This window comes from Paenibacillus sp. CCS19 (assembly GCF_033239625.1).
GTDB lineage: Bacteria > Bacillota > Bacilli > Paenibacillales > Paenibacillaceae > Paenibacillus_T.
Window position 1 is genome coordinate 1 of sequence record NZ_BTCK01000011.1, and the last position, 57,671, is coordinate 57,671.

A 57,671-nucleotide genomic window follows, 5' to 3' on the forward strand; every position below is an offset into this window, starting at 1 on the left:
CCGAAGGGATGACCCAGCAGGTGCACCAACCGTAGAGCGTGTCCCGCAGGGACGAAAGCGAGCACCAGCACGCACAAACAAGGGAGCGACGAACCGTGTGCTACGTGCGAACGTGTCTAGGAAAGTCCGGCATTCCCAATCCCCTCGTTGTACCTAGATCAGTCCTTCAGGGAGTCCAGAGAGCAAGATGCCCTTTGGGGCCCTCCCCTTGAAGGGGAGGGTTTGGGTGGGGATGTATCCTGAGCGTTTGGTTTCTAACACAAATAGAGGTTTAGAATCCCGAAGGGATGACCTTGCAGGTGCACAGACGTAAAGCGTGTCCCGCAGGGACGAAAGCGAGCACCAGCACTCACAACCAAGTGAGCGCCGAACCGTGTGCATACGTGCGGACGTGTCTAGGAAAGTCCAGCATTCCCAATCCCCTCGTTGTATCTAGACCAGTCCTTCGGGGAGTCCAGAGGGCAAGATGCCCTTTGGGGCCCTCCCCTTTGAAGGGGAGGGTTTGGTTGGGGATGTATCCTGAGAGTTTGGTTGGGGTTGTATCCGTTATCCTGAGAGTTTGATGTTTCTGAATTTGGGGATCGAAAAGGGGTCTCACCCCTTTCTCCGCTGAAAGTCAGCCATAAAGTCCGCAAGCGCCTGGCACGCTGTGCGCGGAACAGCGTTATACGCCGATGCGCGGATGCCGCCAACGCTGCGGTGGCCGGCCAGTCCTTCGAAGCCTTGCTGCTCCGACTCCTGCACGAATAGCTGCTCCAGCTCCTTGCTTGCAAGCCTCCACGTGACGTTCATATCCGAACGGTCGCTCTTCTCGATAATACCTTCGTAGAACCCGCCGCTCCGATCGATTACATCATAGATGAGCGCAGCCTTATCTCGATTGACTGTCTCAAGCTGCGGAACACCGCCCTGTCTTTTGGTCCATTCGAGCACAAGCTTCGTCATATAGAGCGCGTGCACCGGCGGTGTGTTATACAGCGAGTCGTTGCTTGCGTAAGTTGCATATCGCCAAATAAGCGGGATTTGTTTCGAGCAGCGTTCCAGCATATCTCGGCGGATGATGACGGCGGTAATGCCGGCAGGTCCGAGATTTTTCTGCGCTCCGGCGTAGATCATCGAGAACCGGCTGTAATCGAGCTCGCGACTGAGCAGATCGCTCGTCATATCTGCGATAAGCGGAACATTGCCTGTATCGGGGAAGGTGTTGAAACGCGAGCCTTCGATCGTATTGTTCGTCGTCATATGAACGTACGCGGCATCCGCTTGAATGTTCAAACCGCGAACATCCGGCGTGCGATGCCACTGCTCTTCCTTCGAACTTGCTGCAATCCGTGCCTCCCCGATATACTGCGCTTCCTGATGAGCCTTCTCCGAGAAGCTGCCGGACAGAATATAGTCTGCCGCATGACCTTCCGTCAGCAAGTTTAAAGGCAGCATGGCGAACTGCGCGCTTGCTCCACCGCCCATGAACAGCGCACGGTATTCGTTCCGCGGAAGTCCAGCAAGCTCTAGGAGCAGCTGTTCCGATTCCGCCACTAACTGTTCCACGGGTTTGCTCCGATGCGACATTTCCATGATGGAGATGCCTCGCCCGCCGTATTGTACGGTTGTTTGCTTTGCTTCCTCGAGCACCTCTAGCGGCAGCGCCGCTGGCCCGGGATTGAAATTGTACAGTCTTGTCGCCACTTACGCATTCCTCCTTAGTTATCCAACCAATAAAATAAGCGCTCCTTATCCCATGATTGGGACGAGGAGCGCTTGCTCGCGGTGCCACCCAAATTCGGAGAACGGCAATCGTTCTCCATCTTTGATCCGCGGTAACGGGCGGGCCCGGTTAGCTTAGGATAGAATGCGCAGACAGCGCAGCCTTCTTGACGAAAACGCCTCGGAGTTGGATGCTCGTCATCGGCACAATGCGGTAATGAAGTTAGAGATTATTATATTCCTCTAATTGGGAATACGTCAACAACAATATATTAACTCAACCCGGGCAAATACCGCTCCCGAATGATATTGCAATGATGCTTCTCGTGACCGGCGACGACGGCGGCTGCAGCACGCGTAGTGAGCGGTTCGTCATAGAGTGTGCCGGCGCGATCCCATGCTTCCTCAGGCAGACCTTTCAGCAAATAAATGGCCGATTTGCGCAGGGAGACGAACTCGTCCAACAGCTCGCTCAGTGGAATTTCGTCGAAGCGGGAGTTCGCCATGAACTGATTCTCATTGTAGCTCGGGAACGACATTTGATCGCCGCGCGCGATTCGAAGGAGTCGGTACGTCCATACGCGTTCGTTGTCGATCACATGACCAAGGACTTCGCGGATGCTCCATTTGCCCTCGTCATACCGGTAATGGGACTGCTCCTCGCTTACTCCGCTCAACAGCTGTACCAGCTGCTCCGATTGTTCGACTAGAATCGATACGAGATCGCCCTGTGGCACCAGGTCGATATACTTGCCGAAGACGGCCGCGTATTCATTCGTTTGTGGCTTATTGCTCATGCTTGCGCTGCTCCTCTCATCTTTTTGATATTTATCGTCTACGTTACAGAATCGTCAACGAATTTACAAGTGAATATGGGAGTATATGGGGATTGGGATAATGGTAACGCGTACAAAAAGAGGTTCTAGTTTAAAAGTTCCAATATTCTGAAAATTGTGATTATATTCATTCTCAAACGAAAATTTCGGTGATACAATACGGCTTAACTAGATAACCCATTTACATAACAGATAAAAATAAGGCGGCGAGGGAACGTCGTCCAATGAGAGGGAAGGGTGATACGGTGAAAAAGTGGTTCATGGTGTCATTGTCCGTGTTGCTGATAGCAATGGTGGTGGCAGGTTGCAGCGAGTCTAGTTCAACCGATACCGATGTCGAAAAGACAGATACACCGGCACAGACTGAGCCAACAGGCGAAAAGGCTTCTGATCCAGGAACTTCTGTCGCAGAAGGTCCGACCGACGGCGGTACGTTAACGATCAGCTCATTCTCCGACATCGTCTCTGCCAATCCATTATTCATTCAGGATACATCCTCAGGCGATGCTGCTTACTTCATGTTCGCCAATTTGTATGATCTAGATCGGCAGGGCAATGTGACCGCTGAGCCTTGGTCGCTCGCATCCGAGAAGCCCGAAATATCGGCCGACGGCAAAACGTATACGATTAAGCTGAAGACGACAGCGAAGTGGAGCGACGGACAGCCGGTAACAGCTGATGATGTTGTCTTCACGTTCAATGCGATCCGCGATCCGAAGGCAGCCTCTCCAGGCATAAGCCAATTCGATAAAGTGGACACGATTGAGAAGGTTGATGATCACACGGTCCGCATTACGCTTAAGCAAGTGTACGCCCCGTTCCAATATGTCATCGCGAGCGCGATTGTGCCTGCGCATGTCCTGAAGGATGTAAAGCCAGAGGAACTGCTTAAGCACCCTTACGGTACGGATCCGGCGAAGACAGTCACGAACGGCCCGTGGAAGTGGACGGAATGGAAGCAGAAGCAGAATTTGACGTTCGAGGCCGATCCGAATTACTGGGGGCCGAAGCCGCATATTCAGAAGGTGATTTTCAAAATATACGCCGATCAGAATACCGAGGTTCAGGCGCTTATCAAAGGCGACGTCGATCTGACGCAGGCGATTCCGGTGACACAGGTGGAAGCCGTTAAGCAGAAGAGCGACATCAATGTGGTACTGGAGCCAGGACCGTTGTATGAATACGTTGGCTTCAACTTCAATGCGGATAACTTCAAGGATAAGTTCATCCCGTTCGCAACGCCGAAGTCGAGGCAAGCAATTGCCTATGCCCTCAATCGTCAAGGCATGGTCGACAACGTGCTGAAGGGGACCGGCAAGCTGATGAATGCGCCGTTCCTGCCAGGCTCATGGGCTGATCCAGGCGATGCGGTCGTGAACTATGGCTATGATGCGGAACAGGCCAAGAAGCTGCTTGCCGAAGATGGCTGGGTGGCAGGCAAGGATGGCATTCTGGAGAAGGACGGTCACCGATTTGCATTTGAGCTTCAATATAATGCGGGCAACAGCCGACGCGAGCAGGTTGCGGCCGTCATGCAACAGAACTTGAAGGACGTCGGCATTGAAATGACGCCGAAAGCCGTTGATTTCTCCGCGTGGGTGGAGCAGAACTTGACCCCGGGCAAGTACGAAGCCGTGCTGCTGTCATGGTCGCTGAACAATCCGGATCCGGACGGAGAATCGATTTTCTCGTCCAAATATTTTCCGCCGAACGGACAGAACTCGGGCTGGTACAAGAATGAGAAGCTCGATCAGCTGTGGGTGGACGGGTATTCGACGGTTGATCAGAATGCGCGTAAACAAATCTATGCCGAGGTCGGCAAAGAGATTTCGACCGATCTGCCTTACGTATTCATGTACCAATACGGCTTGCCGGAAGGGCTTGGACCGAAGATTAATTACGCGGAGGAGGATGCGCCAGAACCGACGCTTCCGTACGGATACTTCTTCCATATTAACAACTGGTGGGTTGATTCCAAGTAAGGAACCGTGAAGTAACGTACGCATACTGCTGGGAGGCGGCGATATGACCGAGTATTTGGTTAGGCGCTTCATTCAATCCTTAATCGTTATGTTTCTCATCTCGATTGTTACATTTGGACTTATACATGCCGCGCCGGGCGGACCGACTCAAATCTTCCTCTCCCCCGGCCTGTCGCAGGAAGCAGCGAAGGTGCAGGCGCATAATCTCGGCTTGGATCGCCCTCTCCCCTTGCAGTATGTGAAATGGCTGGGCGGCCTTCTGCAAGGCGACCTTGGTTATACGTTCAAGAATCATCTGCCGGTCGGTCAGATACTGTGGCCGACTGTCGGGCATACGATGGTGCTGATGGGTACGTCTTGGCTGTTATCGCTGCTGATCGCGATTCCTTGGGGCATCTACAACAGTACGAAGGCGTACGGCTGGTCCGATCAGACAGCGTCCTTCATCTCCTATGTCGGGTTCGCCATGCCGACATTCTGGTTCGGGATTCTGCTGCAGGAGTTGTTCGCGTTGAAGCTGAACTGGCTGCCGTTGTCCGACATGTGGACGATCGACAAGGAGGGGCAAATAGGCGACCTGCTTCTTCATCTCGTATTGCCGGTTTCGGTGCTGACGCTTGGCTTCTTGGCGGGGTATGTCAAATACGCCCGTACCAGCATGCTGGAGGTGCTCGAGCAGGATTATATTCGAACGGCGCGTGCGAAAGGCGTGAGGGAAAGCAAAGTCATCTACCGTCATGGACTGCGCAATGCGCTTATTCCGATCATTACGATAATCGGGCTTGATCTTCCCATTCTCGTGAGCGGAGCGGCTCTTACGGAAAATGTGTTCAACTGGCCCGGCATGGGCCGGCTGTTCGTGGAGATGGCATTAGCAAGGGAGTATTCGGTGCTGATGGCGATTACGATCGTGACGGCTGTGCTCGTCATTATAGGCAACTTCATCGCCGATCTGCTCTATGCGCTTGTCGATCCTCGCGTCCAGCTTGGACGCAAAGGAGGGACGGCTGCATGAATGATCTGACAACGCAGGAGCGTCAGCATGCCGCCGCAGCAGAGCCAGGCTGGAGCAGTCGAAACGAGGGCGCTACCGTTTCGAAATCACATTCAAATGTGCTTACAACAAGCAAACTGCCGAAGCGGCCCCCTGGATTATGGCGAACGGGGATGAGCAAGTTCAAACGCAATCCATACGCGGTTGCAGGATTGATCGTTCTCATCCTGTTCATTGGACTGGCGGTGTTGGCACGTTATATCGCCCCCTACGACCCGGCGAGAATCGATCTGTTGAATGCAGATGCGCCGCCGGGCACTGGCGATCATCTGCTGGGAACCGATGAGTTGGGACGCGATATTTGGTCGCGGCTGCTCTACAGCGGCCGAGTATCGCTGTCCGTCGGTTTCGCCGTTGCTTTCGTCTCCGTCTTAATCGGCACGCTTGTTGGTGCCGTCTCGGGCTACTTCGGAGGCTGGATCGATGTGATTCTCATGCGTCTCGTCGATGTGATGAACGCGGTGCCGCTGTTGTTTCTTAACATTCTCATCCTTGCGATATTCGGCTCGAAGTTCAGTTACATGATTCTTGTTCTCGCCTTTACGAGCTGGATGGGCGTCGCGCGGCTTGTCCGCGGTACGTTCCTTCAACTGAGAGAGATGCAGTATGTGGAGGCGGCACGGGCGATCGGCGTCTCCAATACGGGCATCATTGTCCGTCATATGCTTCGCAATGCGACGGTGCCGATTATCGTCACGGCAACCTTGATGGTAGGCGGCGCGATTCTAAGCGAGTCCGCGCTATCTTATCTCGGACTAGGCATTCAATCGCCGGATACAAGCTGGGGGCTGATGTTAAGCAATGCGCAGGAGTTCATGCTGCTCGATCCGCTGCAGGCGCTTTATCCAGGCATGTGCATTCTGATCGTTGTGCTTGCCGTCAATTTCGTTGGCGACGGCATTCGCGATGCGCTTGACCCGCGGAAACAGCGAGCGGCTGAACGAAAGGGGTGGAGAGCATGGAGCCGCTTCTCACGATCAAAGACTTAACAGCAGGCTTCGCAACGGATAACGGCGCGGTGAAAGCGATTGACCGCGTATCGTTATCGATCGGCAAGGGACAGACGCTCTGCCTTGTCGGGGAATCGGGCAGCGGCAAGAGCGTCACGTCCCTTGCGATTATGCGGCTGCTGGAATTCGCTGGCGGACGTATTCTCGAAGGGAGCATCCGTCTGGCAGGGAGTGAGCTGACGGACCAGACGCAGCGGCAGATGATTCGGATTCGCGGCAACCGCATGGCGATGATCTTCCAGGAGCCGATGTCAGCGCTCAATCCGGTGTTTACCGTTGGCGATCAGATTGCCGAAAGCATAAGGCTGCATCAGCGGAAGCGCAAGTCTGAAGCGAAGCGGATGGCGGTGGAACTGCTTCGGATGGTAGGCATTCCTGACCCCGAGACGCGCGCAAGGCAGTACCCGCACGAGCTGTCCGGCGGCATGTGTCAGCGTGTCGTCATCGCAATTGCGCTTGCGTGCAAGCCTGAGCTGCTGATCGCGGATGAGCCAACAACTGCGCTGGACGTAACGGTTCAAGCGCAGCTGCTCGATCTTCTGCAGCAGCTGCAGCGAGAGCTTGGCATGTCGATGCTGCTCATTACCCATGACATGGGCGTAGCGGCTCGGATGGCGGATCAGATCGCGGTCATGTATGCCGGTGCAGTTGTTGAAACAGGATCAACAGATGCACTGTTTGATCGGCCTGCACATCCTTATACGGTTGGACTTATGCAGTCGGTACCAAGCATGGAAGGCGAGCGGCTAAGCGAGCTTCGCACCATTCAAGGTCACGTGCCTTCTTTGCACGCGCTTCCTTCGGGCTGTCGGTTTCATCCCCGCTGCCCTCACGCGATGGCGAGATGTTCGATCGAAGCGCCTCCGATGCTGACGGTCGGACCGCAGCAGCAAGCAGCTTGTTGGCTGTACGGAGATGCGGCTGCCGGCTTCGCTGCAGCGCTGGAATCGGACAACGGGGAGGCGAGGAGTTGATGAGTAGCGAATTAGTGTCGGCAAACAAAGCAATATTGACGTCAACATCCAGCCCGATCATTGAAGCAAGAAACGTGTCCAAACATTTTCCGATCAAACACGGGCTGCTCAATCGGACAGTAGGATCGGTTCGAGCGGTTGACCGGGTGTCGCTTGCCATTGCACGCGGCGAAACGTTCGGACTCGTCGGCGAATCCGGCTGCGGCAAGTCGACGCTCGGCCGTGTGATGCTGCAGCTGCAAGCAGCAACAGCAGGCGAGGTATGGTTCGAGGGCAGCAGCCTCGGCGATCGCAGCCAGCGCGAGCTTCGCGAGCTGCGGGGGCGGATGCAGCTTATTTTCCAAGATCCGTTCGGCTCGCTCAATCCGCGGTTCCTCGTCCGGGATATTATCGGCGAACCCTTCCGTGTACACACGAAGCTGTCTTCCCGAGACATCGATGCGCGTGTCGTTGATTTGATGGAGAAGGTAGGGCTTGATCCTTCGTTCAGAGGCCGTTACCCGCATGAATTTTCTGGCGGGCAGCGGCAGCGGATTGGCATTGCGCGGGCGATTGCGCTTCGGCCATCGTTTGTCGTAGCCGACGAGGCTGTATCTGCTCTTGATGTCTCCGTGCAATCGCAAATCGTCAACTTGCTTATGGAGCTTCAGCGGGAGCTTGGGCTGACTTATTTGTTCATCGCCCATGGACTCCATATTGTGCGCCATATTTCGGATCGCGTAGGCGTCATGTACTTGGGCCGGCTGGTGGAGTTATCATCAGCGGATGAGCTGTTCAAGCAGCCGCTGCATCCGTACACGTCGGCGCTGTTATCGGCAGTGCCCAAGCCTGACCCACGGGACCAGCGTGAGCGAATTGTGCTGCAAGGGGACGTTCCCTCGCCGGCAAATCCGCCGCCTGGCTGCCGGTTTCATACTCGCTGCCCCATTGCCCAGACGCGCTGCAGGCAGGAGGAGCCGGAGCTGCGGGCAATGTCGGGCGGAAGGGAAGTAGCCTGCCATTTTCCGCTCATGTAAGAGCCGTTCCATAAGCTCCGATGCACGCCAGATGGCGCTGCACGGGGCTTTTTCCATCCTACTAATCGTAGTATACTGAAACGTAATTGCTGCGAGAGGGATGAAATGGATTGGCTTTTAGTCGCTGGTTTGAGAGATGGATGTTCCTGCTGATTCCCGGATCGCTCATTATCGGGTTTCTATGCTCTTCGGCGCTGCGTCCGATGGTCGACGCGGGTCCTTATTTATTCGCTTATGTCACGCTTACGATGGCGATCGGCTGCGGTTTGGGACAGCTGCGCGAAGTGCTGCGGCGTCCTGTCATTATCGGCTGGACCTTCGTATTGACGCATATCGCCGCGCCATTGATCGCCTATGGGATAGGCGCTGCATTATTTGGTCCTCATTCTCCTTATGTTGTCGGGCTTGTCTTGTTTGCGATTATTCCGCTTGGGGTATCATCTGTGCTATGGGTAGGTATGTCAGGCGGAAGCATCGCGTTAATGCTCGCCTTAGTGGTATTGGATTCAGCTGTAAGTCCAATCGTCGTGCCCTCGGGCATCAAGCTGATGTTCGGCGCGGTGGTCGATATCGATACAGGCGGCATGATTCGCGACCTGGTGCTAATTATTGTAGCTCCAACTATTATTGGCGTTATCTTGTACGAGCTGTCCAAAGGGCGCATCCAGAGCAAAGTGCAGCATATCGCTTCGCCGATCTCGAAGCTGTGCTTCGTCGCTGTGGTGGCGCTTAACGCTGCGGCAATCGAGCCGTATGTAGAGCAGCTTAAAGGGGATATGGTCCGGCTTGTGCCTATCAGTATCCTGCTTGTCGCAATCTGCTACGCGTTGGGCTACTTCGGTTCGCTGCCATTCCGAAACCGCGAGACGCTTGTGACGGTGTCGTATGCGTCCGGCATGCGCAATATTTCGCTCGGCATCGTGCTGGCGATGGGCTACTTCGAACCGTTGTCAGCCGTGCCTGTCGTCCTGTCGATTCTCATTCAGCAGCCGATGGCGACGCTGCATCATTATTTTTTATCGCATAGGAAATTAAGAGCCGCCCAATGAATCGCCGTTTACAAAAACTTAACAAACCTGATGCTGGCGAACCGTCGCCCATCCATGTACGATAGAAATCGTATGCTGCCTTGAGGCGACAGGAGTTGACAATGATGAACAGCTTTCGTTCACGATTAACGCTTATTATGATCGGCATTATTGGTTTATCGGTGCTTGCCTCCGGTCTTCTAATGGCTCAAATGTTCAAACGCAATCATATTCAAGCTTTGGAAGACAGCATGGTGCGGGAAATTCGCATCATTGCGGCAGGGATGGAGTGGGCGCCTAATGACGAGAGCTTGTCGACCCAACTTCAATACTATACGCAGCTTGCGTCGGACATGAAGAAGAATGCGGATTCTCGCGTTACCATTATTCAAATGGACGGCATTGTCGTCGGAGACTCCGACCATGATCCGCATACGATGGACAATCATAAGTCGCGCAAAGAAGTAATAGAAGCGCTGTCGGGTGAAGTCGGCACCAGCATTCGAATGAGCGACACGACGAATCAGAATATGTTATATGTTGCTTTGCAAGTTCAGACCGATGAAGGTCCTCATATTATTCGCCTTGCCATGAGCTTGGCCGATGTCGAGCAGAGCATCCGCAATTTGTGGACGGCACTTATCGTCTGGCTGCTTGTGTTGTTCCTCGTCGCTGCGCTTATCAGCTACCGCGTGGCAAGCGGCATGACTCGTCCGTTGGAGCAGATCACGAAGGTTGCGAAGCGAATTCAACGGCAGGATTACAGAGCCCGCGTAACGGTGAAGAAGCAGGATGAGATCGGCGAATTAGGTTATGCGATCAATGCGATGGCTGACAGCTTGCAAGTGCAAATGGAGCGCATTCGTCAGAACGAAAGCCAGCTGGAGAGCGTGCTCGACAACATGATCAACGGTATCGTGATGATCGATGTGACAGGTAATATCGTCTTGCTGAGCCGTCGTGCAGAGGATATTCTAGGGTTCACTTCGCGCGAGCTGGTCGGCCGCCATTATTCGGATGCTAGACAGCAGCACGAGCTGACCTCGCTTATTCGAGAGGCGTTCGAGAAACAGTCTTATATCCACGAGGAGATGACGTTCTATTATCCAGAAGAGCGGCTGCTCGAGCTCAACCTCGTGCCTGTCATGCAGGATAATGAATTCGTAGGCATTCTGCTGGTGCTGCAGGACGTGTCGGCGATTCGCCGACTTGAACGGATGCGCAGCGAGTTCGTGGCGAACGTGTCGCACGAGCTTAAGACCCCGGTGGCAGCGGTGAAAGGCTTCGCAGAGACATTGCTTGGCGGTGCCGTTAAGGATGAGGAGACGACGCGTTCGTTCCTGCAGATTATTTACGACGAGAGCGAGCGGTTGAATCGACTCATCGGTGATATACTGGAATTGTCCAAAATCGAATCTCGGCGTGTTCCGCTTATGTTCTCGCCAGTGGAGATGCAGTCGTTCGCGGCGAAGACGGTTCAGCTGCTCGAAGCGGAAGCTGCCCGCAAGTCGATTCGACTGGATCTCATCGCCGAGAGCGACATCTATGTGGAGGCAGACGAGGATCGTCTTCGCCAAATCATGATGAACCTATTGTCCAACGGCATTAACTATACGCCGGAGGGCGGCAAAGTAACGGTTATGGTAGAGCCGGTATGGCCTGCATCGGTAAGCCCTTATGCGCTATCGGACGAAACGCGAGATGATTATGATCGTATACGCATTGTTATTAAGGATACAGGCATCGGCATTCCGAAGAAGGATCTGCCGCGCATCTTCGAACGCTTCTACCGCGTGGACAAGGCACGCTCGCGAAGCTCAGGCGGCACTGGACTTGGATTGTCGATCGTCAAGCATCTCGTTGAGCTCCATAACGGTACAATCGCTGTAGAGAGCGAAGTTGGAGTCGGAACGAAGTTTACGATTGAAATTCCTGTTATCCATCCATAAGTATGGCAAGAAAAGTATTGACCATTATTGACGAAACCGTGATAAAATGGTTGTAAAATTGTAACTTTCGCGTAAAGTCATTGTCGATAATGCGCGAGTTGGAGGATTCCATGTCTCATAAGGTGCTGGTCATAGAAGATGAACCGACGTTGGCGCGTTTGTTGTCGTATAACTTGACGCAGGAAGGCTATGAGACGACGGTCATCGATCATGGTGGCGAAGGGCTGCAGGCTGCACTGCAGCGAAGCTTTGATCTCATTATTCTAGATATCATGCTTCCGGGGATGAACGGTTTCGAAATACTGACCCGTCTCCGGCAGCATGGCATTCGGACGCCGATCATTATTCTGACGGCTCGCAACGCAGAGGAAGAAGTCGTCCAAGGATTGAAGCACGGAGCGGACGACTACATTACGAAGCCGTTCGGCGTCGCGGAGCTGCTCGCACGTGTATCGGCTGTTCTGCGTCGGACACAGCAGGACGAAGGCAAAGCGACGGTCGAGTCGAACGAGAAGGTCATTACCGCCGGCGACCTGTCTATCTTCCCGGAGAAGTATGAGGTTGTGCTCAACGGCGAGACCGTGCCGCTGCGTCCGAAGGAGTTCGAGGTGCTGCTCTACCTTGTTCAACGTCCAGGCATGGTCATTACTCGCGATGACCTGATGAATATCGTATGGGGCTTCGATTATATCGGCGGCCAGCGTACGGTCGATGTGCATGTCAGCTCGCTTCGCAAGAAGCTGGAGCTTGGTCAGCAGTCCGTCCAGATCGAATCGATTCGCGGCGTCGGCTATAAGCTGGTGCTACCCAAAAAACTCGGTACCTTCAAGTGAGAAGGGAACCGAGTTTTTGTTTGCTCATTTTTTAATCATTTGTGAGGAAAGCAAATGATTGATTAATACTTTTTGCGATTCGAAATTAATAGTATTGCCTTACATTTAGAACGACAAATTGTGTAAGGGAAGATGAATGGCGATGAATCAACTACAATTCGATGAGCAATGCCAGCTGACGAGCCGCGAATTCGAGGTCGTCTCCTTAATTGTTTTTAACGGCTACACGAACAAGGAGCTGGCTGATTGTTTGTTTATAAGCGAGAAAACGGTGAAAAACCATGTTGCGAACATTTTTAAGAAAATGAATATTACAAGCGTCCGCAAGCTGATGTCGATCTGCATGAGCAGCATGCTGGCGGAGGGTGGTTATAGCAGCGACAGCGCCGAGCTGAGGCGAGCTCGTCTAGCGCTTGCGCTGGGCAGAAGAATGAAGCATATTTCGTAACGGAGTCTATCGAATGGAGGAGCATCTTGTCTGCCAGCGTAGCATGGATTCTCTGATGCTGATGGTGAATGCAAGAAAATAGAGGGGTGCGCGCACCCCTCTATTTTGTGACCGTATAACCCTCTATAGAGGTTTTCGCATAAATTTATAACCGACGCCCCATACGGTCTTAATATATTGAGGCTCTTTGGGATTGCTCTCGATCTTCTTGCGAAGGTTTGTAATATGTACGTCGATCGCCCGCTCGTTGATGTAGGAATCGATGCCGCGAATCGCATTGATAAGTTCCTCACGGCTGAATACTTTGCTTGGATTGTTGTAGAGCAGCTTCATGATCTCGAATTCCGAATAGGTCGTTTCGATCTCCGCGCCGTTGCAAATAAGCAGACGCCGCGCCAAATCGAGCGTCAGCGAACGCTCATCGGCTGATGGAGTGACAGGGGAAGGGGGCGCCATCTGCGTCTGAGTGACAATTGTACGACGAAGAACAGCTTCAATGCGAGCCTTCAGTTCTTGCATGCTGAACGGCTTCACCATGTAATCATCCGCTCCCTCACTCAGGGATTGGATGCGCTCGGACACTTTCGTCTCGGCAGAGATGACGATAATCGGAATGTTCGTAAACTCTCTTAGCAAAGCGCAGGCGTTGATTCCTTCGGTATCCGGCAGCATGAGATCGAGCAGGATGACGTTCGGGGCATAATCCGAGAGCGTCCGCAAGCCTTCTCCGGCGCTTGCTACGCGTACAACCTCATACTGTTCCTCTGTAAGATATAGGCTTAACATGTCACCGAAGATATTATCGTCTTCTATAATTAGTACTTTCGTCATCGTTGTGTTCCCGCCTTAATGAAACGAATGTTAAGAATGCTAATACTTTGCTAATAATTAGGTGCGCTCTTATTATATAATGTCGAAATATGTCCGTCTATCGCCAATTTAGTATAAACTTGATTCATGATTACGTAGGACATGTTGCTAGTCTCCGGAAGGGTGGTCCCCGATGTATGAGCATTTTTTATTGAATCTATCCTTGCTCGCAATCTTTACGTTCGTCGGTATCCAGCTGCTTGTTCATCCCTATGCTAAAAGTATATCGTCAAAAGCGAGCGCGATATTAATTGGTTTGTACATGGGATTATCTGGGGTCGCGCTTTATGAATTCGGCATTACGACCAGCACGGGTTCCGTATTGAGCCTGCGAGCTGTCGCCATCCTTGTTGCGATGCATTTTGGCGGGGGGATAGCCGGGATTATCTCGTTAATGACGATGACCATTCCTAATATGGGGGATCTTAGCGCATGGTTGAGAGCTCTGCTGGTGCTTGGAGCTGTCGCTGTATGTGCGTTCTTCATAATACGAAAGACTGAATCTTACAAGCGTCGTTGGCGGCTTTTATCAATTTCTACCGTGATCGTATTTAGTGTTTCGGGACTTGAACGAACCTATGAATTGTTTCGCATTAGCACGACAATTCCCTATTTAATAACAGCGTGGGTAGGCATCTTGTTCATCGGGTTCCTGATTCGATACTTGCACAAGACGACCGAGGTGCAGGAGCAGCTCAAGGAGACGAAGGACGAGCTTACCAACACGATGCGAATGCATAACGGCATCACCTTCAAGATTATTAAGCAGGACGAGCACTATGTGTACAAAATGATAAGCGGCAAGCTGCTGGCCAGCATTGCGGAGGTGTTGGGCGGAGAGTTGGCTGATTATGATACGGGATTGAAAGTCGCTTCGTTTCTTCCGAAGGCGGAGAGCGCTCATTTTACAGGACAAATTGACTCGGTATGGAAGAGCGGGATCGGTGCTAACTATGAAAGCGATCTTGGTCCTTTCGTTTTATGGGTTACCATGCAGCCGATCATTGAAGATGACGTTGTAACCTCGGTAATCGGGTCGATTGTCGATATCTCCGAGCAGAAGGCGGCGGAAAGGAAATTCCACGAAAGCGAGGAGCGTTATCTTTCGCTCGCGGAGAATCCGCAGGATTTCATTCTGGAGCTCGATCGCGACGGCGCCGTCTTGTTCGCTAATAGTTACTTCTGCAATATGGCCCGCATTGAACAACATGAAGTGATTGGCCGCTCGTTATTCGAGCTGGGCATGAAGATGAACGAGGCGCAATGGCGGAAGCATTGGACGGAAATTGCAGCTACCGGACGTAAAACCGGCTTCGAGACAACGTTAGTGATGGCGGATGGACAAGTCCGTGAATATGATGTCATTCTCTCCGATATTCATGGGACAACCGAAGTTGAAGGGTATATGATTTGCAGCATGCACGAAATTACCGATCTCAAGCAAGCCGATCAGGAAAGTCGGGCGAAGAGCCGGTTCCTGGCAAGGGTCAGCCATGAAATTCGAACGCCTCTCAACGGAATTATCGGCTTGTCCCAGCTGATGAAGCATACGGAGCTGTCGGACACGCAGCAGGATTATTTGCACAAGATCATGTCCTCTTCGCATCTACTGCTCGGTATTATTAATGACATCCTGGATCTGTCCAAGATCGAAGCCGGCAAACTGAAGATGGAGCAGGTCGATTTCGATATGGATGCACTCATCTATGAGCTGACGGACACGCTCACGGTGTTGAAAGGGATCAAGCAGGTAGAGGTCATCGTAGAGACGGATGCATATCTTCCGGCGCAATTGAAAGGCGATCCGCTTCGTCTGAAGCAAATTCTGATGAATCTTTGCAGCAATGCGATTAAGTTCACGGAACATGGACATGTTCACCTCTACATTCAGCAGATGCAGCGAACCGACCTCAAGGCAGTCATCCGATTTACGGTCGAGGATACCGGCATAGGCATGTCCAGAGAGCAGCTTCGAATGCTCTATGAGCCATTCTGGCAAGCCGATTATGACAGCGGCGGCAAGCAGGCCGGCACCGGCTTAGGGCTGCCGATCGTGAAAGAGCTCGTGACACTGCTTGGAGGAGAGCTTCGGGTAAGCAGCGAGATCGGCTTCGGAAGTCGATTCCAGTTCGAATTGGAGATGCCGACCGTTCAGCCGGATGAGCATCGACGAACATGGGCGCTCCAAACGGATAAGAGCCGCATTCGAGTCCACCTTGTCGAGGATGACCGGCTTAGTCGTGACATTATGGCCCGTACGCTGGAATCATTCGGTTGTCAGGTTACGATTTCGCAGACGTGGGATCACTTTCATCAATTTCTAGACCGGACATCGCGAGTGTCCGACCGCATCGACTGCATTGTGGTCGATATGGAGATGGACGACATGTATGGCGAACATACATGGCATCGCATTATGGAGCTGTGCAGCAAGAACAATATTGCGGTAATTGCGCTGACCTCCGCCTATGCGCGGGAAGAAATTGTGCAGATGATGGGCGATCAGCTGCCGGAGGCGATGCTCAGCAAGCCGACTAGCCGTCTGGAGCTCTTCCAAACCTTGCAGCGTATTATTAGCGGAGGCGTGTTCGTTGCAAGTTCCGATGGACAAACAGCTGTCATGGAGTCGATGCAGCACGACGTACAACCAACCATTCTGCTTGTCGAGGATAATGCAATCAATCAGCAGGTGGCAGGGGAGTTGCTGCGTATGCAGGGGTTCGAGGTGACAGTTGCCAATCATGGGCTTGAAGCGCTTGAGCATCTGCAGGAACGAAACTTCGATCTCATTCTGATGGATATGTATATGCCGGTCATGAACGGCTACGAAGCGACCAAGCGAATTCGGGCAAACGCGAACCACTCGCATATTCCGATCATTGCGCTTACTGCGAATGCGATGCAGAGCGATCATCAAGCTTATTATGAGATCGGCATTAACGATATTGTGCTGAAGCCGTTGGATGCGGAATTGTTAAGAAAATGTGTGAGCCAATGGCTTCCTGCTTCACGAGAGAGACATGTGATTCGCCGGCCAGAGGAGCGGCAGCTGTACAATGCGATTCGGCAGTCGATCGTCGGGGTCGATCTCGATCATATGCTGCAGCGGCTTGAAGGCAAAGTGTCGATCGCACTGCACATCTTGCATTTGTTCAAGAAAGAATATAAGGATTTCGCGGATCGGGTCACTCGTCAGCTGGGCGATGGACAATACCGAGATGCGGCAAGGGAAGTGCATACGCTGATTGGCGTTGCGAAGAACATGTCCGCGCATCGTCTAGCCGTTGCCGCCATTCAGCTAGAGGCGGTTATCGTTGATAATCCGATTGCGTACGCAAGCACGTTAGAAGCAACAGCTTCCGAGATCGAATCTATCATCCGTTCATTGCCTGAGCATGAAATGCAGCCAATGAAATCATAAATAGTCGTACTGCTCCCGCATACTTGCGGTGGCAGGCGGCTTTTTTTGTTTAAACATTTGCATGCTTTATGCACTTGAGATTAATAAAGATCAAATAAAGAACAAATACATTCAGAAGAACTTTTCTAACAAATTATTCTTATACTTCGACTTAAGTGTATGGAGGTGAGGGGCGTGCAGTTACTTTCCGATTACAGAAGCGAATTTATCGCTTCGTGTCGAGGCAATGCAACGGGTTGGTCGGAAGTAGTACTAAATAACAACGTTAGTCTTTGGAAGCGGGAGAGGGAGCAGTTTCACGAGTTTTTTCGAATGATGAACGGAGACCGACAGCTAAGTCTCGAATACTCGGTGATGATTCCCCTTGCTTATGTTCGGATGACCCGGGTCGTGGAGCTTGAGACGCCTGGTCAGGGCATGACGGCGAATGGCGTAACCTGCCAATATGATGATCAACAAATGTTGATGACCTATACCCTGACGGAACAGCAGTTGAACGGCTCGGCAGCAAGATTTATTTTCAAGGCAAGAAGCGAGATTGCTCAGTTGATCGATTTCTCTGGAACGGAAGCGAGATGGAAGGAAATTGTCGGTTGAGGTGAACATGCTGCGATGGCATATCGTGTGTTGATTGTGGACGATTCAAGCCTAATGAGACGGCTGATCGTGAAGCTCTTCCAAGACAGCCCGCACTTTGAGGTTGCTGGGACGGCAGGCAATGGACGTGAAGGCGTGGAGCGCGCCTTAGAGCTTCGTCCTGATCTTGTGATCTTGGATGTGGAGATGCCCCATATGGACGGGATTACAGCGCTCCGCCATCTGATGGACTGCTGCCCGGTACCGGTCATGATGCTAAGCAGCTATGCAACGGAAGGCTCGGCATTAACGTTTCAAGCATTAAAGTGGGGAGCGGCGGATTATTTTCATAAAGATCTGTTATTCGCGAATGCAGCGGATACGATGGTCATCAACGATTTTATGCAGCGATGCAGACTCATCGTTATGAATCGTCCGCAGGAACCGTCCATGCGCGTCCTGCTGGAAGCGATGCTGACTTGTATGAAGATGGAGAAGGATCTCAAGGCAGCTCAGCAAACGCTGAAGAAAACGCTCGTTCGTTATAACGGACTTGTGTTGAAGTTCAAGCTGGAGCAAGACCGATTCATCCATACAAGCTGCGTCGGCGAGCTGTTCGGCATTCATGCTGAACAGGCAGTCGGCCGCGAGCTTGTTGATTTCATGCCTGCGCATGTCGCGCGCCGCCAAGAGGAAAGGTACCGCAGGGCATGGGAAGGCGAAGAGATCGATTGGTTCGACACCAGCTGGAATGGCCGCGTCTATCGGACGACGATTCAGCCGTTATGGGAAGACGACGATGTCGTTGAGGCTGTTGCGTTGAGTGTCGATATTACGAACCAACGTCGAACCGAAGAACGGATTAATCGGCTTATTCATTATGATGGACTAACGGGACTTCCGAACCGTGAATATGCACAGGATTATGTGCAGCAAGCACTGGAACTTGCAGGCGGCAATGGACGGACAGCAGCCGTGCTATTCATTGGACTTAATCATTTCAAGCTGGTGAACGAATCGCTTGGAGACGACATTGGCGACCAGCTGCTTATGAGTATTGCACGAAGGCTGCAGAAGCTGGGCGCCGATGACGCGCGTGCGGTTCGAATGGGCGGCGATACCTTCGTCTATCTATTCACTTATCACGAGTCGACCGCAATGATGGACATGATCGATCAGCTGCATGCGCAGCTCCATCGACCATTCCAGTTCGGCGACCAAGATATATACGTCGGCAGCAGCATTGGCGTCAGTCTGTACCCGAACCATTCGGATCGGGCAGAACATCTGCTGCAGGCTTCAGAGATGGCGATGTACGAAGCCAAACATCTGGGCCGTCAGACGCTCATATACAATCCTTCCTTGAACGAGCAGCTTCATCGGCGAATGGAGATCGAGCTGCACTTGCGCAAGGCTGCGGAGCTAGGCCAGCTGAAGCTCTATTATCAGCCGATCGTAGCAACCGCCAATGCGCGTCCGGTAGGGATGGAGAGTCTGATTCGATGGTTTCATCCCGAGCTCGGGGCCGTTTCACCCGGCGAGTTTATACCCGTAGCTGAGGAAACGGGATTGATCGTTCCGATCGGCAGATGGGTACTGGAAGAGGCCTGTCGGCAAAACAAACAGTGGCAGGACAATGGATTCACGCCGATCGTGATCAGCGTGAATATTTCGTCGCGTCAATTTTATGACCCCTTATTCACCGAATCACTCGTCAATTTGCTCCATCGGACAGGCTTGGAATCGCGGTGGCTGGAGCTGGAAATTACCGAAGGCGTCATGATGGATATCCATACTGCACTGCCGATTCTAAGAGAGCTGCAGGCGCTTGGCATTAATCTGTCGATCGATGATTTCGGCACGGGCTATAGCTCGTTGAAGTACTTGAAGGAGCTGCCGGTAGGCAAGCTGAAGATCGATCAATCGTTCATCCGACATATTGATACGAACGCCGTACATACCGCAATCGTTTCGTCCGTGCTGACGATGTCCCATCAATTGGGATTAGAGGTCGTAGCCGAAGGCGTGGAGCGAGTGGAGGAGTTAAGTGCGCTGCGGGATAACGGCTGTACGTTCGCGCAGGGCTATTTGTTCAGCCATCCGGTTTCGGCGGAGGAGGCAGCGCGACTGCTTGGCGAGACGCTCTGTCCATTGGACTGTAGCTGAACGGAAAGTGAAGCGGAGATTACCTCTGTCGAGCCGATAGGCGGACAGAGGTTTTTTATTAGTGGAAGAGGAGGAATCATACGAACATTGTCGAAAACTGGTTGAGAAAATATTAATGCTGCAAAGTAGGGGCGGGTGCACATGAATACGGATCTGCTAGTTTTTTTCGGTCAATACTGTATGCTTCTTATCGTCATGATCGTTGTGACCCGATGGATCTATCCGTATTTATCGAATGCCGTTATCGGCTGGAAGAACATAAGCTTCGGCCTGCTGTTCAGTATCATGGGACTGCTCATCATGCAGATGCCGCTGGAAGATCGGGACGGGCTGCATATGGATGTAAGGTTGATCAGTGTGGTGCTGTCCGGCATATTCGGAGGTCCTTGGTCGATCGCTATAACGGCGGTTGTAATCGGCCTCTATCGAATATCGCTTGGCGGAGCGATTATTTTTCCGACAGGCGCGCTGTTCATTACGACATTATTGGGAATCATCGCCTATCGGATAAAGGGACGAGTCGCGAGACAATATACGTGGTTCACATGGGGGCTCGGGCTTGTCATCGGCGTCCAGACCGTATTGTGGGCATACTTCACAGCGCCTGAAGAAACGAAGAATTTGTTCCTGGGCGATTATGCAGTAACGTTCATCATTTTTCATACCATTGCGGTGCCGCTGTTCTACTCCGTTATGGCTTACGAGATCAGGCGCTATGAGACGGAGCAGACGCTTGTCCATTACAAGGAGCATCTGGAGCAGCTGGTGGAGGAGCGAACGCAGGAGCTGGCGGCTAACAATGCGCTGCTTGCGGAAGCGAAGCAATCGGCGGAAGCGGCCAATCTGGCCAAGAGCGAGTTTCTTGCCAATATGAGCCATGAGATTCGAACGCCGATGAATGCGATTATCGGGCTTGGCCATCTGCTCAGACAGACGGAGCTAACCGAGCGGCAGCAGGACTATTCGAACAAAATGATGTTGTCCGCCAATAACCTCATCATGATCATTAACGACATTCTAGATTATTCGAAAATCGAGGCGAACAAAATCGTGCTTGAACGAATCGACTTCGATTTGTTCGAGGTGCTGCACAATGTATCGAACGTCATCAATGTGAAGGCTTTCGAGAAAGGGCTTCATATCCATTTTGATATTCATCATGAGGTTCCTCAGATGCTTGTCGGCGACCCGCATCGCCTCGGCCAGGTGCTCATTAATCTGTTGAATAACGCGGTCAAGTTTACGGATAAGGGCAAGGTGACGATCGAGATCGAGCGAATGGAAGATGCGGATGACGAATCGACGGTTACGCTTCGCTGCTTAGTCCGCGATACGGGGATCGGGATGACGAAGGAGCAGCAGTCCAAGCTGTTCCGCCATTTCTCCCAAGCCGATATGTCGACTACGCGCAAGTACGGCGGGACCGGTCTTGGCCTTGTCATTAGTAAAGAGCTCGTTCAGCTTATGGGCGGAAGAATGCAGGTGGAGAGCGAGCCGGGCGTCGGCAGCTGCTTCTCCTTCACGATGAAGCTGCTGAAGTCATCCCGCAATTTCGTCAATTTGCCAAGCGATAACGCCTTCCGTTTCAAGAATGTACTGCTCGTCTGCCGCGAGCCTGAGATGAAGCGTGTGCTTCGAAGCCAGTTGGAACAATTCCGCTTCCAAGTGACGACCGTCGAGACGGAGAAAGAAGTGATCGAGAAGCTGTTCTATGGGGGCAGTTTCGATCTCGTCATCGTGGATTGGAAGCTGCAGCATGATGATTCGATTCGTCTAGCAGAGCGGATTCATCAATACAGCACGGCGCCGATGCAAATCATCGTTCTCATCACGGCTTATCACGATCCGCGGCTTAGCAATCGCATCCGATACACGCCGATCGAGAAAGTGCTGTATTATCCGATGAGCCAATCGCAGCTTTACAATGAGATGCTCAGCTTGTTCCACAAGCATGTGCTGGACAAGCAGCCGAGCGCACGCACCCTGGAGCAGGATGAGAAGTTTGTCACGCTTAGAGGCGCTCGCATTCTGCTTGTTGAGGATAACGATATTAATCAACAGATCGGCTTGGAGATGCTAAGCGGCTTAGGTGCCATCGTCGAGATTGCGGCGAATGGCGCGGAAGCATTGGAGATAGTCGCTCACAGCCGGTACGATATCATTCTGATGGACCTGCAGATGCCTGTCATGGATGGGTTCGAGGCGACCCGGCTCATGCGGGAGCGCAGCGAGCTGGCTCATGTGCCGATCATCGCGATGACGGCTGATGCTATGAAAGGCGTGAAAGAAAAGGTGCTGGCGCAGGGCATGAACGCGTACATTACGAAGCCGTTCGAGCCTGCTCAGTTGTATGCGGTGCTGCAGAGGTTCATGAAGGATCAACGGACCGAGAAGGAGGCGGCAGCGGCTGCCCAGTCTGCAGCGGCATCAGACGAGTTTCCGGGGCTGCAGCTTGCAGACGCTCTCCAGCGGCTGCGCGGCAACAAGGCATTCTATCGCGGCATTCTTCAGCGATTCGTAAGCGACCATGCAAACGCCGTGCATGAGATTCGGGATGCGATCGCGGCACAGGACTACAAGCAGGCCGAGCTGCTCGTGCATACGCTCAAAGGCGTGGCGTCCAATCTCGGCGCCGCCGATCTCGCGGAGGTGTCTGGTCAACTGCAAGCGAGTCTAATGTCGGAGAATTTGGATCCCCTTGCCCGACTGCTGGATGAGCTGGATGAGAGAGTTGCCGTTGTGCTTGGCTCGATTCAGATCGCAGTGCCGCTGCTCGGTGAGGCGTGATAGAAGCGGTTAGTGGGCAGAGTGCAGCGCGCTAATTATCGGACGCAGACGACCTTATTGTGCTCGATGCGGACAATTGAATGATCTATCGGACTCAGTTGACGTTATCGCATCATGCTGTACTTTCATAACGAATCATCGAGCAAATAGTGTCTGCTGGGTCCGTTAGCGAATGAGATTGATGGGAGCCTTGTTATTAATGTCCATAGAGTCCGTTAACAAAGAAAATGGTTGAGCAGAAGAGACGACTCTGCTCAACCATTTGTTGTTTTATTGGCTTACGAAGTTACGCTGGCCAAGGAGAATTTGGGCGGGCAGCCGATTCATCCCTTGCCCCAAGCAAGCATCTTCTTCTGGAATTCCTTCGGTGAACAGTTGTTGTACTTGCGGAACATTTTGTAGAAGTGGGCCATATTCGGCATGCCGATTCGTTCGCCGACCTCGGAGATGCTCAGATCCTTGGTGAGCAGGATGCGTTCAGCCCATTTGATTTTGCGGTAATTCACATACTCCGTAAACGAAAGTCCGATCGATTTTTTGAAAAATTTGACAAAATAATAGTAGCTCATATTCGCCAGCTTGCACACTTCTTCTACTTGAATCCGATCCGTCAGATGGCTCTCGACATACGTCAGCACAGGCCGCAGCCGCAGCCGGTCGAAATCATCCTGATCGCTGAGCACATTCTTGCGATCGTTGCGGAGCAGCAGAAGCAGCAGCTGCTTCACGAGCATGCTGACCGCCAGCTCATAGCCGATCTGCTTCTCATTCGATTCGCGCAGAATCTCGCGGATGCATGCAGCAGCCTGACGTTTGAGCTCCGGATTTTCTTGAAAAATATAGTTCGCGCTGCTGAGCGGATTGTTCGACTCGGCAAAATAGCGCATAAACGGAAGCGTGCTGGCATCGAAAAACTGTTCCAGATCAAACTGCAGCACGATGTAGTCGAGCGGCGTGCTGAAGCTATGGTCGCGATGCAGCTGCGATGAACCGATCAGCGCGATGTCGCCTGCCTCCAGCCGATGTACTTCTTCTTGAATGTGAACCTCGAGCCCACCCTCGTTCACGAGCAGCACTTCTACCTCTCGATGGTAATGCCAGTTGATATAGGCATCGTCGTTTCGGGAAGCGGTATATACCTTCAATGACAAGAGAGGGTTTTCATATGCGACCTTTTCGTTATAGATTTCCACTAGATGCGCCCCCGAATGACAAAATCACATAAAACGAACGCTATTCCCAACCTACACATATAATAAGCGCTGCAATATACTAAGTCTAGTGTTAGCGAAGGAATCAGATGCTATGAGGAGGATTTTGTCGATGTCTAAAGTTCGTGTAGCGATTATCGGGTGCGGTGGTATTGCGACAGGTAAGCACTTGCCGTCACTTGTTAAAGTAAAGGAAGTTGAATTGGTCGCATTTTGCGACATTATCGTAGAACGTGCTGAACAAGCAAAGGCGAAATACGGTTCGGAAGAATCGAAAGTATATGAGAGCTACACGGAGCTTCTGCAAGACAGCTCGATCGATGTCGTTCACGTATGCACGCCGAACGATTCCCATGCAGAGATTACGATTGCAGCGCTTGAAGCGGACAAGCATGTTATGTGCGAGAAGCCGATGGCGAAGACGGCCGCAGACGCACGCCGCATGCTCGAGGCTGCGAAGCGCACAGGCAAGAAGCTGAGCATCGCGTATCAGAACCGTTTCCGTGCTGACAGCCGCTTCCTGAAGGACGCAGCGGTAGCAGGCGAGCTGGGTGAAGTTTATTTTGCCAAAGCTCATGCGATTCGCCGTCGTGCTGTACCGACTTGGGGCGTATTCTTGGATGAAGAGAAACAAGGCGGGGGACCGCTTATCGATATCGGCACGCACGCGCTTGACCTGGCGCTGTGGATGATGGACAACTACAAGCCGAAGGCTGTACTGGGCCGTGCTTACCACAAGCTGTCGCAGCGCGAGAATGCAGCGAACGCTTGGGGTCCATGGGATCCGAAGGAATTCACAGTAGAGGATTCCGCATTCGCGATGATTACGATGGAGAACGGCGCATCGCTCGTGCTGGAGTCCAGCTGGGCGCTGAACACGCTCGAGATCGACGAAGCGAAAGTTACGCTCTGCGGTACAGAAGCAGGCGCAGACATGAAAGGCGGCCTTCGCATCAACGGCGAGAGCAACAGCCGTCTGTACACGAAAGAAATCGAGCTGCAGAGCGGCGGCGTTGCATTCTACGAGGGTGCATCCGACGATCCGGCAGAACTCGAAGCTCGTGCTTGGATCGAGCACGTCCTGTATGACAAAGAGCTGATCGTGAAGCCGGAGCAGGCGCTCGTCGTTTCCGAGATTCTCGAAGCGATCTATGAATCGTCCCGTACGGGCAAAGCGGTTTACTTCGAATAGTATAGAATGAGCTAGAGCCCGGCGTATTAACGTCGGGCTCTTTGTGTTTACGTATGAATGGATTCTTATAGTTTGAATGATGACTGGACATCCCGCATAGGCTAGTAGGCCATGTCATATGATCTTCTACGTCTAAGGGTTGGGACAGCGGATATTGAGGTGAAATTGCTTCAGTTGCTAGAGTAACGGTTGTGAGCGAGGCTATCTATTTACATACAATGCTGGACTTTGCTCTGAATGTTGGACAATAAGCTCTCCTGCAACCGTAAGGTATCTCGTACATGCGAATCAACCTGAATAAGCTCTGTCAGAACCGTTAAGCTTGCTCCCCTGCTGGCTTTCCTCTTCTGTTTGGTTACGCCTACGCAGGCTATGGAGATCTACGTGTTTAGCGAATGCTTTGTACGAATCGTGAACTTTATGAAGTGTTATTCACGGTTGTTCTTATTTTTGTCGATATTAACGCGAATAATGAAGAAACATGAAGGTATTGATTGACATGGCGGAATAAAAATGAATAAAATAGACGATAGTTAGCATAAATTGTCATAAAGGGGTACAAGCATGTTAGCCGAAGAGCGCCGGCAGCTTATCTTGGATCAATTACATAAAGATCAGCGCATTGTTGTGAAGGAACTAGCGCAGCAATTCCAATTATCGGTCGATTCAATTCGCCGAGATTTGTCTATTATGGAAGAGCAGGGTCTGCTTAAGAAGTCATATGGAGGCGCTGTCCCAATCAGTCAGGTGCGCGTATTCCCGAAACCGGAGGAGAAGCGTTATGGTCCTCCGAATGAATCTCAAGACGCGATTTCGAAGCTTGCGGCTTCATATATAAAGCCTGGAGACGCCGTATTCATCGGCGGAGCAGGCATTCAATTCGGGATGCTGCAGCATCTCCCCCGTCATTACCCGATAACGATCGTGACGAATGCGATGAAGATCGCAGATACGATCAAAGGCTGGGATCATGTTGAATCCTATCTGATTGGCGGCAAATTAAGGATAACGTCAGGAAGTTTCATCGACCCTCTTGCAATCGAACAAGTACGCAAGTTCTCGTTCGATATTTGTTTTGTGACGGGCGGGGGCATTACAGGCAAAGGCATAAGCATGGCGACGCCGGATGGCGGCAGCTTTACGCGCGCCGTTATCGAGAGCGCTAGATTGAGAATCGGGTTGGCGCCGAACGAGAAGCTGGGCCGCGATTTATTCGCGAGCTCCATTCCGCTTACAGAGCTGGACGTGCTTATTACAGACAAATGGGCATCCCGATCGTTCATTCAGCAAGCGGAGAAGGCGGGCGTCCAAGTCGTTATCGCAACAACAAACAGTGAACCTATGATGACCATGGAGGGAATTTAATTTTATGAAAAGAATCATCGTGCAGCCTTCACCAGCGCTAAACGGATCTGTTCGAATTCCGGGCGCGAAGAACAGCACGCTGTCGCTTATCGCGGCGGCATGCTTGGCGGACGAGCCTGTGCGGCTCTGCGATGTTCCATCCATTGCGGATATACAGATTATCGAGCAGATTGCAGAAGGCATGGGTCTAGTTATACAGCGTGAAGGAAGCGGTCAGCTGTTGATTGATGCACGCGGCATTCAAGCTGCTGTTATCGAACCGGCCAAAGCATCGGCTTTCCGCACCGCCTATTATTTCATCGGTGCGCTGCTCGCTAAGCATGGCAGAGTGAGCGTCGGCTACCCAGGCGGCGACGACTTCGTCAGCCGTCCGATCGATCAGCATGTGAAGGCGCTCACGGCGATGGGAGCACACTTCACGTTTCACGCTGATCATTATGTGGTGGAAGCGGCATCGCTCGAAGGCGCTGATATTTATTTTGATATGATCACCTCGGGAGCGACCATGAATGTGCTGATGGCAGCGGCGCGCGCGAAGGGCAGAACGGTGCTGCGCAATGCGGCAAGAGATCCTGAGGTTGTCGATACGGCAAACCTGCTGATTCAGATGGGTGCGCGCATCCGTGGCGCAGGTACGGACACGATCGTTATCGACGGCGTGACGCATTTGAATGGCTGCTCCTATAACGTCATTCCTGACCGGCTTATAGCTGGTGCGTTCCTAATGGCGGCAGGCGCGACAGGCGGCTCCGTCACGGTAACGGACGTTATTCCGGAGCATCTGGGCTCTTGTCTGGCGAAACTGACAGAGATCGGGCTTCAGATCGAGACGACGAGCAGCACCATCACGGCACATGCAACTGGTGTTTATCGGGCTACGCGGGTACGCACCGCTATGTACCCTGGCTTCGCGACCGATCTTCAGCAGCCGCTGACATCGCTTCTGCTCAAGGCGCCGGGCCGCAGCCTCATCTCGGACCGTATCTATCCGAATCGGTTCCAGCATGCTGCTCAGCTGCGCCGCATGGGAGCGGATATCGAGGTTCGTTCAGGCGTTGCGCGTCTCAACGGAGGCAAGCCGCTTACGGGTGCGCTTGTCCACGCATCGGATATTCGTGCAGGCATCGGTCTCATCATGGCAGGCATGATCGCCGAAGGCCGGACGACGATCCTAGGCGTTCATCATATCGAGCGCGGCTATGAGAAGATGATCGAAGACTTCCGCTGCCTCGGCGCCAATATTGCCGTTTGTCAATCGGATGACGAAGAGCTGCGTTGGTTAGCTTCGCAGGCAACCTAGGGTTGCAACGAACCGTTTGAACATTCAACTAGTGCGTGCTGGGCAGCATCGATTCGCTTTGCTATGATGATGATATAGCGAATCGATAGAGGTGAATGGCGATGGTTGATCCAGTCGTTGTTGGCGTGAATATTCTGGAAGGCCGCAAGATGCTTGGCCTGTCTCAATCGGGATTAGGAGATGCTCTGCGCGTCAGTCATCAAGCGGTTTCCAAATGGGAACGGGGCGAATGTCTGCCGGATATTCATGCGCTCGTTGAGCTTGCGAAGTTATTCAGCTCGACGGTAGACGAGCTGCTGCACGAGCGGGAAGAGGAGAAGCGTGTGCTAACTGCGCAACAAGATGGTGCGGTTATCTGGCAGAGGGTGCAGGCGTGGATTCGCGAACGAATAGCGGAGCCGAGCTATCGAACCTACTTCGGGCCAACTCAAGCGTACATAGATGAGAACGGCGAACTGATTGTTCAGTGTGCAACACCGTTTCAAGCAGAATGGCTGTTCTCCCGATATACGCATTTGATCTTACAGGCGCTTGAAGAAACGAAAGTACGGTCGGATCTGATGCTTCGATTCATTCATGCGTCAGCATATGGAGCGGACAAGCATAAAACCAGGTTTCAGTCGGATCGGGTGAGTCTAGGCGTTTCAATCTAGCATGTATCTAACAGCAGCGTTGATAGCAATAAGGAGGGCCACGCCTGAAGTCATCTCTGACTTCAGGCGTGGCCCTATTCGGGTTTACTCATCATCGTCCGGTGGGACAAGGGCTTCTACGCTCTTGTTTGATCCAACGGTATGAGGAAGTTTACGTAATTAGGACTGATTGCCCGGGAAATAACAAAGGCAGTGTCATGACCAATCCGAGTGTTGCGTCAGTAACGCGCACGTCCGTTAGATCGAATCTCGTTATGCAATTAAGAAGAAGCCGATCGCATGTGCGATTGGCTTCTTCTTAATTGGATTCGGGATGGAGTTAGACCTGCTGCTCGAACCGTTTGATGATCTCGATAATGGTGTTCGTTGCATGGATCATATTATCGACGGATACATACTCGAATTTGCCGTGATAGTTTTCTCCGCCTGTGAAGATGTTCGGTGTTGGCAGTCCCATATACGACAGCTGAGAGCCGTCGGTGCCGCCGCGAATCGGAATGACGAGCGGCTCGATATCGAGGCTCTTCATAGCGTCATAGGCAATGTCGACGATATGTTTAACAGGCTCGATGCGGTCTCGCATGTTGTAATATTGATCCTTCAGCTCGAGGACGATGCTGGATGGACCGTGTTCGGCGCGAAGCTCATCGACGATCTGCTCGACAAGCGATTTGCGCGCGTTGAATTTATCCTTGTCATGATCACGGATAATGTAGACGAGCTGCGTCTGCTCGACAGTGCCCTGCATCGAGATGAGATGGAAGAAGCCTTCGTATTCTTCCGTGTACTCCGGTGCTTCTTGAGCGGGGAGGCGGTTGTGCAGCTCCATCGCGATTTTGGACGAGTGAACCATCTTGCCCTTGGCTGTGCCGGGATGAACGTTATTGCCCTTCACTATGATACGCGCTTGTGCTGCGTTGAAGCTCTCATATTGCAGCTCGCCAAGCGGGCCGCCGTCCATCGTGTAAGCATACTTGGCGCCGAATGCCGCGACGTCGAACTTGTGCGGACCTCTGCCGATCTCTTCATCCGGCGTGAAGGCAACACGTACAGCGCCGTGTTTGATCTCAGGATGCTGAAGCAGATAGTCCATGGCGGTCATAATCTCGGCGATGCCCGCTTTGTCATCCGCGCCAAGCAGCGTAGTGCCGTCCGTCGTAACGAGCGTATGTCCCTTGTAATTCGCAAGCTCGGGGAACTCCTTCGGCGAGAGCACAACGCCAAGCGCCTCATTCAAGACGATATCGCGTCCGTCATATTGTTCAACGATTTGAGGTTTGACGTCTTTGCCGGTGAAATCGATGGCTGTATCAATGTGAGCTAGGAATCCGATCGTGTCTACCTGCTTATCCGTATTGGCAGGCAATGTCGCCATGACGTAGCCGTTCTCATCGACGGTAACGTCATGCATGCCAAGCTCCTTAAGCTCGTCGACAAGCTTATGAGCGAGCGTCCATTGACCAGGTGTAGAAGGGCAGGTGTCGCTGGCATCGTCGGATTGGGTATCGATGACGACGTATGAGGTGAAGCGTCGGATCAGATCATTCTTCATAATAAGGGCCTCCCTTGATATTTCGTGTGCTGTTTGTTTGTCCATTGGTTAGGTGTATTCATATTAGCACTTTCGCCGCGTGAATTCGAGGGCGAGAGGTGAGATGAAATAGAAGAAAAGCCTTGCGCATCGCTGCTGGGGAGCGGGTGTGCAAGGCTTGAAGTCGTGCGATTAATTGTCCGAGTCGGATGGTTCTGGGGGTCGTGGCTGCTTCAAACGTCCGGACTTCGATATCGCTTCGCGAAGCAGAAACTCAATGTGGCTGTTGACGCTGCGAAACTCGTCGCCAGCCCATCGTTCAAGCGCCCGGTAAATTTCCGGATCGAGTCGGAGCGGGAAAGCTTTCTTTTCTTTTCCCATAACGATACCTGCTTAGCTGTACAGCGAGCCGGCGTTAATGACAGGCGTTGCTGCCCGATCGGATACGATCGCGACCATCAGATTGTTGACCATCGCTGCACGACGCTCGTCATCCAGCGAGATTCCTGACGCCTCCAGCTGTTGAAGCGCAGCATCGACCATGCCTACGGCGCCTTCTACGATTTTCTGACGGGCAGCGACGATGGCGATCGCTTGCTGGCGCTGAAGCATTGCGCTGGCGATTTCCTGCGCATAGGCAAGGTGGGACAAGCGCGTCTCGATAACCTGTACGCCAGCGACGTTGAGCCGATATTGAAGCTCGTTCATCAGCTCCGTTGCAACCTCATCCGCATTGCCGCGCAGGGAAGCCTTCGGATCGTTGTCGTAAGAATCGTAAGGATAGTGGGCAGCGATATGGCGGATGGCGGTCTCGCTCTGAATCGCAACGAATTTCTCGTAGTTGTCGACGTCGAAGCTTGCTTTGGCTGTGTCCTTCACTTTATAGACGACTACGGCACCGATCTCGATCGGATTGCCTTCTTCATCATTGACTTTGAGCGTCTGGCTGTTGAAGTTGCGAACCTTCAGCGATACTTTCGATTTGTTGGTGAATGGTACGACCATCCACAGGCCGCTGTCGCGTACGGTACCTTTGTATGAGCCGAAGAATGTAATAATCTTCGCTTCATTCGGCTGAACGATGACGAGCGAAGTAATGGTAATAAGGAAGACGACGAACAGCAGAACGCCTGCGACAATCATTGCAGCATTCGGTTCGACAGCGCTGGCGCCGCTGATGACGAGTGCGACTCCCCCGATGAATGAGACTAGCGCAAGCAGCAGCGCCGCGTAACCGTTCATGTACCAAGCTTTCGATTCCACCATGTTGGAAGACACGCCCCTTAAGAATGTGATGGTATTGATTTGATATATATATGATATCACTTTTTACAAATACAGTCAAATGTAATTTCGTTAGAAACGGGAATGAGTGGGAAAATGGGCAGAGAGATGGGATGGGGCGTATGTGGAGGAATTGCATGCTTGAGGTGGTTGGCTAGCGTGTGGGGGGAGACGCGTAGGTGCGTAAATGCACCTATTGTAGGGACGTGAGCGGGTTAGTGTGATCGTAGGTGCAGAAATGCACCTACGGCATGGGCGGAGGCGGTATTGCGTGATCGTAGGTGCAGAAATGCACCTATGGCAGGACTGTGGGCTGCGGCTGCGTTGTTCGAGCAAAAGCAGCTTCCCCTCCCAGCAAAAATAAAAACAGCGGTCATCAAGACCGCTGCTTCACACTAATCTACTTCCTTGCCTGCTCGAATTCCTCGCGTACCTGGCGGAGAAGCGCCGGATCGGCGCATACATCATAGGCCGTTGCGGCGAGTACCTTCGCGCCGAACAGCAAACCTTGCATCGCGCGCGGCTGCATTGCCGCATCGCGGAACTCCGTTGTGTGCAGTTGATAAGGCTGGTCAACGACCTGCACGTACGGATGTATCGCAGGGCATCGTGTGGAGACGTTGCCGAGGTCCAGCGAACCGTTGTCTTTGCCCGACTGGATTGCGTCCGATGGAACGCCGCCTTCAATCAGGTTGGCGGAGAATAGGCCAGACAGCGTCTCGTTCGTGCGAAGCTCGTCATACGAGTATTCGTATGCGTTCGTCTTCAGCGTGCAGCCGGTTTGAAGCGCCGCACCTTCCGCGCAACGGAGCGCCCGCTGCGTCAGCTCGTTCGTGTACGCCCGATCGGCAGAGCGGAAATAAAACTTCGCCGACGCATAGTCCGGGATTATGTTCGGCGCTTGACCGCCGGCATCGATAATGCCATGCAGCCTCGCGTCGCTGCGAACCTGCTGGCGCAGCGCGTTTAACGCGTTGAACAACTGGATGACCGCGTCAAGCGCGTTAATCCCATCATGCGGATTCGCAGCGGCATGCGCTGTTTTGCCGAAAAATTCGAACTGTACCGCGTCCATTGCCAGCGATTCGCCGGACTTCTCATAGGCGTGATACGGATGCGCCATGAGTGCGAACGAGCAGTCGTCGAACAATCCGGCTTCCGCCATCGTCACTTTGGCGCCTTTCGTTTCTTCTGCAGGCGTGCCATACACGCGAATGACGCCGCCGGTCTCGTTGATCACGGACTTTAGTCCTACTGCAGCCGCTACGCCCATTACGCCGATAATGTGATGGCCGCAGGCATGGCCGATTTCGGGCAGTGCATCATATTCGCATAGAAAAGCTGCAGTCGGCCCGGGTTTGCCGGAATCATACGTGGCTATGAATGCCGTCGGCAGATCGAGCGTTCCGCGCTCGACAGTAAAGCCATGCTTCTCCAATTCCTCGGCTAATAACGCAGACGAACGGAATTCTTCATGGCCAAGCTCAGGATGAGCGCCGATATCAAGCGACATGGACGTCCAATGTTCAGCGTTTTGGTCAATGGTGTTGAAAATAACAGTTTTCATCGACAATGGAAACGACTCCTTTTTATAACAGAGATCTAATAGATGTCTAATTAGACAGGTTCGGATTGGTTGAAATTAACACTATAGAATAATGCTCAAACGTAGTTGTTTTTGGCGAATTGCCCATTATAATTGTAGAGTTGTTGCCAAGCTACTTCAAGAGGAGAGAACATCATGAGACGTTGGATAACAGTACTACTACTGACAGCAATGGTCATTACGATCGTAGGATGCGGGAGCAAGGAAGACAAGCTTGCATCCATTAAAGAAAGCGGCAAACTCGTGCTCGGTACGAGCGCAGACTATCCGCCATACGAGTTTCATCATACGAAGGACGGAAAAGATCAAATCGTTGGGTTCGACATTTCGATCGCTCAGCAGATTGCTAAGGATCTTGGTGTAGAGCTTGAAATTCAAGATATGAAGTTCGAGGGGCTGCTGCTTGCGCTTAATTCGAACAAGGTGGATCTGATCATCTCCGGCATGACGCCGACCGCAGAACGCGCGAAGAGCGTTGATTTCACTAATGTTTATTATACGGCAGAGCAAGGCGTTCTCGTATCGAAAGAAGCAGCTGCTTCTTACCAAACGTTCGACGACCTGAAGGGCAAGCGTATCGGCGTGCAGAAGGGCAGCCTTCAAGAAGGTATTGCCAAGGGAATCGAAGGCGCTAAGCTTACTTCGCTGGGCAAGATCAGTGAGCTGGTTATGGAGCTGCAAAGCGGACGTGTTGACGCTGTTATGGCTGAGATGCCGGTGACGAAGCTGTACGCATCGAGTCATCCCGAACTGACGCTGACAGGTATCGTTGTACCTACCGATCAGGAAGGCAGCGCGGCTATTGCAGTGAAGAAGAACAATAAAGCGCTGGTCGATGCGCTTAACGAATCGCTGGATAAGCTGAAGCAGAATGGCTCGCTTGATCAATATATCGTAGAAGCCAACAATCTGTTGAGCGAGTAAGGGGCCTGCGCATGGATTTTGGGTTTCTATCAGAATATTGGCCTTACTACACGAATGGCGCATGGTTGACTTTGCAGCTGTCCTTCTTCGGCGTCTTGTTCGGGACGATACTGGGCATTGGCATCGCGCTGCTGCGCATCTCGAAGATCGGCATTCTGCGCGTAATTTCCTCGATCTACGTCGAGATTATACGCGGAACGCCTATGCTGGTTCAGATTGTTATTATTTATTACGGCTTAACGAACTTCGGTATTAATTTGCCTGCCTTTACATCAGGTGTCATTGCGCTCACGATCAATAGTGCTGCCTATATGGCTGAGGTATTCCGGGCGGGAATTAATGCAATCGATAAGGGCCAGAACGAAGCGGCTCGGTCGCTTGGCATGACGCATGGCATGGCGCTGCGCCATATCGTGCTGCCGCAGGCGTTCCGCAACATGCTGCCTGCAATCGGCAATGAGTTTATCGTTATAATTAAAGATTCTTCGCTGGTTTCGTTCATTGGCATAGCTGAGTTAATGTACAATACAAATACAGTATCTTCCAATACTTATTTGTCATTTGAGCCGTTATTAGTTGTTGCAGCCGTTTATTTCGTTATGACATTCACACTGTCGAAGCTGCTCAGTCTGCTGGAAAGGAAGCTGAGTGCCTAATGATACATGTACAAGCATTGCGCAAATCTTACGGTAAGAATGAGATACTTAAAGGTATCGACAACGAAATCAGTAAAGGCGAAGTTGTCGTTGTCATCGGTCCAAGCGGCTCGGGCAAAAGTACCTTCCTTCGCTGTCTGAATCGGCTGGAAGAGCCGACTAGCGGTGAAATCCGGTTCGAGAACCAGCTTGTAACCGGGAAGCAGCGCGATCTGAACCATATTCGCCAACGGATGGGGATGGTGTTCCAACAATTCAATCTGTTCCCGCACATGACGGTGCTCGAGAATGTAACGCTTGCGCCGCGCAAGCTGAAGAAACTGGGCAAGGAAAAGGCTGATGCGGAGGCGCTCGCCCTGCTGGCGTCGGTAGGCCTTGCGGATAAGCGCGATGTTTATCCTTCCAGGCTATCAGGCGGCCAGAAGCAGCGTATCGCCATTGCTCGCGCGCTTGCGATGAAGCCTAGTGTCATGCTGTTCGACGAGCCGACATCAGCGCTTGATCCAGAGATGGTTGGCGAGGTGCTCGACGTCATGAAGAAGCTCGCCGCGCAAGGGATGACGATGGTCATTGTGACGCATGAGATGGGCTTTGCACGTGAAGTTGGCGACCGCGTCTTATTCATGGACGAGGGCCGTATTATTGAAGAAGGGACGCCCGAAGAAATATTCGAGCATCCCAAAGAGGCAAGAACGAAGCTGTTCCTTAGCAAAGTTTTAAAGTAAAATTTATTGCGAAAAAAGCTGTCGCCTTATAATAGGCGACAGCTTTTTTCACATATAGCAATAACAATTCGGCAGTTGCAGCTTAAGGGAGGAATAATTGCTGACTAGCTTGCTTCGCGTGTTCGTTGATCAGTTGCGTTGTGTTTACCGCGGGAAGCGTACCTGGTTCTTCTGCCAGCTCGGCGAAAGATTTGATTTTGCCATGCGGCTGTTGGTTATGCTTCCGTTGGTGCCAAGCGTTCACGCGGCGGTTTTTCGAAGTCGTCATCAATAATGGCTCCCTTCCGCTATAAAGAAATAGTAAGATGCCGATGCGGCAGCTGCTCAATACCGCTTCACTAGCATCGTCACTGAGGGGGGAATTCATGTGCCGCTCCTGCAAGCAATCGTTAGAAATTAACCGACAAATATGCGAACGCTGTCGAAAATTAACGTTCCCTTAACAAAACGTTGCGTTTCTGATAAATTTGCCAGTTTATAGTGGGTTTATTAGTTACAGAAATTGTCGATGGGATGGAGTGTAGATCATCATGCAATTGCTAATGATACGTGAAGAGGCCGTCAAGCAGGAACAGAAGCAGGGGCAAGAACAAGTGCACAAACAGACCCTTGTACAAGCACAAAAGCAGGTACAGACCCAAGAGCCGCAAGCTCAGAAACCGATGCGCAAACAAGAGCCCATTCAAGCTGCAGGACAAGCTCTCGAACCGGATCCCCCAAGCGAGGACATCATCGTCCCGATGATTCAACTGTCCAGCTACCTGCGCAATCCTGTCACTGTGACTGCAGATACGAGCTGTCTTGAATTGCTTAGGATGTTCAAGAGCCGCGTAGACGAGGAATGCGCGGTTGTGACGGGACAAGCAGGCGAACCGCTCGGCCTTATTATGCGCAACCGGTTTTACCATTATCTCAGCCAGCGCTTCGGCTCTGAATTGTATTACAATAAACCGGTTACCAAGTTAATGGATGCGCAGCCGCTTATTATCGACAGTCGAATGGATCCTTCAAGTCTGATCGGACAAGCGCTCGGCCGCGACGAAGCGACACTGTATAATTGTGTGATCGTCATCGAAGGCGCCAAGCTTGCGGGTATTCTGACAGTTGGCGATTTGCTGCGCATATCGCGGGATATTCAACATGCCGCCTTACAGCAGAAGTCTGTCGTTCTTAAAGAGACGCAAGGGCTGATGGCTTCGATTGAACGTGAAATTGCGGAAGTGAAACAATCGACCGAAGATGGAGCGAATCTTACTTCGGATATGGTGATGATGACGCAGCAAGGCAAGACGGAACTCGATCAGGTTCGTGCCGTGTTCGGCAGGCTGACGCAGCTTGCTTCGGAGCAGAAAGCGCATTTTGACGAGCTGCAGGAGCGCGCACGGGATATCGGACAAGTCACATCGCTCATAAAAGAGCTTGCGGAAACGTGCAACCTGCTATCCCTTAATGCAGCCATTGAAGCGGCTAGAGCGGGCGAGCATGGCCGCAGCTTTGCGGTTGTCGCGGATGAAGTCATGAAGCTGGCTGTAGAGACGAAGCAATCCGCAGATACGATCGCCTCGCTTGTGCTCGGTATTCAAGGCGCCATTCAGGAAACGGGTCGCCTGCATGATCAAAGCCAAGCAGATACGCAGGCCAGCAGCCAATTCGTCATGTCGGCCGCAGCGGCGTTCGACAGGTTATATCAGTCCGCTGAGCATAACCGCGACAGTAGTCGATTAGTCGCAGAGTTGACGAATCAGGCCCACGATCATTCCGTAAGTGTACAGGAACGATTAGTGACATTGTAGGTAAACTTTACTAATTATTCATATTTCGATAATTTTCTCTTAACAGACCGCTCCTATTATTAGGCATGTACATAAGATGTACGATACCTATTTGAGGAGTGGTCTTCTTTGTTTAAGAAATTGACTTTGAAGCTTGCGATTGTTGCAGCTAGCTTGTCGCTTCTGTTGACGGGTCAAGCAGGTGCTGCAGACAGTCTGAAAGGTACGATTGAAATTGACGGTTCCAGCACGGTATATCCGATCACGGAAGCTGTCGCTGAAGAGTTCGGCAAAGATCACAAAGACGTTCGCGTAACGGTAGGCGTTTCCGGCACGGGCGGCGGCTTCAAACGTTTCTGCAACGGTGAAATTCCAATCGCTGACGCATCGCGTCCTATCACGGATGCCGAGAAAAAGAATTGCGCTGCGAAAAACATTACTTACACGGACGTTACGGTAGCTTATGACGGTATCACGATCGCAATCAACAAAAACAACACGTGGGCACAAAAGCTGACGGTCGCTGAGTTGAAATCGATCTTCCAAAGCGGTTCCACAATGAAAACGTGGGCTGACGTTCGTAAAGGCTTCCCGGACGAGAAAATCAAAATCTACTCGCCAGGCAGCGACTCCGGCACGTTCGACTTCTTCACGGAGAAAGTGAACGGCAAGGCGAAATCGAGCCGCAACGACAGCCAAATCACGTTCAGCGAAGACGACAACGTACTCGTTGAAGGGATCACGAACGACAAATATGCAATCGGCTACTTCGGTTATGCTTACTATGTGGAGAACAAATCGAAGCTGAAAGCAGTTGTTATCGACAAAGGTTCCCGTGCAATTGGTCCTTCGGCTCAAACGATCGCTAACGGCATGTACTTCCTGTCCCGTCCAATCTTCTTCTACGTGAACAAAGCTGACCTGGCTAAACGTCCTGAGGTTAAAGCTTTCGCGCAATTCTACCTGCAAAACGCAGGCAAGCTGTCGAAGGAAGTCGGCTACATTCCACTGTCCAAAGGCTTCTACGCTTCGCAAGCAAGCAAGCTGAAATAATCGCCTCATAATGGATTTGGATAGCTGAGAAGGCGGCGCGAGCCGTCTTCTTTTCATTTTGGAACTTGCGGCACTTGATTTTTACATGCAGTTAACATTTCGCCTATACCCGATTTACAAACGTCTCGTAACATTAAGACCAAGAAGAACTTGTACTTATAAACTTACTAATGGGATCTAAGGAGTGGTCGTAGGTGTCGAAGAACAAAGGCTTCAAGAGCTTGTTAATGGTGATGATGATCGCGCTGCTATTCATTACAGCAGCGTGTGGCAATAAGGCTGAAGATTCGACGTCGAACGGTTCCGGCGATACGGAGCAGACGAGCGATGATCAGAGCGCAGATACGGGAGAAGATGAAGAGGCAGTCGATGATGAGGACGTAACAGTGGAAATGAGCGGCCAGATCGAGATCGACGGTTCCAGTACGGTATACCCACTGACGGAAGCTGCGGCTGAAGAATTCGGCAAATTCAATCCGGATGTTCGGGTAACGGTAGGTGTCTCGGGTACGGGCGGCGGCTTCAAACGTTTCTGCAGCGGAGAACTGGCGATCGCGGATGCTTCGCGCCCGATCAAGGACGAAGAAGCGAAAGCGTGCACAGATAACGGCATCGAGTACTCGGATTTGACGATCGCCTATGACGGTCTGTCGCTTGTCGTAAGCAAAGACAATGATTTTATCGATCATCTGACGGTGGAAGAGCTGAACAAAATCTTTACGACGGGATCGACGGTTAAGACATGGGCAGACGTTCGCGCAGGATGGCCGGCTGAGAAAATCGTGATGTACTCCCCAGGCGCCGAGTCGGGTACGTACGACTACTTCAATGAAGCGATTCTTGAGAAGAAGGGTATCCGCAACGATACGCAAATCTCGTTCAGCGAAGATGACAATACGCTCGTACAAGGCGTTGAAGGCAGCAAATATGCCATTGGTTACTTCGGCTTCGCTTACTATGAAGAGAACGCTGACAAGCTGAAGGTTGTTCCGATCGATGCAGGCAAAGGCGCTATCGCACCATCGGTCGAGACGATCAAAGACGGCACGTATGCACCATTGTCCCGTCCGCTGTTCATCTATGTGAACAAAGCCGAAATGTCGCGTCCGGAAGTGTATGCGTTCGCTGACTACTACATCAATAACATCGGTAGCCTCGCAAGCGAAGTTGGCTATGTACCACTGCCTGATGACAAATATAGCGAAGAAGCTACGAAGCTTCACTAATTAAGCTAATTATTCGAGGCAGGGAGAGAGTCGTACATGCCTAACGAGGCGCTGAGCACCAAGAGCCCGAAGCAGCTCGATAATACTGCTGCGAAGAGGAATCGCGGATTCCGCAATGAAAAGTCTCATTTAATGGATAAAATTATGCCGATCGTGCTGTTCCTATGCGCGGCGCTTTCGATCGCAACGACGATCGGCATCGTCTTTACCTTGATCGGTGAAACGTATCATTTCTTCGAGAAGATTCCTTTCATCGATTTCATTACCGGCGGCAAATGGTCGCCGCTTATTGAGCCGAAGAGCTTCGGCATCTGGCCGCTCATCTGCGGTACGCTGCTCATCACCGTTATCGCCTGCCTCGTAGCAGTCCCGATTGGACTGGCGAGCGCGATCTACTTAAGCGAGTATGCACCGAAGAAGATTCGTAACATTGTGAAGCCTATTCTGGAAGTACTGGCCGGCGTTCCGACGATCGTCTACGGTTACTTCGCGCTTAGCTTCATTACGCCGATCATTCGCGGCCTCTTCGCTGATGCCGGCGTGTTCAACGCACTTGCTGCAGGCATCGTGGTCGGCATCATGATCATCCCGATGGTCTGCTCGCTCAGTGAAGATGCGATGACGGCCGTACCTCGCAGCCTGCGAGATGGCGCTTATGCGCTTGGCGCAACTCGTTTCGAGGTTGCCTTGAAGATTGTCGTGCCGGCGGCATTCTCCGGTATCGTCGCTTCCGCCGTGCTTGCGTTCTCCCGCGCGATCGGCGAGACGATGATCGTTACCGTTGCTGCAGGCTCCACGCCGAAGCTGACAGCCAATCCGCTGGAAAGCATTCAGACGATGACGGCATACATCGTGCAAGTCAGCCTGGGCGATACGCCGCATGGCAGCGTGGAATACGGTACGATTTTTGCAGTAGGGATGACGTTGTTCGTCATTACGTTCTTGCTCAACATTCTTGCACAATACGTAGCTAGACGTTTCCGGGAGGAGTACTAGGATGTCTTCCATATTTGTAGATGCCAATCGCAAGCAGATCGCCGGACGCCGGCGCATCGACTTCTCGCTGAAGGTGCTCTTCCTGGTGGCGACTTCGATCGGTGTCATTGCCTTGATGGCGCTGCTCATTGATATTATTACCGATGGAATTCATATGGTCAGACCGGAGTTGTTCAACAACTTCCCGTCGCGAAGAGCGAGCGAGGCCGGCATGAAGTCCGCGATCGTGGGCTCCTTGTACATGCTGCTCATTATGGCGCCGCTGTCGTTCCTGCTGGGCGTAGGCGCTGCGATCTACCTGGAAGAGTATGCGAAGAAAAATCGGATTACGCGTTTGATTCAGCTTAACATCAGTACGCTGGCCGGCGTTCCTTCGATCGTGTACGGTATTCTTGGCCTGACGTTGTTCGTACGCGAGCTGCATCTCGGACGCAGCCTGCTCGCTGGTTCGTTCACCATGACGCTGCTCGTGCTGCCGATCATTATCGTATCGGCGCAGGAAGCCATTCGCGCCGTGCCGAAGTCGCGGCGAGACGCATCGTACGCATTGGGTGCGACGAAGTGGCAGACGGTTTCGCGGTCTGTATTGCCTTCCTGTATCTCAGGTATTCTGACGGGCGTTATTCTGGCGATGTCGCGTGCGATTGGCGAGACTGCGCCGCTGGTCATGATCGGTGCACTCACGTTCGTTGCCTTCCTGCCAACGGGACCGATGGATTCGTTCACGGTTATGCCGATTCAGATTTACAACTGGGTATCGCGTCCGCAGGCTTCGTTCCAAGAGCTTGCAGCATCCGGCATTATCGTGCTGCTGGTCATGCTGCTCTTGATGAACATATCGGCGATTCTGCTTCGCAACAAATATAACAAACATATCTAATCGACATTTCGTGACGATTCATGAATTATGGTCTTGAACTACATTTACGCGGGGGTCATCCGATGCAAACTCTAATTGAAATTAACCAATTGAACTTGTTCTACGGCGCGTTCCATGCGCTGAAGAATGTATCGCTTCGCATTCCTGAGAAAGCGATCACCGCGTTCATCGGCCCGTCGGGCTGCGGCAAGTCGACGCTGCTGCGGACGCTGAACCGCATGAACGATATGATTCCGGGCACTCGCATTCAAGGCGAGATCGCCATCTCCGGAACGGATATATATTCCGGCGATGTGGACGTCGAGACGCTACGCAAGAAGGTCGGCATGGTGTTCCAACAGCCGAATCCTTTTCCCAAATCGATCTATGACAACATTGCTTATGGACCGCGCCTGCACGGCATTCGAGATCGGAAGCAGCTGGACGAAATCGTCGAAACATCGCTTCGCTCCGCCGTTCTGTGGGATGAAGTGAAGGATTATTTGAAACGCTCGGCGTTCAGTCTCTCCGGCGGCCAGCAGCAGCGGTTGTGCATCGCTCGCGCATTGGCAGTCAATCCGGACATTCTGCTCATGGACGAAGCGACGTCGGCGCTTGACCCGATCTCGACGTTGAAGATTGAAGAGCTGGCGCAAGAGTTGAAGGACCGTTATACGATTGTCATGGTTACGCACAACATGCATCAGGCAGCACGCGTATCCAATCAAACGGTATTCTTCCTTAATGGTGAAGTTGTCGAATATGACGAGACGGAGAAACTGTTCTCCAATCCTACGGATCAGCGGACAGAAGACTATATTAGCGGCCGTTTCGGCTAAGCTTGGAGGAGTTGCATATCATGACACCGCGTAAAGAGTTTGACCACTATTTGGACCAGCTTCACGAGATGCTCGTTGAGATGGGCCAACGTGTTGAGCGTGCTCTCAGCGAAGCAATGGAATCGCTCAAAACACTGGATACAGCACGAGCTACGAGCGTTATCGGAGCAGACCCGGAGATCAATCGTCTGGAAGAGAAAATCGAGGAGCTTGGCTCCAAGCTGATCGTCACGCAGCAGCCGGTTGCGAAGGATCTGCGCCGCATTTTGGCCGCATTCAAGATTGCCAGCGATCTGGAACGGATGGGCGACTTGTCGCTCGACATCGCGAAGGTAACGCTGCGCTTGGAAGGCCAGACGCTGATCAAGCCGCTGATCGACCTGCCGCGCATGGCGGAGATCGTTCAAGTGATGATCAACGAATCGATTCAATCGTTCGTGCAAGAAGACGTAGGCCTCGCTTACAAAATGGCGAAGGACGACGACAACGTCGACGCGCTGTATAAGCAGATCACGCGCGAGCTGTGGTCGCTCATGTTCGAGAATCCGCAGACGATCTCGCAATCGATGCAGTTGAACTTTGTCGGCCGTTTCATCGAGCGCATCGCCGACCATGCAACGAACATCGGCGAGAGCGTTGTATATCTGGTGACGGGTAAACGTCCGGATTTGAACTAATGAAGGTTTTTTAACAATTTTAACGTTTGATTGATGCGTACGCGCCCTAGGAGTTTTTTAGCCTGGGGCGCGTTTTGTCGTAGGCTGGTTGAAGGGGTAAGTCGCCTCGGTTTATGGTATGATAGAAGGCAGTAAAAGAGGTCGTTCAAAAAGACCTTCTCGGTGCTGAAAACCGAACTTTTTGAACGCGCAATATAGGCAGGAACCATCATATTGAAATGCAGGAGAGATGCCGCCAATGGAAAAGTGGATTTTGATCGACGGCAACAGTATTGCTAACCGGGCTTTCTACGCGATGCCGCTGCTGACGAATGCAAGCGGACTACATACGAATGCAGTATACGGATTCACGACGATGCTGCTCAAGCTGTTAGAAGAGGAGAAGCCGACTCACATGCTGGTCGCCTTCGACGCAGGCAAAGTGACGTTCCGTCACGAAGGGTACGGCGATTACAAAGGCGGGCGTCAGAAGACGCCATCGGAGCTGTCCGAACAGTTCCCGCTTATCAAAGAGCTGCTGACCTCGTTCGGGATCAGCCAGTTCGAGTTGTCCGGCTATGAAGCAGACGATATTATCGGAACGTTGACGCGGATGGCGGACGAGCAGGGCGCCGAGGCGCTTGTTGTATCTGGCGATAAGGATATGCTGCAGCTTGCCTCCGATCAAGTTACGATTGCGATTACACGCAAAGGTGTAAGTGAAGTTGAGCGCTTCTCCCCAGCCAAGATTCAAGAGGATTACGGCCTTGTGCCAATGCAAATTATTGATCTTAAAGGTCTTATGGGCGATAAGTCCGATAACATTCCAGGCATACCGGGTGTCGGCGAGAAAACCGCACTCAAGATGCTTCATGAATATGGCTCGGTCGAGAACGTGTTGGACCATTCCGGCGATCTCAAAGGCAAGATGAAGGAGAAGGTCGAGCAGCACAAGGACGACGCCATTATGAGCAAGAAGCTGGCGACGATTTTCCGCGAAGTGCCGCTTGAGAAGGGCGTCGACGAGATGCAGTACAGCGGCTATGAGAAAGCTGTACTCGCGGAAGCGTTCCGCAAGCTGGAGTTCAAATCGCTGTTGGAGCGGCTCGACCTGACCGGTGAAGCAGTCGACACGGAAGGCGCTGCGCAAGCTGCTGATCTGGTTGTTGTGACCGTCACCGCTGACGACGATGATGCGCTTGCATCATTGGTCAGTGCGCTGCCTAGGGCAGAGAGCATCTACTGCGAAGTAATTGGAGAAAACCCGCATCAGAGCGAAGCGGTTGCGATTGCAGTTGCTTCTGCTGACGCGATTCATGTGATATCGCTTGATGAAGCAAAGACGGATGCACTCGGCTTCTTCCGCGAATGGCTTGCATCAGCAGACGCGCCGAAGTCAGGCTTCGATATGCATCGCGTCGAGCTGTCGCTCGCTTGGCACGGATTGCCGATCAGCGGCATTTCGTTCGACGTGCAGCTTGCAGCTTATTTGCTCGATCCTACGTCGACCGAGTCTGCGCAGACGATCAGCGGCTTGTGCGGCAAATACGGTCTGCCGAGCGTTGCGTCCGACGAAGCCGTATTCGGCAAAGGCGCGAAGTTCAAGCTGCCGGAAACAGAAGCGCTGCATGCATTCATCGCTGCGAAAGCCGATGCGGTTCGCCGTCTGGCGGACAAGCAGCGTACGGAGCTGGAGCAGTCTGGCATGCACAAGTTGTATTACGACTTGGAGCAGCCATTGTCACGCGTGCTTGCCGGCATGGAGCTGCAAGGCATTAAAGCCGATGCATCCGTCATCGAACAGCTTGGCGCCGAACTGGAAGGCCGCGTGCTGGAGCTGAAAGGCAAGATTTATGAACTGGCCGGCATGGAGTTCAACATCGGCTCGCCGAAGCAGCTTGGCGAAGTGTTGTTTGAGAAGCTTGGTTTGCCGGTGAAGAAGAAGACAAAGACAGGATACTCTACGGATGCGGATGTGCTCGAGGAGCTGGCGCCGTACCATGATATTATTCCGTCGATTCTGATGTACCGTCAGTTGTCCAAGCTGCAATCGACCTATGTGGAAGGCTTGCTGAAGGAGATTCGTCCGAATACGGGACATATTCATACGTTTTACCGGCAGACCATTGCTGCAACAGGCCGCCTGAGCAGCCAATTCCCGAACCTGCAGAATATCCCGATTCGACTTGAGGAAGGCCGCAAGATCCGAAAAGCATTCGTACCGTCCGAACCTGGCTGGTACATGCTCGCTGCCGACTATTCGCAGATCGAGCTGCGCGTATTGGCGCATATTTCGGGCGACGCGGGGCTTAAGGAAGCGTTCCTGCACGATATGGACATTCATACGAAGACGGCATCAGACGTATTCGGCGTTCGTCCAGAGGATGTCGATTCCAACATGCGCCGCCAAGCGAAGGCGGTTAACTTCGGTATCGTGTACGGCATCAGCGACTTCGGTCTGTCCAATAACCTCGGCATCACGCGGAAGGAAGCGGCACAGTTCATCGAGCAATATTTTACCGCATTCCAAGGGGTTCGCAAGTATATGGACGACATCGTGATGCAGGCGCGCCGCGACGGTTATGTGACGACGCTGTTGGAGCGCCGCCGCTACCTGCCTGAGATCAAGGCATCGAACTTCAACCTGCGTTCGTTCGCTGAACGGACCGCGATGAATACGCCGATTCAAGGTACGGCTGCTGACATCATCAAGCTGGCGATGGTCAAGATGGATCAAGAGCTTCGCGCTCGCGGACTGAAGAGCCGCATGCTGCTGCAGGTGCATGACGAACTTGTTTTCGAAGTGCCTGAGGATGAATTAGAGACGATGAAGAAGCTTGTGCCAGAAGTGATGGAAAGCGCGATTGAGCTTGACGTGCCGCTGAAGGCAGACGTCAGCTACGGCCATAGCTGGTATGAGGCGAAGTAGGAATTGGAATGTATCAAAATGTTATGCGCCATCCAACTGTCCGTACGGATGAGGTATAATGGGCAATGAGGTGATTACAACATGCCAGAATTGCCAGAGGTAGAGACAGTCTGCCGAACATTGAATCAATTGGTCGCAGGCAAGACGATCGAAGACGTTACGGTGAGCTTGCCGCGTATTATAAGACGCCCCTCCGAGCCTGTCGAGTTCGCTGGCGCGCTAGCCGGACAGACGATGCGCTCGGTAGAGCGGCGGGGGAAATTTATACGGATCGTCATGGACGATCTTATTCTCGTCTCCCATCTTCGGATGGAGGGACGGTATGGTGTCTACCGGGCGGACGAGCCGATCGAGACGCACACGCATGTTATTTTTCATTTTACAGATGGAACAGAGCTTCGTTATAAGGATGTCAGGCAGTTCGGCACGATGGACTTATTCGCGCCAGGCGAGGAATGGGCACTGCCCCCGCTGAATAAGCTTGGACTAGAGCCATTGGGCGAGACGTTCACGCTGCAAGCGCTGCGTGAGGTGTTAGGCAAACGAACGACCAAGCTGAAGCCGCTGCTGCTGGATCAAGCGTATGTGGTTGGTCTTGGCAACATCTATGTGGATGAAGCGCTGTTTCTGGCGGGGCTCCACCCCGAGCGTACCGCTGATTCATTGAAGCCAGCGGAATGGGCTCGATTGTACGATGCGATTCGCGATACGCTCGGCAGGGCGGTTGAAGCGGGTGGATCGTCTATCAAGTCTTATGTGAATGGGCAAGGCGAGATGGGGATGTTCCAGCACTCGCTGCTTGCTTATGGACGTGGCGGAGAACCTTGCCAGACATGCGGCACGACGATCGAGAAGTTCGTTCTCGGCGGCCGCGGCACCCATATTTGTCCCAAGTGTCAGCCTAAGCCGCGAGGCGCTTCCGCGAAGAAGGCTGGCCGGCAAAAGCGGCCGAAAGGCAGTTCACCGAAAATTCATTAAGGATGTGCACGCCGATCTGACGAGTTAACCGCGGACCTGCGGTTGGCACATGCGCAATATCCCCGCATATGATGGTCTATCGACATAGGCGATTGTTCCACGCACGGCTGTTCGCATCGTTGTCAGCGTGCGGATTGGAACGGTCCTTAAGCGGGGAGGGACAACGGTTGTTCGCGCATTTGGCTTCACTGCTGCTGCTGTCGTTCGCCGTCAGCCTTGACGGCTTCGGCGTTGGCGTAACGTATGGACTGCGGCGCATCCGAATTCCAATTATTTCCGTCATTATTATCGCCTGCTGCTCCGGCATTGTGATCTGGCTGTCGATGGCAGTCGGCGGGTTCATTACGGACTACTTGTCACCTGTTGTTGCCCGTATTATTGGTGCATCGATTCTTATTGCGATTGGCGTATGGGCGCTGCTGCAGCTGAAACGCAGTCGAGAGCGGGACCGTGCACAAGAAACCGAAGGTGAAAGCGACTCGATCCCTGAGGCTGCGATTGTGTCTGTAGAGTCCGAATACGATGCAGCCAGCGGCAAAACCCTCGTAAGCTTGGAGCTTAAGCAGCTTGGCATTGTCATTCAAATTTTGCGTAAGCCGCAAGTGGCGGACGTAGATAAGTCTGGCAGTATCTCGGCATCGGAAGCGGTGCTGCTCGGCGTTGCCTTATCTTTCGATGCATTCGGCGCTGGTCTCGGAGCGGCTATGATCGGTCTTCATCCGACTGTGACGGCTGTTGCGATTGCGTTATCCAGTGCGGTATTTCTAGTTGCAGGAATGCGTGTCGGGTTCAAATATGCAGGCTGGCGGGGCATGCAGGCATTGTCCGCGCTGCCTGGAATGATGCTAATTGTGATGGGAATTATAAAGCTGTTCTAGCTGTCATGGACGAGAGGGGTACAGGTATGAGAATCGGGTTAACCGGCGGCATCGCCTGCGGCAAAAGCACAGTATCAGCAATGCTCACTGAGCTTGGCGCGCACATCGTCGATGCCGACCGGGTGGCCAGAGAGGTCGTTCTTCCTGGCGAGCCGGCGCTGCAAGCAATTGTAGAGAAGTTCGGACAAGCTGTACTGAGCGAGGATGGAACACTGAACAGGCCGGCGCTGGGCAGCATTGTGTTCGGACAAGCTGAACGTTTGCGCGAGCTGGAGGCGATTACCCATCCAGCCATTCGTCAGCGGATGAGAGAGCAGATGGAGCAGGCCGAACGACTTGAAGCTAATCCAATCATAGTTGCAGATATCCCGTTATTATTGGAGACCAAGCAGCAATCCTCATATGAGGGCGTTATCGTCGTTTATGTGCCGCATCACGTACAGCTGGAGCGGTTGATGAATCGCAACGGACTGTCGGCGGAGGAAGCGGAGAGGCGGATTGGGCTGCAGATGGATATTGAGCAGAAGCGCAGTATGGCCGATTGGGTCATTGATAACAGCGGGACGCTGGAGGAGACACGGAAGCAAGTTCAGCAGCTATGGGAACTGCTTAGGCGTAAGTAGAAGGGGCTGTCATTATGAGACGACGTCGGAAGCGAAAGCGACTGTTTCTGCTGCTCATCATTGGGTTCCTTGCATTCCTGTTCATCCGATCGGATTGGATAGGCAAATGGATGTATCCGATTCACTACCAAGCAGATATACGGGCCAGCGCGTTGAATTACGATCTTGATCCGCTGCTTATTGCAGCGATCATCCGGGTAGAGACGAATTTCTCGACAGGCAAGGAATCCAAGAAAGGCGCCCTTGGTTTGATGCAGATTATGCCGGATACGGCTGACTGGATTATACAGAAGGCAGGATTCGCGAACGTGTCAGAGGATACGCTCCGGCACCGTGCAGATGTAAGTATCCAGATTGGATCTTGGTACTTGAGCAGCTTGCATAAACAGTTTAACGACAACACAACCGTTGCGGTAGCCGCTTACAATGCAGGACCGGGCAATGTAAGCAAATGGCTGAACAACGGGACGTGGGACGGTACCAAGGAATCGGTAAGCAATATTCCTTATGGCGAGACGCGGCACTATGTACAACGGGTATTTTATTATTATAATAAATATAAACAATTGTATCCGGAGTTCGCTGAGCAGAAAGTCGGTTAGGAAGGCTTGAGCGAGCGTGCATGCTGCTTTGAGGTGAAGGTACAGCGTAGTTGGTGAGGGTGTCATGGACAAGCCCACCAAGACGGTTCGTCTTAGTGGGCGCTGTCCCAAGCATGTCTAGAAGACATTAGCGAGTCGTGCCTGCGAGCGATTGCTCAGCGATTTGCACGAGCTTACGAGTGATGCTGCCCCCGATGGAGCCTGCGTCTTTCGTCGTGAGGTTACCGTAGTAGCCGTCTTGCGAAAGGGAGATACCCAGTTCAGCTGCAACCTCATATTTCAGTTGGTCGAGTGCAGCAGAAGCTTGTGGTACTACGAGTTGGTTGCTGTTACCTTGGCTCATTGTCGTTCACCTCCTTGCGGTTGGTAACTGTATTATGTGCGTTATTACAAACTTCATTACAGGAAACGAATGGAATTGCAAAAAAAGTTGACCTAGCGTCTTGGAGGATTCCTTATATGAGATGTCCATATTGTGATTACGCCGGCTCCAAGGTGCTCGATTCGAGGCCGGCTAACGAGAACAAATCGATTCGTCGCAGACGTGAATGCGAGAAGTGCAGCCGCCGCTTCACGACTTTCGAGATGATCGAGGAAACACCGCTCATCGTAATTAAGAAGGACGGAAGCCGCGAAGAATTCAGCCGCGAGAAGCTGCTGCGCGGACTTATTCGCGCATGCGAGAAGCGTCCAGTTCCTGCGGAGAAGCTGGAAGTCGTCGTCTCGGAGGTCGAGAAGGAGCTTCGCACGACGGCACACGCTGAGATCGAGAGCCGTATTATCGGCGAGCTTGTCATGCAGCAGCTCTATCCGGTCGACGAAGTCGCATACGTCCGCTTCGCCTCGGTATACCGCCAATTCAAGGACATCGACATGTTCATGAAGGAACTCAACTCGCTGCTATCCAAGCACCCATTGACGGGTGGAGCAAGCGGTATCGGCGGTATCGGCGGATCGAAGGACTAGAATGGCGGGTCAAATGGGATGAAGTTAGCGTGATCAGTCAATAGAGAATGTAGATTGACACTTTTCTTAGCTGCATGCTAATATTTTCCTAATGATGACATTTGGCTGCGTTACGCAGCTCACGGGGCCTTAGCTCAGCTGGGAGAACACTCTTACCAGTTTAGCACCCAAAATAAAGTACTAAGAACTAATACGTGGGGAATTAGCTCAGTCTGGGAGAGCGCTTCGCTGGCAGCGAAGAGGTCAGGGGTTCGAGCCCCCTATTCTCCACCAACACCTTCAACCAAAACGGCAGAAATGCCGTTTTTTTTTTGTTACTTTCGTTAACTGAATCCTTTCGAGTCATAGAAGTTCATACATAGGTGATCCTCCACAGGGGATCATTTTTTTATTTCATGATTTTGAGAAAAATTTCGCCATTGCCAATACGAATATTTGTTCTTGCAATGAGTATTATAAAGGATGGGAACAAATGTTCTGTTTATTGGTGAGACATGATCCTATCCCTTCAAAGTGTATGGGGTATGCAAATTGAGAGTTGTATATATTGACCGCACTAATCGAATCACACAGCGGAAGATACAGGTGCGGTCTATTCAAGGCAATACTCAAAAGGCATTTTGCTTTAGTCAAAATGCGGCGCGAGTATGTAAACTTGTTCGTATACTCGCGGCGCAGTCGATCCTAGCTTGGGGTATCTCATGAGTCCTGCACCTCTATAATCCGAAGATGACATTCAATTGGTTAAAGACAGCATCATACTTCCGGTAATGCTTGATGTGTTGGAACACGACATAAAGGCAATTGAAGTTGACCAAGTTAAAGCTCACTGAGTATCAACAGGAGAAATTCCTGTCAGAACTGGATCAACATATGAGAATGCGTGTTATGAAGGAAACGGGCATTAACATTCGCATCGGGAGAGCTGCGTTTTATTTTGAGATAAATTTCAAATCTCTATCTGAAAACACTTGAACAGTTAAAACAAGTACGCTAGAATACACAAATAAATTTACAATATCTTCAAAACCTTTCGGCTAACCTGCTTTCTATTTGTTAAATTATTTCATTTGGGATTTTGGGTCAATCACAGGAAATGGTATCAATTCAAAGATCGCAGACCTATATTTAAGTCAGTCAGGGATGAAGATAAGAGGGAGAGAATAATTGTGAGGAAAGAACTTCAACAGCAACTCTTTGAACGGTTCCCTTGGACAAGAGCTCCTCAGGAAGCAGATAACCTTTGGTCTCGATACGGTTTCGATATCGGAGATGGCTGGTATAATTTGATTCATGAACTATTCTTCGATATTGAAGGGGTTTACCATGCGAAGGCTCTTGAGGTGTCCGTGGATTTCGCCCAGATCAAGCAAAAATTCGGTGCATTGAGTATCTACACTCGAAATCCTCTTCCCGAAGTTTCTGATTTGATCGTCAAATACCAAGAGCGCTCCATAGGGACTTGTGAAAAATGCGGTGATCGTGGTGAGCTTCGGCAGCAGGTAGGTTGTTGGAAAGTAATTTGTGATAACTGCTTTAATCGTATTACCGAAAGGACAGTCAATTAAATAATTTAGACTAACGGATCGCCATCACGATATAAGGCGATCCGTTTTATTTTAAGTTAAAAAATTCATGAAACTTCAGCACTGAATTTCTAAGAAAATTTACAACTTGGTATAAGCAGTAAATCCAATATGAGAGGGATGAGTCTAATGGTAAAATGGGCTGATACCCGCAACATTAATAATGAGACCCAGGTTCATATGACCACAGTTTATTCTAGGCAGAAATCTGCCAAGCGAACATTCAGCTTCGTCATAAAAAGTATGTTGATCGGTTCAGTGTTGCTTGGGGCATTTGCTTTCAGCGGGGTAAATATGGCTTCGGCAGCAACATCTAACCCGACCACCCAACCAGTCGCCGCGGCGCAGCAAATTGTTAATTATCAGGAAGATGAACAAGCTTTAATTGCCAATCTATGTCTTGCTGTTAAAGTTATCAAAGAGTCAGGCTGGACACCTATAGCACTGACAAATATATTGGATAGCCTTGAAAAGATTGATGCGAAGGCGAGCTCTCCCTTTGGCTTTTCAGATGTAGCTTCGTTAAAACCAATCATTCAAGAAACCGAGAAGGTAGCCAAACTTTATGGATCAGATGGGCTTTCGACTCTTAGATCCGGCGGAACTATAACCGAGACCATCGCAAGGATTAAGCAAAGTACGGGAATGGAAACTAACTTGGATTATGCTGCCCAGTCGACAGTTAGTAAAAAGAACGAGGTAAAGACCCTCGCAGCGGAAGATCCCACCACTTCCGTAGTAATTGACGGCACCAAGCAAACCTACCATCAACCACCAGTAATCCAGAGTGGCAGCACTCTTGTCCCACTCAGGGGTATATTCGAATCATTAGGTGCTAAGGTCATTTGGAACGTTCATACGGAGACTGTCACCGCAACCAAAGGCTCAACTGAGATCATTCTCAAGGTAGGCAGCGATACAGCTTACGTAAACGGTAAGACAGTGAAGTTGCCAGCACCATCAACGAAGATTAACGGCTTTACAATGGTTCCCTTGCGCTTCGTATCAGAAGCCTTTGGCGGAACGGTGAAATGGGATAATGCTACCCAAACAGCCTATATTGAGACCGTAACCAGTTCGAGAGTTTCAACAAGTCCAACTGGACAAATGGTCGGCAAAATTAAAGTATTATACGGAAAACACACATACGGTAGTGCTAATCAAACCGAATATGATGCTGTTATGAAGATCGTCGATGAAGCATTAGAGGGGTATGAAGATGTAGTATTCGGCGGGGAACAATACTCACAATATTTTTATCAGTTTTTAGACGGAGCAAGATGGTCTGGAGATACGCGTGATCGTTCGGTGCAAAACAGGGGATTAAAGCAGGCTGAAAACTCCATATTGGATTTGGTCAATGCAGGTATAAGTAAGGACGAAATCGTCAGGGCTTATAAGATAATGATCACTGCGGGCGAGTTGATACAAGGAAAAGATAATCCAGGAGATGGCACGCCATCCTCGGCAGCAGATAGTTTGCTGTATAACCGAAGCGACTGTGATGCCGAAGCTGAGGTTTATTCAGTTGTATTCGATGCAATGGGATATAACACCGCTATTATTGGTGCTACAAATCATGCAGAGGTGTTGATTAAGATTGGTGACTCATGGTTTAGGACGGCAGCAGGGGCTTTTGAAAAGGTAGATGTAAAAGCAGCCTTAATAAATGGGTCAGCAATCATATCCGACCCTACATTTGGTCGCTCAACTTTATAATTCTTTGATCGGTTAAGCAAGCGGTGTCTTTCGGGACATCGCTTTTTGCTTTGCTGGAGTCATTTTCAATTTCAACACCTTATGACAGATAAAAAAGACAGTAATCAAGGATAGCTATTGAATCAAAGAACAATCCATTAGTCAACCAACAGAAGGAGGAAACGGTTAATGAAGAAGCCACTCGCCATAGCAACCTTGACCTTAGCTTCAGCCCTAGCTGCATCTGCGGTTTCGGCAGCAGACCCTCAACCGCAAGCAAGCCCCACGGCAATCCAATCTACAGCTTCACCTGCGCCAGATGAATCACTTAAAACAGTACCAATGCAGTTAACCACCGACAACACGAGTAGAACAGTAACAGATGGTATCCATTTGGATGTCGCACATAGCAACCAAGCGTATATCCCTGAGTTCACCTTGGAGCTGTGGTCGGTGCATGACAACAAGTTGATCAGCTCCGCAGCTGGTAACAGTGAGAATTACGATAAGCAGAAGGGTGTCTATCACCTAGTTTTCAACCATCCTGAGGGGTTCAAGCTTGACGACCAACTTGCTTTTATCCTTCGCAAAGCAGACAGCAACATCCAGTATATCAAGTTCCGAAGCGAGAAACCGAACGAAAACAGGCAGTTTACTATCAATGACCTTAAGGTTAATACGAGCTACTCATTCCTAATCGACAGTTTTACTTATTTCGAGGGCGAGGAAGGTAGCGAGATGCTGATCAGCGATTTGACCGCTACAAGCCTTCATCCGATCAAGGCGTCATTGCAAACCGACAGCAAGAAGGTCGGTCTAATGCTCCAAACGGAGTCCGGCTCTCCGCTGAAGAAAGCCCCAGTTGAGATCAAACTCTCAAACAACAAGGGAACTCTAAAGCTCACTTCAGGCGATGATGGTATGGTCTGGATCGACCGCGACAAGCTGACTTGGAAGTTCCTTATATCTTCGCCCGGCAAGGTCGTAAACGGTTCGTCCAAAGCCGAGGTTGAGCTTCCGCAAGCAGTCGTGACAGGAGAACAGAAAGAGACAATCACGATTCCAGTGGTATTTCAAAATGAGCCAGCCACCCAACACTCAGAAGTGAAGCTCAACTTATCGCCAGTCGGTAACACCGACCTCAGCACATCGTGGACACAAGTAGATGTAACCCTAACGTCCTCGGAAGGGGTTGCAAGCACTTTCACCATCGACCCCAGCAATAGTACTATCTCCGGTCTGCCAAATGGAACCTACAAGGTTGCCGTTACAAGCGAGTACTCAGTTGCATCAATTGAATCAGATTCCCTGACCATCAAAGACGGCTCTGCGACCCTCGATATTAAGTTGAAGCCGAAATACACCCTTGAGATCGACAAAGATGGCGCCCCGTTCAATTTCTCAGTTATCAATGTGGAGAGTATCGCTGATAAGAAATATGAAGGTAAAGATGTCATTGCCTTCGGGGTCACCCCAGGTCAATCGTTCATGGTTAAGGACAACGAGACTGGCAAGATCGACACCGTTGTCATTGATCCAAGCTCACCGAGAACGAAGGTTGTCTTAGGAGCCGGTATTGTCTTTGGAGGTTCGGCTACAGCCCCTCATACCGGTGACTCCATAGTTCGAGATGTGTTCCTGTTCACGGCATCTCTAATTGGCGCGGCAGTAACATTCGTACTTTACAGGGGAAGGAAGAAGAAAAATGAGAGTTAAGAATTCTGCTATGAAGGTCTTGTTGTCTACAGCACTGGTAGCTTCCTCTTTTGCTGGTATCATCGCTCCCACTAAGGTTCAGGCAGCTTCAGCTGGTGTGGGAGGGGTAAACGCTTCGACTGGCGGTGCAACGTCAGTCACTGCCGCTGGCGATTTTCAGACCTCAGACAGAGTCGCCGTATTGGAAGTAGGCTTCATCGCCAACCCGGATGGGCTTCTCAGCGAGGTAGCTTCTGTCGACGAACTTGAAGATTCATTCAAGTTCAGCCACGACCTAGAAAAGACCATGCTGTATATCTCCCCCAACAAGGAATCCGACAATTTGTTCCGTAAGGAAGGCAGCGGTCTACTGGGGTATACCTCCGAAGATGGGATTCTGACGCTTTACGGCAACAATCCCTTGTACTTTGGAAGTGAGGCTATCTTAAGCCACAGTGCCTTGATGAACAAGACACTCAAGCATGCTGATGAAGCCAAGTCGAGCAGTAACTACTTCGAGCAAGTTATGGGCAAGGCGCTCATTTCAATCGATCCTGACAATCCAAGTAGGAACCTTGCCGGATCTGATGGCAGTAAGCCAGTGGGTTCGACCTTGAAGAGCATCCTTGAGAGTTACATTGTGAAAGACGGTCAACCTGATATCGACAGCCAGATCAACCAGAGCATGATCTTAAGCGATTACCTAAAGCTAATCAAGGAACGCAAAATTTTATCAGGCGAAGACTTCACGGACTTTGAAAGCCAACTATATTCTGCATTCAAGGCGAACAAGCTCACCTTGCTGTTCCAAACAGTAGTAGGTATTTCAGTAAAGGACGGTAGGGGTTACACGAGCCGCGACTTCGGCTTCATGCCTTCCCACGATGCGACAGCGTGGTATTTGGACATTCAAAAAGCCGCCAAGCCGACAAACAAAACGGTCCAAAACCTGAGTGCCAATCGTGAGGCTGAAGCCGTAACCCACGGCGGCGCATCTACTTCCTTAATGGGAGCCAACTCGCCGTATGCTGAGAACGGCAATCTTCCATTCAGCTTCCGCACCTACATGCGTGATAACTACGCTAAGACCCTAAAGCCGGTAACAGAAAAAGTAACATTATCCGATGATGTATCGGTCAATCCCTTCGGTGGATGGGGTATCCAGATGTGGAACGCAGGCAGTTTTGCAAACACTCCTGCAATTGAAGCAGAAGTCAAAGTCACGGTAGTCGATAAGAACGGCAATCCGACTGGCGAAGTGTTCACTGAGCCAGTAAGGGGTTGGGCTGAGAAAAACAAAAGGTACCTATTTGAGATGGACCAAACAGAGGAGTTCTTTATAACTGACAGCATGATGATAAACCATGCAGGTAAGACTTACGAGATCTTACCCGAAGAATCAGCTCAATTCACCCTTGTTGATAAAAAGGATAACGAAAACATGAACAAGGACAAGCTTGAGGTAGCAGCGAAGGGCAGGGAGGGGTTCATTTCCTTACCCACAGATGCCAGTTCCAACACATGGTCAATTGAGCTAGGATATGACACACCGAGTCCATTAGACCTGAACAAGTATCTAGGTGGAGACGGGGTATCCTCTGTTGAGAACAAATATGCGGACTCCAATGGTTCTTCTAATGCGAAGCTCACATTGCTTGTAAAAGCTAAAGAGGACATCCCCGGCGAACCAATTGATGTCAAATTCGAGGTTCCAGAATGGAAGCTCTCGCAGTATTGGTCGAACATTTCTCCTAAAGAAACAAATAAGTCTCAATTCGCACTAAGCCTACCTGCTCAAACGTTCAAAAACCCAAGACTTTCTCCATCCGATATGTTGACGTTCGGATTGGTTGATCCTAATGCCACACCTTGGGGCGTCAGCCGCGCTAAGTTATTTAACGACACACCAACTAAGAGCATTACGCCATACAGCACATCTGCTTCGTTTAATGAGACTGGCGATTTTCTCGCAGTTAAGGATAACGGATCGGTGTTCAATACGAAGCTGGCTGACTGGGTGAACAATTTTAGCTTATTCACAGGTAAGATTGGTGCGGGAAGTAAAGGTGTAGTTGATGACAAGTCAGTTGTTTATAAATCCCAGGAGTTCAAATACGGGGTAAAGAGCTCTGCCGCTACTTTTAGTTACAGTGAAACCAGATGGGGAACAGCTTGTGGTGAAAATGGTTGTTGGTCATATCCGTATACTTGGTCGGGAACAGCTTCCCAAAGAACTCGTACAGCAGATTATGATGTTTTAGCACGATTTAAGCATTATACTCCGAGTGACAGTAAGCCAAACAAGAAGTTTGATCCGACTTCAGAATCCACGAACGGACTTTACTGGCAGTCCAAGCAGAGCCAAGATTCGTTTTCGGTATATCCCGAAGTCATGATGGGGTATGATGATACTTCCGGAAATACAAGCGTTGCATTTACAGCAGGTGAAAAGCCAAGAGCAATTCAGGCTGTAAGCTACAATCAGGCAAAATTCATCGGACTCGAGATCAACCCTTCGGTAACAGGCTTGAGTACAGCAACCGATTCTGCAGCGAAAGCCCTAGCAACACGATTAAACTCGAACAAAGATGTAATTCTGAAAGGCTCGGCTACAACTAACAGTTTTGACGTCAAGGGTGAACTCGAAATTAAGACCTTCGCGTTGGACATTGGCAGCTCAGCTTACAAAAATAGTTGGAATCCGTCGTCGAGCTACAACACAGATGCAATAAACGATTCCTACTTGGCTGAATATGCAACCAAGAATGAAGAAACAGGCAAGTGGCAAGTGACTTTCGATGCAGACGGCAAGTTCGTCATTGGAGGTAAGGAGTACGGCGGTCAAGCATCAAAGTTAACGGTTGAAGAGAAGTCCACGAAAGTGGTAAGCCATGTTCTCGAAGTGCGCGGCGGAAAGCTAATCGGGGTTGACGGGTCGCGTGAACTGAGCGCTTTGTCCGAAGATTTGAAAAATGCACTTGAACGGATGCACATCTCTACCGCAGTTAATGTGTTCTCCACTTTCGAATCGGGCAGCGGCGACAAGCTCACCGAAGCGAAGTTCGCATCCCTTGCAGCAGCCGTTCGCGGCTCGATTGATATCGCAGTCGGTAAAGGATGGTATTCGGAGGACTCAAGCTTATTAGTAGTAAGGGAACATGTTACGACTTTCGCCCTCCCGAGCTATCAATATGCGGACAAGCTTCCGATGGAG

48 protein-coding genes and 1 tRNA gene (1 of these 49 running past the window's edge) are annotated in these 57,671 nt (G+C 51.4%); 39 read left to right on the plus strand and 10 right to left on the minus strand.

The window, feature by feature from the left end:
- Window positions 1-594: 594 nt before the first annotated feature.
- Window positions 595-1,686: a 3-phosphoserine/phosphohydroxythreonine transaminase gene (gene serC, locus SBI19_RS10095; protein ID WP_317967616.1), complete on the minus strand. Its 1,092-nt coding sequence runs from the start codon at window positions 1,684-1,686 to the stop codon at window positions 595-597.
- A 290-nt stretch (window positions 1,687-1,976) separates the two neighbouring features.
- The gene (locus tag SBI19_RS10100) at window positions 1,977-2,501 is read right to left on the minus strand and encodes a DinB family protein (RefSeq protein WP_317967618.1); all 525 of its coding nucleotides are present in this window, start codon (window positions 2,499-2,501) and stop codon (window positions 1,977-1,979) included.
- Between the two features lie 299 nt (window positions 2,502-2,800).
- Here SBI19_RS10100 and SBI19_RS10105 point away from each other — a divergent pair, with 299 nt between their 5' ends.
- The 9 genes from SBI19_RS10105 to SBI19_RS10145 all read left to right on the plus strand — a co-directional run bounded on the left by SBI19_RS10105 (window position 2,801) and on the right by SBI19_RS10145 (window position 12,834).
- Entirely contained in the window at window positions 2,801-4,522 is a 1,722-nt protein-coding gene (locus tag SBI19_RS10105) for a peptide-binding protein (protein WP_483312270.1), read from the plus strand.
- A gap of 43 nt (window positions 4,523-4,565) precedes the next feature.
- Window positions 4,566-5,537: an ABC transporter permease gene (locus SBI19_RS10110; protein WP_317967620.1), complete on the plus strand. Its 972-nt coding sequence runs from the start codon at window positions 4,566-4,568 to the stop codon at window positions 5,535-5,537.
- Window positions 5,534-6,565: an ABC transporter permease gene (locus tag SBI19_RS10115; RefSeq protein ID WP_317967622.1), complete on the plus strand. Its 1,032-nt coding sequence runs from the start codon at window positions 5,534-5,536 to the stop codon at window positions 6,563-6,565. The genes SBI19_RS10110 and SBI19_RS10115 overlap by 4 nt, the downstream gene beginning before the upstream one ends.
- On the plus strand, window positions 6,535-7,560 hold the full coding sequence (locus SBI19_RS10120) for an ABC transporter ATP-binding protein (protein ID WP_317967624.1): 1,026 nt from the start codon (window positions 6,535-6,537) through the stop codon (window positions 7,558-7,560). Before SBI19_RS10115 ends, SBI19_RS10120 begins: the two co-directional genes overlap by 31 nt.
- The gene (locus SBI19_RS10125; protein WP_317967626.1) at window positions 7,560-8,576 is read left to right on the plus strand and encodes an ABC transporter ATP-binding protein; all 1,017 of its coding nucleotides are present in this window, start codon (window positions 7,560-7,562) and stop codon (window positions 8,574-8,576) included. The genes SBI19_RS10120 and SBI19_RS10125 overlap by 1 nt, the downstream gene beginning before the upstream one ends.
- 110 nt (window positions 8,577-8,686) lie before the next feature.
- On the plus strand, window positions 8,687-9,625 hold the full coding sequence (locus SBI19_RS10130; protein ID WP_317967628.1) for a bile acid:sodium symporter family protein: 939 nt from the start codon (window positions 8,687-8,689) through the stop codon (window positions 9,623-9,625).
- 104 nt (window positions 9,626-9,729) lie between these two features.
- Window positions 9,730-11,553 (plus strand): two-component system histidine kinase PnpS, encoded by a 1,824-nt coding sequence (gene pnpS, locus SBI19_RS10135; RefSeq protein WP_317967842.1) that lies wholly within the window; start codon window positions 9,730-9,732, stop codon window positions 11,551-11,553.
- Between the two features lie 110 nt (window positions 11,554-11,663).
- Window positions 11,664-12,386, plus strand: coding sequence for a response regulator transcription factor (locus tag SBI19_RS10140; RefSeq protein ID WP_317967630.1), 723 nt, complete (start codon window positions 11,664-11,666; stop codon window positions 12,384-12,386).
- Window positions 12,387-12,528: 142 nt separating this feature from the next.
- Window positions 12,529-12,834 carry a response regulator transcription factor gene (locus SBI19_RS10145; protein WP_317967632.1) on the plus strand — a complete coding sequence of 102 codons (306 nt, stop codon included), beginning with the start codon at window positions 12,529-12,531 and terminating at the stop codon, window positions 12,832-12,834.
- A 123-nt stretch (window positions 12,835-12,957) separates the two neighbouring features.
- Here the strand turns inward: SBI19_RS10145 and SBI19_RS10150 are convergent, their stop codons facing one another.
- The gene (locus tag SBI19_RS10150; protein WP_317967634.1) at window positions 12,958-13,665 is read right to left on the minus strand and encodes a response regulator transcription factor; all 708 of its coding nucleotides are present in this window, start codon (window positions 13,663-13,665) and stop codon (window positions 12,958-12,960) included.
- Window positions 13,666-13,837: 172 nt separating this feature from the next.
- On the opposite strand from SBI19_RS10150, the gene SBI19_RS10155 reads away from it, so the two are divergent.
- From SBI19_RS10155 to SBI19_RS10170, 4 genes are all read left to right on the plus strand, one after another.
- Window positions 13,838-17,125 carry a response regulator gene (locus SBI19_RS10155; RefSeq protein WP_317967636.1) on the plus strand — a complete coding sequence of 1,096 codons (3,288 nt, stop codon included), beginning with the start codon at window positions 13,838-13,840 and terminating at the stop codon, window positions 17,123-17,125.
- A gap of 174 nt (window positions 17,126-17,299) precedes the next feature.
- Window positions 17,300-17,722 carry a hypothetical protein gene (locus SBI19_RS10160; RefSeq protein WP_317967638.1) on the plus strand — a complete coding sequence of 141 codons (423 nt, stop codon included), beginning with the start codon at window positions 17,300-17,302 and terminating at the stop codon, window positions 17,720-17,722.
- A gap of 15 nt (window positions 17,723-17,737) precedes the next feature.
- Complete coding sequence (locus SBI19_RS10165) at window positions 17,738-19,867, plus strand: two-component system response regulator (protein WP_317967640.1); 2,130 nt, start codon at window positions 17,738-17,740, stop codon at window positions 19,865-19,867.
- Between the two features lie 141 nt (window positions 19,868-20,008).
- Window positions 20,009-22,654 (plus strand): response regulator, encoded by a 2,646-nt coding sequence (locus tag SBI19_RS10170; RefSeq protein ID WP_317967642.1) that lies wholly within the window; start codon window positions 20,009-20,011, stop codon window positions 22,652-22,654.
- 323 nt (window positions 22,655-22,977) lie between these two features.
- On the opposite strand, the gene SBI19_RS10175 is transcribed toward SBI19_RS10170, so the two are convergent.
- The gene (locus tag SBI19_RS10175) at window positions 22,978-23,847 is read right to left on the minus strand and encodes an AraC family transcriptional regulator (protein ID WP_317967644.1); all 870 of its coding nucleotides are present in this window, start codon (window positions 23,845-23,847) and stop codon (window positions 22,978-22,980) included.
- 130 nt (window positions 23,848-23,977) lie between these two features.
- On the opposite strand from SBI19_RS10175, the gene SBI19_RS10180 reads away from it, so the two are divergent.
- From SBI19_RS10180 to SBI19_RS10195, 4 genes are all read left to right on the plus strand, one after another.
- Window positions 23,978-25,057 carry a Gfo/Idh/MocA family protein gene (locus tag SBI19_RS10180; protein WP_317967646.1) on the plus strand — a complete coding sequence of 360 codons (1,080 nt, stop codon included), beginning with the start codon at window positions 23,978-23,980 and terminating at the stop codon, window positions 25,055-25,057.
- Window positions 25,058-25,621: 564 nt separating this feature from the next.
- Window positions 25,622-26,422, plus strand: coding sequence for a DeoR/GlpR family DNA-binding transcription regulator (locus SBI19_RS10185; RefSeq protein WP_317967648.1), 801 nt, complete (start codon window positions 25,622-25,624; stop codon window positions 26,420-26,422).
- Between the two features lie 4 nt (window positions 26,423-26,426).
- Window positions 26,427-27,722, plus strand: coding sequence for a UDP-N-acetylglucosamine 1-carboxyvinyltransferase (murA, locus tag SBI19_RS10190; protein WP_317967650.1), 1,296 nt, complete (start codon window positions 26,427-26,429; stop codon window positions 27,720-27,722).
- 101 nt (window positions 27,723-27,823) lie between these two features.
- The gene (locus SBI19_RS10195) at window positions 27,824-28,375 is read left to right on the plus strand and encodes a DnaA N-terminal domain-containing protein (protein ID WP_317967652.1); all 552 of its coding nucleotides are present in this window, start codon (window positions 27,824-27,826) and stop codon (window positions 28,373-28,375) included.
- A gap of 319 nt (window positions 28,376-28,694) precedes the next feature.
- On the opposite strand, the gene pepT is transcribed toward SBI19_RS10195, so the two are convergent.
- The 4 genes from pepT to SBI19_RS10215 all read right to left on the minus strand — a co-directional run bounded on the left by pepT (window position 28,695) and on the right by SBI19_RS10215 (window position 32,757).
- Window positions 28,695-29,927: a peptidase T gene (gene pepT, locus SBI19_RS10200; protein WP_317967654.1), complete on the minus strand. Its 1,233-nt coding sequence runs from the start codon at window positions 29,925-29,927 to the stop codon at window positions 28,695-28,697.
- A 171-nt stretch (window positions 29,928-30,098) separates the two neighbouring features.
- Complete coding sequence (locus tag SBI19_RS10205) at window positions 30,099-30,287, minus strand: type II toxin-antitoxin system antitoxin (RefSeq protein WP_317967656.1); 189 nt, start codon at window positions 30,285-30,287, stop codon at window positions 30,099-30,101.
- A gap of 12 nt (window positions 30,288-30,299) precedes the next feature.
- Window positions 30,300-31,172 (minus strand): SPFH domain-containing protein, encoded by an 873-nt coding sequence (locus tag SBI19_RS10210; RefSeq protein WP_317967657.1) that lies wholly within the window; start codon window positions 31,170-31,172, stop codon window positions 30,300-30,302.
- 418 nt (window positions 31,173-31,590) lie between these two features.
- Complete coding sequence (locus tag SBI19_RS10215) at window positions 31,591-32,757, minus strand: M20 family metallopeptidase (RefSeq protein WP_317967844.1); 1,167 nt, start codon at window positions 32,755-32,757, stop codon at window positions 31,591-31,593.
- Between the two features lie 174 nt (window positions 32,758-32,931).
- On the opposite strand from SBI19_RS10215, the gene SBI19_RS10220 reads away from it, so the two are divergent.
- The 3 genes from SBI19_RS10220 to SBI19_RS10230 are packed head-to-tail and all read left to right on the plus strand — an operon-like array spanning window position 32,932 to window position 35,101.
- On the plus strand, window positions 32,932-33,720 hold the full coding sequence (locus SBI19_RS10220; RefSeq protein WP_317967659.1) for an ABC transporter substrate-binding protein: 789 nt from the start codon (window positions 32,932-32,934) through the stop codon (window positions 33,718-33,720).
- An 11-nt stretch (window positions 33,721-33,731) separates the two neighbouring features.
- Window positions 33,732-34,376, plus strand: a complete 645-nt coding sequence (locus SBI19_RS10225; protein WP_317967661.1) for an amino acid ABC transporter permease — start codon at window positions 33,732-33,734, stop codon at window positions 34,374-34,376.
- Window positions 34,376-35,101, plus strand: a complete 726-nt coding sequence (locus SBI19_RS10230; protein ID WP_317967663.1) for an amino acid ABC transporter ATP-binding protein — start codon at window positions 34,376-34,378, stop codon at window positions 35,099-35,101. Before SBI19_RS10225 ends, SBI19_RS10230 begins: the two co-directional genes overlap by 1 nt.
- An 82-nt stretch (window positions 35,102-35,183) precedes the next feature.
- On the opposite strand, the gene SBI19_RS29640 is transcribed toward SBI19_RS10230, so the two are convergent.
- A complete protein-coding gene (locus SBI19_RS29640) occupies window positions 35,184-35,369 on the minus strand; it encodes a DUF6254 family protein (protein WP_483312269.1) in 186 nt (61 codons plus the stop codon).
- A 262-nt stretch (window positions 35,370-35,631) separates the two neighbouring features.
- On the opposite strand from SBI19_RS29640, the gene SBI19_RS10240 reads away from it, so the two are divergent.
- From SBI19_RS10240 to SBI19_RS10295, 12 genes are all read left to right on the plus strand, one after another.
- On the plus strand, window positions 35,632-36,894 hold the full coding sequence (locus tag SBI19_RS10240) for a methyl-accepting chemotaxis protein (protein WP_317967664.1): 1,263 nt from the start codon (window positions 35,632-35,634) through the stop codon (window positions 36,892-36,894).
- A 108-nt stretch (window positions 36,895-37,002) separates the two neighbouring features.
- Window positions 37,003-37,926 carry a PstS family phosphate ABC transporter substrate-binding protein gene (locus SBI19_RS10245; protein ID WP_317967665.1) on the plus strand — a complete coding sequence of 308 codons (924 nt, stop codon included), beginning with the start codon at window positions 37,003-37,005 and terminating at the stop codon, window positions 37,924-37,926.
- A gap of 194 nt (window positions 37,927-38,120) precedes the next feature.
- Window positions 38,121-39,152: a PstS family phosphate ABC transporter substrate-binding protein gene (locus tag SBI19_RS10250; RefSeq protein ID WP_317967666.1), complete on the plus strand. Its 1,032-nt coding sequence runs from the start codon at window positions 38,121-38,123 to the stop codon at window positions 39,150-39,152.
- Between the two features lie 132 nt (window positions 39,153-39,284).
- The gene (gene pstC / locus SBI19_RS10255) at window positions 39,285-40,148 is read left to right on the plus strand and encodes a phosphate ABC transporter permease subunit PstC (RefSeq protein ID WP_317967846.1); all 864 of its coding nucleotides are present in this window, start codon (window positions 39,285-39,287) and stop codon (window positions 40,146-40,148) included.
- A 1-nt stretch (window position 40,149) separates the two neighbouring features.
- Window positions 40,150-41,028, plus strand: a complete 879-nt coding sequence (pstA, locus tag SBI19_RS10260; protein WP_317967667.1) for a phosphate ABC transporter permease PstA — start codon at window positions 40,150-40,152, stop codon at window positions 41,026-41,028.
- Window positions 41,029-41,090: 62 nt separating this feature from the next.
- Window positions 41,091-41,846, plus strand: a complete 756-nt coding sequence (pstB, locus tag SBI19_RS10265) for a phosphate ABC transporter ATP-binding protein PstB (RefSeq protein WP_317967668.1) — start codon at window positions 41,091-41,093, stop codon at window positions 41,844-41,846.
- A 20-nt stretch (window positions 41,847-41,866) separates the two neighbouring features.
- Window positions 41,867-42,523, plus strand: coding sequence for a phosphate signaling complex protein PhoU (gene phoU, locus SBI19_RS10270; RefSeq protein WP_317967670.1), 657 nt, complete (start codon window positions 41,867-41,869; stop codon window positions 42,521-42,523).
- A 238-nt stretch (window positions 42,524-42,761) separates the two neighbouring features.
- Entirely contained in the window at window positions 42,762-45,431 is a 2,670-nt protein-coding gene (polA, locus tag SBI19_RS10275; RefSeq protein ID WP_317967672.1) for a DNA polymerase I, read from the plus strand.
- An 81-nt stretch (window positions 45,432-45,512) separates the two neighbouring features.
- Window positions 45,513-46,409, plus strand: coding sequence for a DNA-formamidopyrimidine glycosylase (gene mutM, locus SBI19_RS10280; protein ID WP_317967674.1), 897 nt, complete (start codon window positions 45,513-45,515; stop codon window positions 46,407-46,409).
- 167 nt (window positions 46,410-46,576) lie between these two features.
- Entirely contained in the window at window positions 46,577-47,287 is a 711-nt protein-coding gene (gene ytaF, locus SBI19_RS10285; protein WP_317967676.1) for a sporulation membrane protein YtaF, read from the plus strand.
- A gap of 26 nt (window positions 47,288-47,313) precedes the next feature.
- Window positions 47,314-47,910 carry a dephospho-CoA kinase gene (gene coaE, locus SBI19_RS10290; protein WP_317967678.1) on the plus strand — a complete coding sequence of 199 codons (597 nt, stop codon included), beginning with the start codon at window positions 47,314-47,316 and terminating at the stop codon, window positions 47,908-47,910.
- A 14-nt stretch (window positions 47,911-47,924) separates the two neighbouring features.
- Window positions 47,925-48,512 carry a lytic transglycosylase domain-containing protein gene (locus SBI19_RS10295; protein WP_317967680.1) on the plus strand — a complete coding sequence of 196 codons (588 nt, stop codon included), beginning with the start codon at window positions 47,925-47,927 and terminating at the stop codon, window positions 48,510-48,512.
- Window positions 48,513-48,639: 127 nt separating this feature from the next.
- Here SBI19_RS10295 and SBI19_RS10300 read toward each other — a convergent pair whose 3' ends face one another.
- Window positions 48,640-48,855 (minus strand): alpha/beta-type small acid-soluble spore protein, encoded by a 216-nt coding sequence (locus SBI19_RS10300; protein WP_191204039.1) that lies wholly within the window; start codon window positions 48,853-48,855, stop codon window positions 48,640-48,642.
- A 116-nt stretch (window positions 48,856-48,971) separates the two neighbouring features.
- Here SBI19_RS10300 and nrdR point away from each other — a divergent pair, with 116 nt between their 5' ends.
- The 7 genes from nrdR to SBI19_RS10330 form a co-directional block, all read left to right on the plus strand.
- Window positions 48,972-49,478: a transcriptional regulator NrdR gene (nrdR, locus tag SBI19_RS10305; RefSeq protein ID WP_317967685.1), complete on the plus strand. Its 507-nt coding sequence runs from the start codon at window positions 48,972-48,974 to the stop codon at window positions 49,476-49,478.
- A gap of 196 nt (window positions 49,479-49,674) precedes the next feature.
- A tRNA-Ala gene (locus SBI19_RS10310) sits at window positions 49,675-49,751 on the plus strand.
- Window positions 49,752-50,212: 461 nt separating this feature from the next.
- Window positions 50,213-50,311 (plus strand): YhjD family protein, encoded by a 99-nt coding sequence (locus SBI19_RS29645; RefSeq protein ID WP_483312271.1) that lies wholly within the window; start codon window positions 50,213-50,215, stop codon window positions 50,309-50,311.
- A 336-nt stretch (window positions 50,312-50,647) separates the two neighbouring features.
- On the plus strand, window positions 50,648-51,046 hold the full coding sequence (locus SBI19_RS10315) for a hypothetical protein (protein ID WP_317967687.1): 399 nt from the start codon (window positions 50,648-50,650) through the stop codon (window positions 51,044-51,046).
- Between the two features lie 147 nt (window positions 51,047-51,193).
- A complete protein-coding gene (locus SBI19_RS10320) occupies window positions 51,194-52,783 on the plus strand; it encodes a stalk domain-containing protein (RefSeq protein ID WP_317967689.1) in 1,590 nt (529 codons plus the stop codon).
- A 168-nt stretch (window positions 52,784-52,951) separates the two neighbouring features.
- On the plus strand, window positions 52,952-54,478 hold the full coding sequence (locus SBI19_RS10325) for a hypothetical protein (protein WP_317967691.1): 1,527 nt from the start codon (window positions 52,952-52,954) through the stop codon (window positions 54,476-54,478).
- Window positions 54,468-57,671, plus strand: partial view of a hypothetical protein gene (locus SBI19_RS10330; RefSeq protein ID WP_317967693.1) — the 5' portion only. Its footprint extends 198 nt past the window's final position; only the first 3,204 of its 3,402 coding nucleotides appear in the window; it begins with the start codon at window positions 54,468-54,470; its stop codon lies off the right edge, out of view. The genes SBI19_RS10325 and SBI19_RS10330 overlap by 11 nt, the downstream gene beginning before the upstream one ends.

Coding starts and splice junctions, on each gene's coding strand:
- SBI19_RS10170 (WP_317967642.1), top strand. CDS start 20,009: ATGAATACGGATCTGCTAGTTTTTTTCGGTCAATACTGTATGCTTCTT.
- SBI19_RS29640 (WP_483312269.1), bottom strand. CDS start 35,369: ATGACGACTTCGAAAAACCGCCGCGTGAACGCTTGGCACCAACGGAAG.
- SBI19_RS10100 (WP_317967618.1), bottom strand. CDS start 2,501: ATGAGCAATAAGCCACAAACGAATGAATACGCGGCCGTCTTCGGCAAG.
- SBI19_RS10205 (WP_317967656.1), bottom strand. CDS start 30,287: ATGGGAAAAGAAAAGAAAGCTTTCCCGCTCCGACTCGATCCGGAAATT.
- pstA (WP_317967667.1), top strand. CDS start 40,150: ATGTCTTCCATATTTGTAGATGCCAATCGCAAGCAGATCGCCGGACGC.
- polA (WP_317967672.1), top strand. CDS start 42,762: ATGGAAAAGTGGATTTTGATCGACGGCAACAGTATTGCTAACCGGGCT.
- pstB (WP_317967668.1), top strand. CDS start 41,091: ATGCAAACTCTAATTGAAATTAACCAATTGAACTTGTTCTACGGCGCG.
- nrdR (WP_317967685.1), top strand. CDS start 48,972: ATGAGATGTCCATATTGTGATTACGCCGGCTCCAAGGTGCTCGATTCG.
- SBI19_RS10295 (WP_317967680.1), top strand. CDS start 47,925: ATGAGACGACGTCGGAAGCGAAAGCGACTGTTTCTGCTGCTCATCATT.
- SBI19_RS10165 (WP_317967640.1), top strand. CDS start 17,738: ATGGCATATCGTGTGTTGATTGTGGACGATTCAAGCCTAATGAGACGG.
- SBI19_RS10195 (WP_317967652.1), top strand. CDS start 27,824: ATGGTTGATCCAGTCGTTGTTGGCGTGAATATTCTGGAAGGCCGCAAG.
- SBI19_RS10225 (WP_317967661.1), top strand. CDS start 33,732: ATGGATTTTGGGTTTCTATCAGAATATTGGCCTTACTACACGAATGGC.
- SBI19_RS10145 (WP_317967632.1), top strand. CDS start 12,529: ATGAATCAACTACAATTCGATGAGCAATGCCAGCTGACGAGCCGCGAA.
- SBI19_RS10300 (WP_191204039.1), bottom strand. CDS start 48,855: ATGAGCCAAGGTAACAGCAACCAACTCGTAGTACCACAAGCTTCTGCT.
- SBI19_RS10105 (WP_483312270.1), top strand. CDS start 2,801: ATGGTGTCATTGTCCGTGTTGCTGATAGCAATGGTGGTGGCAGGTTGC.
- SBI19_RS10240 (WP_317967664.1), top strand. CDS start 35,632: ATGCAATTGCTAATGATACGTGAAGAGGCCGTCAAGCAGGAACAGAAG.
- pnpS (WP_317967842.1), top strand. CDS start 9,730: ATGAACAGCTTTCGTTCACGATTAACGCTTATTATGATCGGCATTATT.
- SBI19_RS10230 (WP_317967663.1), top strand. CDS start 34,376: ATGATACATGTACAAGCATTGCGCAAATCTTACGGTAAGAATGAGATA.
- SBI19_RS10220 (WP_317967659.1), top strand. CDS start 32,932: ATGAGACGTTGGATAACAGTACTACTACTGACAGCAATGGTCATTACG.
- coaE (WP_317967678.1), top strand. CDS start 47,314: ATGAGAATCGGGTTAACCGGCGGCATCGCCTGCGGCAAAAGCACAGTA.
- phoU (WP_317967670.1), top strand. CDS start 41,867: ATGACACCGCGTAAAGAGTTTGACCACTATTTGGACCAGCTTCACGAG.
- pepT (WP_317967654.1), bottom strand. CDS start 29,927: ATGAAGAATGATCTGATCCGACGCTTCACCTCATACGTCGTCATCGAT.
- SBI19_RS10325 (WP_317967691.1), top strand. CDS start 52,952: ATGAAGAAGCCACTCGCCATAGCAACCTTGACCTTAGCTTCAGCCCTA.
- SBI19_RS10185 (WP_317967648.1), top strand. CDS start 25,622: ATGTTAGCCGAAGAGCGCCGGCAGCTTATCTTGGATCAATTACATAAA.
- mutM (WP_317967674.1), top strand. CDS start 45,513: ATGCCAGAATTGCCAGAGGTAGAGACAGTCTGCCGAACATTGAATCAA.
- SBI19_RS10115 (WP_317967622.1), top strand. CDS start 5,534: ATGAATGATCTGACAACGCAGGAGCGTCAGCATGCCGCCGCAGCAGAG.
- SBI19_RS10110 (WP_317967620.1), top strand. CDS start 4,566: ATGACCGAGTATTTGGTTAGGCGCTTCATTCAATCCTTAATCGTTATG.
- murA (WP_317967650.1), top strand. CDS start 26,427: ATGAAAAGAATCATCGTGCAGCCTTCACCAGCGCTAAACGGATCTGTT.
- SBI19_RS10180 (WP_317967646.1), top strand. CDS start 23,978: ATGTCTAAAGTTCGTGTAGCGATTATCGGGTGCGGTGGTATTGCGACA.
- SBI19_RS10215 (WP_317967844.1), bottom strand. CDS start 32,757: ATGAAAACTGTTATTTTCAACACCATTGACCAAAACGCTGAACATTGG.
- SBI19_RS10140 (WP_317967630.1), top strand. CDS start 11,664: ATGTCTCATAAGGTGCTGGTCATAGAAGATGAACCGACGTTGGCGCGT.
- SBI19_RS10155 (WP_317967636.1), top strand. CDS start 13,838: ATGTATGAGCATTTTTTATTGAATCTATCCTTGCTCGCAATCTTTACG.
- SBI19_RS10320 (WP_317967689.1), top strand. CDS start 51,194: ATGGTAAAATGGGCTGATACCCGCAACATTAATAATGAGACCCAGGTT.
- SBI19_RS10120 (WP_317967624.1), top strand. CDS start 6,535: ATGGAGCCGCTTCTCACGATCAAAGACTTAACAGCAGGCTTCGCAACG.
- pstC (WP_317967846.1), top strand. CDS start 39,285: ATGGATAAAATTATGCCGATCGTGCTGTTCCTATGCGCGGCGCTTTCG.
- SBI19_RS10150 (WP_317967634.1), bottom strand. CDS start 13,665: ATGACGAAAGTACTAATTATAGAAGACGATAATATCTTCGGTGACATG.
- SBI19_RS10125 (WP_317967626.1), top strand. CDS start 7,560: ATGAGTAGCGAATTAGTGTCGGCAAACAAAGCAATATTGACGTCAACA.
- SBI19_RS10210 (WP_317967657.1), bottom strand. CDS start 31,172: ATGGTGGAATCGAAAGCTTGGTACATGAACGGTTACGCGGCGCTGCTG.